At 66.6% G+C, this 55,423-nt stretch carries 54 protein-coding genes (1 of these 54 running past the window's edge); 35 read left to right on the top strand and 19 right to left on the bottom strand.

The features are described 5' to 3' along the window. Positions 1–488: 488 nt before the first annotated feature. Positions 489–1,166 (top strand): DnaA N-terminal domain-containing protein, encoded by a 678-nt coding sequence (locus V5734_RS00850; protein ID WP_347309639.1) that lies wholly within the window; start codon positions 489–491, stop codon positions 1,164–1,166. A gap of 87 nt (positions 1,167–1,253) precedes the next feature. Here the strand turns inward: V5734_RS00850 and V5734_RS00845 are convergent, their stop codons facing one another. The 4 genes from V5734_RS00845 to V5734_RS00830 are packed head-to-tail and all read right to left on the bottom strand — an operon-like array spanning position 1,254 to position 5,161. Further along, positions 1,254–2,402, bottom strand: coding sequence for an NnrS family protein (locus V5734_RS00845; RefSeq protein WP_347309638.1), 1,149 nt, complete (start codon positions 2,400–2,402; stop codon positions 1,254–1,256). A 37-nt stretch (positions 2,403–2,439) separates the two neighbouring features. Then, positions 2,440–3,102, bottom strand: coding sequence for an iron-sulfur cluster repair di-iron protein (ric, locus tag V5734_RS00840; protein ID WP_347309637.1), 663 nt, complete (start codon positions 3,100–3,102; stop codon positions 2,440–2,442). Next, positions 3,099–3,680 (bottom strand): UbiX family flavin prenyltransferase, encoded by a 582-nt coding sequence (locus V5734_RS00835; protein WP_347309636.1) that lies wholly within the window; start codon positions 3,678–3,680, stop codon positions 3,099–3,101. Before V5734_RS00835 ends, ric begins: the two co-directional genes overlap by 4 nt. Continuing rightward, positions 3,677–5,161 carry a UbiD family decarboxylase gene (locus V5734_RS00830; protein WP_347309635.1) on the bottom strand — a complete coding sequence of 495 codons (1,485 nt, stop codon included), beginning with the start codon at positions 5,159–5,161 and terminating at the stop codon, positions 3,677–3,679. Before V5734_RS00830 ends, V5734_RS00835 begins: the two co-directional genes overlap by 4 nt. A 117-nt stretch (positions 5,162–5,278) precedes the next feature. On the opposite strand from V5734_RS00830, the gene ubiT reads away from it, so the two are divergent. Genes ubiT through ubiV form a run of 3 tightly spaced genes read left to right on the top strand, consistent with a single transcriptional unit; the run spans position 5,279 to position 7,747 of the window. Continuing rightward, positions 5,279–5,815, top strand: coding sequence for a ubiquinone anaerobic biosynthesis accessory factor UbiT (gene ubiT, locus V5734_RS00825; RefSeq protein ID WP_347309634.1), 537 nt, complete (start codon positions 5,279–5,281; stop codon positions 5,813–5,815). Then, positions 5,815–6,792, top strand: a complete 978-nt coding sequence (gene ubiU, locus V5734_RS00820; protein WP_347309730.1) for a ubiquinone anaerobic biosynthesis protein UbiU — start codon at positions 5,815–5,817, stop codon at positions 6,790–6,792. The genes ubiT and ubiU overlap by 1 nt, the downstream gene beginning before the upstream one ends. A 4-nt stretch (positions 6,793–6,796) precedes the next feature. Further along, on the top strand, positions 6,797–7,747 hold the full coding sequence (gene ubiV / locus V5734_RS00815; RefSeq protein ID WP_347309633.1) for a ubiquinone anaerobic biosynthesis protein UbiV: 951 nt from the start codon (positions 6,797–6,799) through the stop codon (positions 7,745–7,747). Here ubiV and V5734_RS00810 read toward each other — a convergent pair. Next, a complete protein-coding gene (locus V5734_RS00810) occupies positions 7,653–8,036 on the bottom strand; it encodes a Gfo/Idh/MocA family oxidoreductase (RefSeq protein WP_347309632.1) in 384 nt (127 codons plus the stop codon). The genes ubiV and V5734_RS00810 overlap by 95 nt on opposite strands. A 42-nt stretch (positions 8,037–8,078) precedes the next feature. On the opposite strand from V5734_RS00810, the gene V5734_RS00805 reads away from it, so the two are divergent. The 4 genes from V5734_RS00805 to iolE all read left to right on the top strand — a co-directional run bounded on the left by V5734_RS00805 (position 8,079) and on the right by iolE (position 11,250). Beyond that, entirely contained in the window at positions 8,079–8,933 is an 855-nt protein-coding gene (locus tag V5734_RS00805; RefSeq protein WP_432759616.1) for a TIM barrel protein, read from the top strand. Between the two features lie 36 nt (positions 8,934–8,969). Continuing rightward, entirely contained in the window at positions 8,970–9,125 is a 156-nt protein-coding gene (locus tag V5734_RS00800; protein WP_432759615.1) for a hypothetical protein, read from the top strand. 145 nt (positions 9,126–9,270) lie between these two features. Beyond that, positions 9,271–10,266, top strand: coding sequence for an inositol 2-dehydrogenase (gene iolG / locus V5734_RS00795; RefSeq protein ID WP_347309631.1), 996 nt, complete (start codon positions 9,271–9,273; stop codon positions 10,264–10,266). 87 nt (positions 10,267–10,353) lie between these two features. Next, positions 10,354–11,250 carry a myo-inosose-2 dehydratase gene (gene iolE / locus V5734_RS00790; RefSeq protein WP_347309630.1) on the top strand — a complete coding sequence of 299 codons (897 nt, stop codon included), beginning with the start codon at positions 10,354–10,356 and terminating at the stop codon, positions 11,248–11,250. A 200-nt stretch (positions 11,251–11,450) separates the two neighbouring features. Here iolE and V5734_RS00785 read toward each other — a convergent pair whose 3' ends face one another. Beyond that, positions 11,451–11,708, bottom strand: a complete 258-nt coding sequence (locus tag V5734_RS00785) for a DUF6522 family protein (protein WP_347309629.1) — start codon at positions 11,706–11,708, stop codon at positions 11,451–11,453. Between the two features lie 33 nt (positions 11,709–11,741). Next, complete coding sequence (locus V5734_RS00780) at positions 11,742–12,002, bottom strand: DUF2249 domain-containing protein (RefSeq protein ID WP_347309628.1); 261 nt, start codon at positions 12,000–12,002, stop codon at positions 11,742–11,744. Positions 12,003–12,102: 100 nt separating this feature from the next. Here V5734_RS00780 and V5734_RS00775 point away from each other — a divergent pair, with 100 nt between their 5' ends. The 16 genes from V5734_RS00775 (at position 12,103) to V5734_RS00700 (ending at position 29,026) form a co-directional block, all read left to right on the top strand. Further along, on the top strand, positions 12,103–13,614 hold the full coding sequence (locus V5734_RS00775) for a glutamate synthase subunit beta (RefSeq protein WP_347309627.1): 1,512 nt from the start codon (positions 12,103–12,105) through the stop codon (positions 13,612–13,614). Next, on the top strand, positions 13,605–14,054 hold the full coding sequence (locus tag V5734_RS00770) for an RrF2 family transcriptional regulator (protein WP_347309626.1): 450 nt from the start codon (positions 13,605–13,607) through the stop codon (positions 14,052–14,054). Before V5734_RS00775 ends, V5734_RS00770 begins: the two co-directional genes overlap by 10 nt. Beyond that, positions 14,051–15,232 (top strand): P-loop NTPase, encoded by a 1,182-nt coding sequence (locus V5734_RS00765; RefSeq protein WP_347309625.1) that lies wholly within the window; start codon positions 14,051–14,053, stop codon positions 15,230–15,232. Before V5734_RS00770 ends, V5734_RS00765 begins: the two co-directional genes overlap by 4 nt. Beyond that, positions 15,225–16,265, top strand: a complete 1,041-nt coding sequence (locus tag V5734_RS00760) for a NifU family protein (RefSeq protein WP_347309624.1) — start codon at positions 15,225–15,227, stop codon at positions 16,263–16,265. The genes V5734_RS00765 and V5734_RS00760 overlap by 8 nt, the downstream gene beginning before the upstream one ends. 446 nt (positions 16,266–16,711) lie before the next feature. Beyond that, a complete protein-coding gene (locus V5734_RS00755) occupies positions 16,712–18,271 on the top strand; it encodes an ABC transporter substrate-binding protein (protein WP_432759618.1) in 1,560 nt (519 codons plus the stop codon). A gap of 64 nt (positions 18,272–18,335) precedes the next feature. After that, the gene (locus V5734_RS00750) at positions 18,336–19,307 is read left to right on the top strand and encodes an ABC transporter permease (RefSeq protein WP_347309622.1); all 972 of its coding nucleotides are present in this window, start codon (positions 18,336–18,338) and stop codon (positions 19,305–19,307) included. Beyond that, entirely contained in the window at positions 19,304–20,260 is a 957-nt protein-coding gene (locus V5734_RS00745; protein ID WP_347309621.1) for an ABC transporter permease, read from the top strand. The genes V5734_RS00750 and V5734_RS00745 overlap by 4 nt, the downstream gene beginning before the upstream one ends. 12 nt (positions 20,261–20,272) lie before the next feature. After that, on the top strand, positions 20,273–21,283 hold the full coding sequence (locus V5734_RS00740) for an ABC transporter ATP-binding protein (protein ID WP_347309620.1): 1,011 nt from the start codon (positions 20,273–20,275) through the stop codon (positions 21,281–21,283). After that, a complete protein-coding gene (locus tag V5734_RS00735; protein WP_347309619.1) occupies positions 21,280–22,278 on the top strand; it encodes an ABC transporter ATP-binding protein in 999 nt (332 codons plus the stop codon). Before V5734_RS00740 ends, V5734_RS00735 begins: the two co-directional genes overlap by 4 nt. Continuing rightward, on the top strand, positions 22,278–22,928 hold the full coding sequence (locus V5734_RS00730) for a flavin reductase family protein (protein ID WP_347309618.1): 651 nt from the start codon (positions 22,278–22,280) through the stop codon (positions 22,926–22,928). Before V5734_RS00735 ends, V5734_RS00730 begins: the two co-directional genes overlap by 1 nt. Positions 22,929–22,932: 4 nt before the next feature. Continuing rightward, positions 22,933–23,658, top strand: a complete 726-nt coding sequence (locus V5734_RS00725) for an aspartate/glutamate racemase family protein (protein WP_347309617.1) — start codon at positions 22,933–22,935, stop codon at positions 23,656–23,658. Next, complete coding sequence (locus V5734_RS00720) at positions 23,655–24,848, top strand: amidohydrolase family protein (RefSeq protein WP_347309616.1); 1,194 nt, start codon at positions 23,655–23,657, stop codon at positions 24,846–24,848. Before V5734_RS00725 ends, V5734_RS00720 begins: the two co-directional genes overlap by 4 nt. Next, positions 24,848–26,320 (top strand): amidohydrolase family protein, encoded by a 1,473-nt coding sequence (locus tag V5734_RS00715; protein WP_347309615.1) that lies wholly within the window; start codon positions 24,848–24,850, stop codon positions 26,318–26,320. Before V5734_RS00720 ends, V5734_RS00715 begins: the two co-directional genes overlap by 1 nt. Before the next feature lie 32 nt (positions 26,321–26,352). Then, entirely contained in the window at positions 26,353–27,015 is a 663-nt protein-coding gene (locus tag V5734_RS00710) for an ankyrin repeat domain-containing protein (protein ID WP_432759614.1), read from the top strand. Then, complete coding sequence (locus V5734_RS00705) at positions 27,015–28,229, top strand: MFS transporter (RefSeq protein WP_347309614.1); 1,215 nt, start codon at positions 27,015–27,017, stop codon at positions 28,227–28,229. The genes V5734_RS00710 and V5734_RS00705 overlap by 1 nt, the downstream gene beginning before the upstream one ends. Positions 28,230–28,333: 104 nt before the next feature. Then, a complete protein-coding gene (locus V5734_RS00700) occupies positions 28,334–29,026 on the top strand; it encodes a GntR family transcriptional regulator (protein ID WP_347309728.1) in 693 nt (230 codons plus the stop codon). Positions 29,027–29,059: 33 nt separating this feature from the next. Here V5734_RS00700 and V5734_RS00695 read toward each other — a convergent pair whose 3' ends face one another. The 4 genes from V5734_RS00695 to V5734_RS00680 form a co-directional block, all read right to left on the bottom strand. Continuing rightward, on the bottom strand, positions 29,060–29,728 hold the full coding sequence (locus V5734_RS00695; protein ID WP_347309613.1) for an ankyrin repeat domain-containing protein: 669 nt from the start codon (positions 29,726–29,728) through the stop codon (positions 29,060–29,062). A 66-nt stretch (positions 29,729–29,794) separates the two neighbouring features. Continuing rightward, complete coding sequence (locus V5734_RS00690; RefSeq protein ID WP_347309612.1) at positions 29,795–30,277, bottom strand: GlcG/HbpS family heme-binding protein; 483 nt, start codon at positions 30,275–30,277, stop codon at positions 29,795–29,797. Between the two features lie 88 nt (positions 30,278–30,365). Next, positions 30,366–30,974, bottom strand: a complete 609-nt coding sequence (locus V5734_RS00685) for a response regulator transcription factor (protein WP_347309611.1) — start codon at positions 30,972–30,974, stop codon at positions 30,366–30,368. Next, positions 30,971–32,515 (bottom strand): sensor histidine kinase, encoded by a 1,545-nt coding sequence (locus V5734_RS00680; RefSeq protein ID WP_347309610.1) that lies wholly within the window; start codon positions 32,513–32,515, stop codon positions 30,971–30,973. Before V5734_RS00680 ends, V5734_RS00685 begins: the two co-directional genes overlap by 4 nt. Before the next feature lie 197 nt (positions 32,516–32,712). Between V5734_RS00680 and V5734_RS00675 the strand changes: the two genes are divergently transcribed. Continuing rightward, complete coding sequence (locus tag V5734_RS00675; RefSeq protein ID WP_347309609.1) at positions 32,713–33,531, top strand: bifunctional allantoicase/(S)-ureidoglycine aminohydrolase; 819 nt, start codon at positions 32,713–32,715, stop codon at positions 33,529–33,531. Positions 33,532–33,610: 79 nt separating this feature from the next. Here V5734_RS00675 and bhcR read toward each other — a convergent pair whose 3' ends face one another. Next, positions 33,611–34,429: an HTH-type transcriptional regulator BhcR gene (gene bhcR, locus V5734_RS00670; RefSeq protein ID WP_347309608.1), complete on the bottom strand. Its 819-nt coding sequence runs from the start codon at positions 34,427–34,429 to the stop codon at positions 33,611–33,613. Positions 34,430–34,624: 195 nt separating this feature from the next. Here bhcR and bhcA point away from each other — a divergent pair, with 195 nt between their 5' ends. The 8 genes from bhcA (at position 34,625) to V5734_RS00630 (ending at position 45,067) form a co-directional block, all read left to right on the top strand. After that, positions 34,625–35,815 carry an L-aspartate--glyoxylate aminotransferase BhcA gene (gene bhcA / locus V5734_RS00665; RefSeq protein ID WP_347309607.1) on the top strand — a complete coding sequence of 397 codons (1,191 nt, stop codon included), beginning with the start codon at positions 34,625–34,627 and terminating at the stop codon, positions 35,813–35,815. Further along, positions 35,815–36,783, top strand: a complete 969-nt coding sequence (bhcB, locus tag V5734_RS00660) for a beta-hydroxyaspartate dehydratase BhcB (RefSeq protein WP_347309606.1) — start codon at positions 35,815–35,817, stop codon at positions 36,781–36,783. Before bhcA ends, bhcB begins: the two co-directional genes overlap by 1 nt. Before the next feature lie 15 nt (positions 36,784–36,798). Beyond that, on the top strand, positions 36,799–37,962 hold the full coding sequence (gene bhcC, locus V5734_RS00655) for a 3-hydroxy-D-aspartate aldolase BhcC (protein ID WP_347309605.1): 1,164 nt from the start codon (positions 36,799–36,801) through the stop codon (positions 37,960–37,962). 62 nt (positions 37,963–38,024) lie between these two features. Beyond that, positions 38,025–38,993 (top strand): iminosuccinate reductase BhcD, encoded by a 969-nt coding sequence (bhcD, locus tag V5734_RS00650; protein ID WP_347309604.1) that lies wholly within the window; start codon positions 38,025–38,027, stop codon positions 38,991–38,993. 50 nt (positions 38,994–39,043) lie between these two features. Then, on the top strand, positions 39,044–40,489 hold the full coding sequence (locus V5734_RS00645; protein WP_347309603.1) for an NCS1 family nucleobase:cation symporter-1: 1,446 nt from the start codon (positions 39,044–39,046) through the stop codon (positions 40,487–40,489). A 109-nt stretch (positions 40,490–40,598) separates the two neighbouring features. Continuing rightward, on the top strand, positions 40,599–42,875 hold the full coding sequence (locus tag V5734_RS00640) for an NADP-dependent malic enzyme (RefSeq protein WP_347309602.1): 2,277 nt from the start codon (positions 40,599–40,601) through the stop codon (positions 42,873–42,875). Positions 42,876–42,949: 74 nt separating this feature from the next. Next, entirely contained in the window at positions 42,950–44,434 is a 1,485-nt protein-coding gene (locus V5734_RS00635) for a nucleobase:cation symporter-2 family protein (RefSeq protein WP_347309601.1), read from the top strand. A gap of 120 nt (positions 44,435–44,554) precedes the next feature. After that, a complete protein-coding gene (locus V5734_RS00630) occupies positions 44,555–45,067 on the top strand; it encodes an AmiS/UreI family transporter (protein WP_347309600.1) in 513 nt (170 codons plus the stop codon). Positions 45,068–45,162: 95 nt separating this feature from the next. Here the strand turns inward: V5734_RS00630 and V5734_RS00625 are convergent, their stop codons facing one another. The 6 genes from V5734_RS00625 to puuE form a co-directional block, all read right to left on the bottom strand. Continuing rightward, a complete protein-coding gene (locus tag V5734_RS00625; RefSeq protein WP_347309599.1) occupies positions 45,163–45,672 on the bottom strand; it encodes a BMP family ABC transporter substrate-binding protein in 510 nt (169 codons plus the stop codon). Between the two features lie 147 nt (positions 45,673–45,819). Further along, entirely contained in the window at positions 45,820–47,544 is a 1,725-nt protein-coding gene (gene lpdA / locus V5734_RS00620; RefSeq protein WP_347309598.1) for a dihydrolipoyl dehydrogenase, read from the bottom strand. Positions 47,545–47,554: 10 nt separating this feature from the next. Continuing rightward, the gene (gene aceF / locus V5734_RS00615) at positions 47,555–48,847 is read right to left on the bottom strand and encodes a dihydrolipoyllysine-residue acetyltransferase (protein WP_347309597.1); all 1,293 of its coding nucleotides are present in this window, start codon (positions 48,845–48,847) and stop codon (positions 47,555–47,557) included. 21 nt (positions 48,848–48,868) lie between these two features. After that, positions 48,869–51,526, bottom strand: coding sequence for a pyruvate dehydrogenase (acetyl-transferring), homodimeric type (gene aceE / locus V5734_RS00610; RefSeq protein WP_347309596.1), 2,658 nt, complete (start codon positions 51,524–51,526; stop codon positions 48,869–48,871). 72 nt (positions 51,527–51,598) lie between these two features. Further along, entirely contained in the window at positions 51,599–52,102 is a 504-nt protein-coding gene (locus V5734_RS00605) for an ureidoglycolate lyase (RefSeq protein ID WP_347309595.1), read from the bottom strand. Continuing rightward, positions 52,102–53,520 (bottom strand): allantoinase PuuE, encoded by a 1,419-nt coding sequence (puuE, locus tag V5734_RS00600; protein WP_347309594.1) that lies wholly within the window; start codon positions 53,518–53,520, stop codon positions 52,102–52,104. Before puuE ends, V5734_RS00605 begins: the two co-directional genes overlap by 1 nt. A gap of 148 nt (positions 53,521–53,668) precedes the next feature. Here puuE and uraH point away from each other — a divergent pair, with 148 nt between their 5' ends. Then, the gene (gene uraH, locus V5734_RS00595) at positions 53,669–54,022 is read left to right on the top strand and encodes a hydroxyisourate hydrolase (RefSeq protein ID WP_347309593.1); all 354 of its coding nucleotides are present in this window, start codon (positions 53,669–53,671) and stop codon (positions 54,020–54,022) included. 16 nt (positions 54,023–54,038) lie between these two features. Here the strand turns inward: uraH and V5734_RS00590 are convergent, their stop codons facing one another. Then, the gene (locus tag V5734_RS00590; protein ID WP_347309592.1) at positions 54,039–54,944 is read right to left on the bottom strand and encodes a LysR family transcriptional regulator; all 906 of its coding nucleotides are present in this window, start codon (positions 54,942–54,944) and stop codon (positions 54,039–54,041) included. 105 nt (positions 54,945–55,049) lie between these two features. Between V5734_RS00590 and V5734_RS00585 the strand changes: the two genes are divergently transcribed. Beyond that, a protein-coding gene (locus tag V5734_RS00585; protein ID WP_347309591.1) for a urate hydroxylase PuuD crosses the window boundary here: on the top strand, positions 55,050–55,423 show its beginning. Its footprint extends 886 nt past the window's final position; the window shows 374 of its 1,260 coding nt (coding positions 1–374); it begins with the start codon at positions 55,050–55,052; its stop codon lies off the right edge, out of view.

The raw sequence follows: 55,423 nt of genomic DNA, 5'->3' as shown, positions 1-55,423 counted from the left end.
GCTCGCCTCGTGCGCAACGTAAATTCTTGCCTTTTTCGGAAATACGCCGGATTTGCCAAAAATGCAAAAGCGAAGTTAGAATTCGTTCGACCCTTCCCCGCGGGGAAGAAATGCCAGCAGGGCACGGGCCCCCGCCGCGAATCGGGGCGTTTGACTGAGGGACCCCGGATCGGGCCGGTAAGAGACTATATTGGGGGACACCCGAAGACGACATCCCGTATATTGGGGGACATTTCCACCCGATTAAGGGACAGCCAGACTGTCCCCCATAACCAGAGAACCTTTTTCTTTCCTTCGGGAAAGAGGGTCGGAAACCTGCCAAGGGCGTTCCAAGCTTGACAGAATCGCAAACCCGGACGCAAATAGCCCATAAGAGGTGAAGAGCGTTGAGTTAGCGTGGATTTCACCACCAGAGGCCATCAATGGCCCGTGTGATCGAGGCAGATTTGACGTTCCCGCAAGGGGCGGGCAAGCGACAGGAGAGCGACATGCAGCTTCCCAGGCCGGTCGGCCGCGAGGCGGCTTCCCGGAAATACGACATTCTTTCGGCCCTCATGGCCTTCGCCCTCGCGCAGGACAAGCATGTCCAGCGCCAGGTTCTGAGGATCATGGCGCTGATCACCACGCGCTACAACTGGCAGCGCGACGAGCTGACCATGGGGCAGGGCGAGATCGCGAAACTCTGGTCGGTGGACGAACGGACCGTGAAACGCGAGATGGCGAAGCTGCGGGCGCTTGGCTGGCTTGTGCAGAAACGTCAGGGCGCCCGGGGCCGCGTCAGTGTCTACGGGCTGGATTTGGGTCGAATCATGGACGACACCCGGCCCGTCTGGCCGAATATCGGACCGGATTTCATCCAACGCGTCGATCCGGTTCCAAGTGCGCCGCCGCCCACGAATGTCGTGCCCTTGCGCGCCCGGCCCGCGCCACAGGCCGACGGAACGCTCTGGGCCAGCGTTCAGGCAAGGCTTCACGCCGAGGATGCGGCCACCTATGGCGCATGGTTCCACCCGCTGCGCGAGGCCGGCACCGAGGACGGCTGCCTGACACTCGCCGCGCCGACGCGCTTCCATGCCTCCTACGTGATGACGCATCTTCACGCCCGGCTCCTCGCCGCCTTGCGCGCGGTGGAGCCGAGCCTCGCGGCCGTGACGGTCATCGCCTGAGGGCGAGACCGGCAGGGCAGGGGGCCTGCCTCATCACCGTCACGCATGACGGAAGGATACGCGACCGTCTCGATAGCGTCTGGACGGTCATCGCCTGGCCGGACGGGCCGACGCGGCACCGGGCCGCGCGGCGCTGAGCACGGGATGGGGAACCGGCGCCCAGAGCGACCGGACGGCGCATCCCGCGAAGACGGCCCAGCCCAGACACCAGGTCAGGGTCGGAACGGCGAGCGCTTCGGGCGAGGCGGACAGGGCAAGCCGCAGCACCGTTGCCAGCATGATCAGCGCGAACGCGATCTTATGCCCGTTCCCGGCTTGCAGGACGCCGGGTCCGCGCCGCATCGAGGCGCGCGCCATGACCGCCTGGATCATTCCGCCCATCAGCCCCATGGTCAGGGCATGCACTCCTGCCGGCGGGGACAGGCCGGCAAGCACCGACGGCGCGACCAGCAACAGACCTATCAGGGCGAGGCCCGCCGGCAGCCACAGCCAGGCGGCGACCAGCATGGCCAGATCGGCCGGCCGCCCGGCCAGCCCCTCCGCGAGCGGCCAGCGCAGCATGCGCGCCCCCTGGCCCGCCGCCGCCGCGAGGAGAAGCCAGCCCGTCACGCCGTCCCGCATGCCGAGGAGGTGCGCCGCCAGGGCAAGGGCGAGGACCAGATCGGCCACCCGTCCCGTCACCGGCGGTGCCGCATGGCCGGCTCGGGCCCGGAGGAATGCGGGCACGATCCTGCCGCCGACGACCGCCACGAGAAGCGCCATCGCCAGCGCCGCAGTCAGGCCGTCCCCGGTCATGCGCAGCCAGAGGCCGGCGGCGAGCAATCCGACCGGCGCGAGGGCGATGGGCAGGCGCGACCAGAGCCGCGCCGAGAGCACCGGAACGAGGAGGCAGGCACTCAGACCGAGGGGAAAGATGCTGATGCCGGTCAGGACCGAGAGATCGGTATCGGGTTGCAGCGCGGCCACCCGTCCGGCGATCCATGCCACGACCAGCGCCTGCACCGCGCGCTTTCCCGGACCCCGCCCGGACGCCGAGCGTTCCGCCAGTTTCAGCCAATGGGGCAGGGCGGTCAGCAGGTAGCCGCCCATCGCCGCCCCCGCGAAACCCAGGATCAGCTCCTGCCGGTGCCACCCGGCCGGGTCATCCGACAGTGCCGGAAAGAGCCAGACCAGAGGCGCCAGCGCCGCCCAGACCGCAGCCAACAGGAAGAGCGGCAGATGGGGCGCGCGCCACAATCCCCTGTCCGGCGCTGCGGTCCCCTGCACCCGCGCGTCAGCTGGCGGCCTCGAAGCGCGGGAAGAGGACGGCATTCTCAAGGTGGATATGCGCCACGACATCGTCAGTGAACTTGCGCAGCCCGGTGTAAAGCGCGGTCCATGACCGGCAGGCGCCTTCGGGCAGGGTCAGGCCGTGGGTCACGTGCTCCACGCCGCGCAGCAGGTCGGCCGTGGTGTCGTGGTCGTGGCGCATGGCATCGATCGGATGGGCGATCATCGGGTGACCGCCCTGTTTCATCATCGGGAACAGCACCTGCTCTTCCTTCATCATGTGGCTGTCGAGATCGTCGCGGAGCGCGACCAGCGCCTCGGTCAGGCCGTGCGGCGCGTCGTCGTGATCGCCGTGCACAGTCTCGACCTTTTGCGCCAGCGGGATCAGCCAGTCGAGTTCGGTGCGGTGGGTTTCATGGTAGCGGGCGAGGATGTAGTCGATCAGCGGGGTGGTCGCCTCGGGCGCGTCGCGGTTGGCGGCGGCGGCCAGGGATTGCAGATCGGCGAGGAGGTCTTCGACCCTGAGGCCGTTTTTCGCCGCCGCTTCGCTCAGGCTCTGGCTACCGCCGCAGCAAAAGCTGATGCCGCGCTGGCGGAAGAGTTCGGCGGCGCCGGGAAGATCGGAGGCGATATCGCCGACGAGCGCGGCGGGGGTGAGTTCGGTCATGGTGCGTTTCCTTCGGTTGGGTCCCATGCGTGTGCCGTGGGAGGAGCTATGCGGAGCAGATCGACGGCGCGCGCGGCGATCTGGGTGGTGATTTCTGCCGTCGTTTCGGGGCGCAGGTAGAAGGCGGGCACCGGAGGCATTACGATCGCCCCCATCTCGGTCGCCGCCGTCATGTTGCGCAGATGCGCCAGCGTCAGCGGGGCCTCGCGCGCCAGAAGGACCAGCGGGCGCCGCTCCTTCAGCTGCACCGAGGCGGCGCGGGTCAGCAGATTGTCGTCGAGCCCCTGCGCAATCGCCGCGAGGCTGCGCATCGAGCAGGGCGCGACGATCATGCCGTGGACGGGGAAGGACCCGCTTGCGATGGCGGCCCCCAGATCGACGACGGGATGGACCCGTCCGGCGAGAGCCATCAGTTCGGCGCGGGCGTCGGGCCCGATTTCGAGCGCCAGCGTGCGCTCCGCCATCGCGGAGAGCACAAGCTCCACGCCGATGCCGGCCGCGTGCAGGACGCGCGCGCAATCGAGCGCCAGGGCCGCGCCCGACGCGCCCGAAACGCCAAGGATCACCCGCCGCGTCATGGCAATATCCCTTCAAGAAGATCGGCCGCCCGCGCTTCATGTGCCGGATCGAGCGCCATCACCTGACCCCAGGTCCGGTCCGTCTCCGCCCCGATCTTGGTCGTTGCGTCGATGCCCATCTTGCCCGCCAGCCCCTCGCGCGGGCTCGCGAAGTCGAGGTAATCCATCGGCGTGCCGTCGAGCAGCATGACGTCGCGCGCCGGGTCCATCCGCGTCGCCATCGCCCAGGCGATATCGTCCCAGGACCGGGGGTCGATGTCGCGGTCGACGACGACGATGGTCTTGGTATAGCTGAACTGCGCCAGCATGCCCCAAAGCGCCAGCATCACGCGCCGCGCCTGACCGGGATAGCGCTTGTCGATCTGCACCACCGCCATGCGGTAGGAGCAGGCGGCGGGCGGCAGCCAGAGGTCGGTCACTTCCGGGATCTGCGCCCGGACCATCGGCAGCGCCAGCGTGTTGAACACCTCGCCGATGACCGACGGCTCGTCGGGCGGACGCCCGGTGACGGTCGTCAGGTAAAGAGGATCGCGGCGGTGGGTGATGGCGGTCAGGCGCATCACCGGAAACGGTTCTACCGCGTTGTAATAGCCGGTATGGTCGCCGAAGGGGCCTTCGGGCGCGGTTTCGCCGGGATGGACCCAGCCTTCCAGGATGATCTCGGCATTCGCGGGCACCAGGAGGGGGACGGTGGTCGCGGGCGCCAGTTCAGCCCGCGCCCCGCGCAGGACGCCGGAGAAGGCAACTTCCGACACCGCTTCCGGCAAGGGCAGGGCGGCGGCCAGCAGCGTCGCGGGATCGGCCCCCAACGCGATCGCGACGGGCATCGGTTCGCCCGCGCGCTCCCATGTCCGATGATGCGCCGCGCCGCCGCGATGTGCCAGCCAGCGCAGGATCAGCCGGTCAGGGGGCAGCACCTGCGCCCGGTAGACGCCGAGGTTGTAGCGCGAGATTTGGCGCGCCTCCGATGCGTATGGACGGGTCACGACCACCGGCCAGGTCACGAGCGGGCCGGCATCGCCGGGCCACGGCGTCTGCACCGGCACCAGCGACATATCCAGCTCCGCGCGCCGCTCCTGCGCGGCGCCGCGGCGCAGGATTTTCGGCCGTGTCTGGAGGGCGGCGCGCAGCATGGGCCAGCGCGACAGGGCATCCCGCATGCCATCGACCGGGGCGGGATTGCGCAACGCGGCAAGAAACTCGCCGAAGGCCGGAATCTCGTCCGGCATAAGGCCGAGCCCGGCGGCGACGCGCGCGGGTGTGCCGAAGAGGTTCGCGACGACCGGCATTCCGGCACGACCTTCGCCCTGCCGTGCGGCATCGAAGCGCAGGATCGGCCCGCCCGCCCGCAGCGCCGCCAGTTGCACCGCCGTCATCTCGTGCCGCAGATCCACCGGGGCGGAGAGCCGTGCCAGATCACCGCTTCCTTCGGCCCAGCCGAGAAAGGCGCGGAGATCCGCAAAGACGGGGAGGCTGCGCATCCGGAGTGATCCTTTTCCGCTCCGATAACGCCTGCAACGGCGAAGCGACTTGACTATCGTCAATCCGGCCCCGGGACCGATCATCTATCCAGTAGACATCAAGACCGGAACCGATCCATGACCGCACCGTTGCCGCAACTGCCGCGCCCCTTGCAGCTTGCCGCTTTGCCCCTGCCCCTGCCGCCGCTGAGCCTGTTTCTCAGCGCGCTCACGCGCCGCATGGCGAAGGCCCATCCGGCAATGACGCGCCGTCTTGGCGACTATGCGGGGCACCGTTTCCTGATCGACCCGATCGACCTGCCCTGGTTGCTGTTGCTGCATCCGGAGGCCGCCGTGATGACGGCGCATCGCCGCGCTCGCCCTCCGGCGCATGATGCGCGTATCGCCGGGCCGATCTCCGCCTTCCTGGCGATGATGCACGGCGCCGAGGATGGCGATGCGCTGTTCTTCTCGCGCGATCTGACGGTGGAGGGCGATACCGCGGCCGTCCTGGCGCTGCGCAATGCCATCGACGATGCCGAACTGGATCTTGCCGAGGAACTGGCCGCGCTGAGCGGACCGCTTGCCCTGCCGCTCCGCCGGGCGCTGACCGGCGCGGAGCGGGCCACCGGGCTCACCCTGCACCGGATAACACGATTGGACGATCTCGCATGATGGAACTGGTCTGCCCGGCCGGCACCCCCGCCGCCTTGCGCGCCGCTGTCGAGGCGGGCGCGCATGCCGTCTATTGCGGGTTCGCGGACGAAACCAATGCCCGCAATTTCCCCGGCCTGAACTTCACGCCAGAGGACATGGCCGAGGCGGTCGGCTTCGCGCATGCCCGCGGCGCGAAAGTGCTGGTCGCGATCAACACCTTTCCCCGCGCGGGGGCCGAACCGATCTGGCACCGCGCCATCGCCAACGCCGAGGCGGCGCGCGCCGATGCGGTGATCCTGGCCGATATCGGACTGCTCGCCCACACGGCCGAGCGGCACCCGTCCTTGCGCCGCCATCTTTCGGTTCAGGCCGCCGCCGCCAACCCCGATGCGATCAACCTTTATGCCGGCGCCTTCGGCGTGCGCCGCGTGGTGCTGCCCCGCGTGCTGACGGTCGAGGAGATCGCCGCGATCAACCGCGAGATCGACGTGGAAACCGAAGTCTTTGTCTATGGCGGCCTTTGCGTGATGGCCGAAGGGCGCTGCTCGCTGTCCTCCTACGCCACGGGCAAGTCGCCCAACATGAACGGCGTCTGTTCGCCCGCGAGCCATGTCGTCTATGCGGAGGAAGGTCGGGACCTGGCCGCACGACTGGGCGGCTTCACCATCCATCGCACCCCGAAGGAGGCGCCGGCGCCGTATCCGACGCTCTGCAAGGGCTGTTTTACCTCCGGCGACCAGACCGGGCACATCTTCGAGGATCCGGTCAGCCTTGACGCCACGCATCTGATACCGCGACTGGCCAAGGCCGGTGTCAGCGCCCTGAAGATCGAGGGGCGCCAGCGCAGCCGCGCCTATGTCGCCCAGGTCGTCCGCGCCTTCCGCGCGGCAGTGGAAGCACAGGCGGCAGGCATGCCGCTGCCCGAAAGCACACTGGCCCGGCTGGCCGAAGGCCAGAAGGCCACCACCGGCGCTTACGCCAAGACCTGGAGGTGAACCGGTGGACCTGACCGTTGGCCCGAATTTCTTCTTCTGGGAGGCGGAGGCCGTGCGCGGCTTCTACCGCGACCTGGCCGCCACCCCGGTATCGCGCGTCGTGCTGGGCGAACTCGTCTGCTCCAAGCGGTTGCCCTTCTGGCAGGGCGAAATCGCAACCGCGGCCGAAACGCTTGTCGCCGCCGGCAAGGATGTGGCGCTGACATCGCTGGCCCTCATCACCCTCAAGCGCGAGCGCAAACTGACCGCCGACCTGATGGATGCGGGCCTGCCGGTCGAGGTGAACGACCTGTCCGCGCTGATCCATGTTCCGGTGGGCCAGCCTTTCTGGGTCGGGCCCTTGGTCAACGTCTATAACGAGGGCACGCTGCGCTGGCTGATCCGGCGCGGCGCGCGGCGCGTCTGCCTGCCGCCGGAGCTGACGCTCGACTCCGTCGCGGTCCTGGCGCGGCTCGGCCGGGAAGAGGGCGTGCCGGTCGAGGTCTGGGGCCACGGCCGGCTGCCGCTGGCGATCTCGGCACGCTGCTATCACGCGCGGCTGCACGACCGCGCCAAGGACAGCTGCCAGTTCGTTTGCGGCGAGGACCCGGACGGGCGCGACGTGGACACATTGGATGGCCAGCGCTTCCTGACGGTGAACGGGGTGCAGACGCTGAGCCAGTCCACCGCCAGCATGGCGCTGCAGATCGAGGCGCTGCGCGAGGCGGGTGTCGCGTCGCTGCGCCTGTCGCCGCAGTCGCGCGACTTCGCGGCGATCTGCGGGGCCTATGCCGACCGTCTGGAGGGACGAATTTCCGGTGCCGCGCTCGAAGCGCTGCTGCGGCCCATGGTGCCGGACGGCAGGCTGTCGGACGGTTTTCTCACCGGACCCGCCGGCGCCGCGTGGTCGGGCGACGGAAGCGGAACGACCGCCGGACCTGCCCGCGACGCAGCTCCTGCGTCCGCCGTCCGCTAGCGCCGCACTTCCGAAAAGGCCCGGCTTCCGCGATCAGCCGTCGGGCGTGCCGGAAGGCGGGGTTGTGGATAAAGTTGTCTCCGACAAGCGTGACGGCCCCACTCCGCTCTGCCGCTCTCGTCATGTCAACGACGTCGTCGCGGGTCAGCGCCATCGGCTTTTCGCACCAGACATGCTTGCCGGCATCCGTCCCGGCGATGGAGACGTGACGATGGTGATCTTGACGCCGCTCGCGCCGCTGTGTGACGAATTTTTTGGATTTGATGTCCGATGCGGTTCTGAAGGGCATGTCGGGGATTCCCGGCCCGCGCCCGGAACCTGGGGGAACGTCATGCTGAACCTGGCCATCAACCACATGACGGCTCCGCGGCTCTCCCACATCGAGCTGCTCGAACTGGCACGAGACACCGGCTGCGTGGGCGTTGAGTTCCGCACCGATCTCGGCCGGCCGCTGTTCGACGGAGAGGCGCCCGAGGCCGTGGGGCAGCGTGCCCGCGACATGGGTTTGCGGATCGTCGGCCTCAGCCAGGTCTATCCGTTCAACGCCTGGAGCGATGCGATCCGCGACGAGGTCGCGGCGCTGATCAAGACCGCCACGGCCTGCGGCGCCGAGACCATCAGCCTCATTCCGCGCAACGATGGCGCCGGGCTTGGCGACGGCGAACGGCAGGCGAACCTGCGTCTTTCCATGCGGGCGATCAGGCCGATGCTTCAGGATGCCGGCATGGTGGCGCTCATCGAACCGCTGGGGTTTCTGCGGTCGTCGCTGCGCTCCAAAGCTGATGCGGTCGAGGCGATCGAGGCGCTGGACGCGGTCGGGGTCTTCAGGATCGTGCACGACACCTTCCATCACTATCTCGCCGGCGGCGGCCCGGTCTTCCCCGAACATACCGGTATCATCCACATGTCAGGCGTGGTCGATCAATCGCTCGGAATGCCCGAAATCGAGGATCAGCATCGCGTTCTCGTCGATGCTCAGGATCGCCTGGGCAACATCGACCAGATCGAGCGCATGCTGACGATCGGGTATACCGGACCGATCTCGATGGAGGCCTTCTCGCCTCTGACCCATGCGCTGACCGACCCGGCTGCGGAGCTGGCGAGGTCGTTCGAATTCATCCGGGGCAGGCTTGCCGCGCTGGCGGGGACGACGGCGATGGCCGAGAACATCGTCCACACGCAATAGGAACAGGGCGAACCGCGGATCCCGATCAGCTAAAACATGCGGCAGGTGATGGACCTCTGCGACCGGATCATCGCCCTCCGGAGGGGCCGTATCTGCGCCAGCCTCAGGAACGAGGAAACCGACGGTCGGGATGTCGTTGCCTATATCAACGGCGCCAAGACGCAGTCAGAATACGAACCGGTATTCGTCTGACGACGCAATCAAGGTCCGGTGGTCTTGCGGTGGCAAGGTGTCCAATGGATCTGAAATGCCGGTGTCGGCGAATTCGAACATGAGATGGGGGGCCGCCCCCTCCGGCAACCAAGGCCGCGATGCGGCACATTCGGAGAACTAGAAGATGCCACTTCGTTTCGGAATTCTGGGGGCGGGCCGCATTGGCAAGGTCCATGCGCGGGCGGTCGCCTCCGACAGCGGCGCCAGGCTCGTCGCCGTCGCGGATGCCATCGGCGCCGCCGCCGAAGCCCTTGCGGGCGCCTATGGCGCCGATGTCCGGACGGTCGGCGGGATCATCGAGGCGGACGACATCGACGCGGTGATCATCTGCACGCCGACCGATACCCATGCGGAGCTGATCGAGGCGGCGGTCAGGGCCGGCAAGGCCGTCTTCTGCGAAAAGCCGGTCGATCTTGACGTGCAGCGCGTACGGGACGTGCTCAAGGTCGTCGCCGCCGAGAACGGCACGCTGATGGTCGGCTTCAACCGGCGCTTCGATCCCGATTTCATGGCGGTGAAGGCCGCCATCGACGCGGGCAAGGTCGGCGAGGTCGAGATGGTCACGATCTCGTCCCGCGATCCGGGCGCCCCGCCTTACGACTATATCACCCGCTCGGGCGGCATCTTCCGCGACATGACCATCCACGACTTCGACATGGCCCGCTGGCTGCTCGGCGAAGAGGTCGAGACGGTGCAGGCCGCCGCCTCGGTGCTGGTCGACAGGAAGATCGGCGAGCTGGGCGACTACGACTCGGTCAACGTCATCCTGCGGACGAAATCGGGGCGCCAGGCGGTGATCACCAACTCGCGTCGGGCCACCTATGGCTATGACCAGCGGATCGAGGTGCTGGGGTCGAAGGGGGCAGTGTCCGCGCAGAACATGGCCGAGGCGAATATCGAGATCGCGACCGCCGACGGTTTCCAGCGGCCGCCGCTCCTGAACTTCTTCATGACGCGGTATGTCGCGGCATATGCCAACGAGATCGCGGGCTTCATCGCGGCGGTCACGAACGGGACCGCGACGCCGACGACCGGCGAAGACGGCCTGATGGCCCTGGTTCTGGCCGATGCCGCCCTGAAATCGGTGGAAACCGGCCAGACCGTGAACGTAGCCCGGTAGGGAAGGCGGCAATCCGCCACTGATCCGAGGACGTCCATGAAGATCAAGCCCGGCCCGTGACCTGACGCGGCCCTTGGAGAGACAGAGATGATCCAGTTCGGCACCAACCCCATCGCCTGGGCCAACGACGACGACCAGTCCCTAGGCGCGGATATCCCGACAAGCCGAATCCTCGAGGAGGCCGGCCGCCTGATCGGCTTCGACGGGATCGAGAACGGCCACCGCTGGCCGCAGGACGACCCCGAGGCGCTGCGCGCCCTTCTCGCCGGTTACGGGCTGACGTTCATCTCGGGCTGGCATTCGCTGAACCTGCTCGCCCATTCGGTCGACGACGAGAAGCGCGCGATCCAGCCGCATCTCGACAAGCTGGCGCACAACGGCTGCAAGGTGGCGATCGCCTGCGAGACTTCGAACTCCGTCCAGGGGCTCGACCAGCCGCTCGGCACGCGCCCCGTGCTGGATGCGGCCGGAATGCGCGACTTCGGCGCGAAGGTCGAGGAGGTCGCCGCCTACTCTGCGGCGCAGGGCATCGACCTCGTCTATCACCACCATATGGGCACCGTCGTGCAAAGCCCCGAGGATATCGACGCCTTCATGGCCGCCACGGGGCCCGCGACGAAGCTTCTCTTCGATGCCGGGCATTGCTATTTCGGCGGCGGCGACCCCGAGGCGGTGCTGAAAAAGCATGTCGGCCGCGTGCGCCACTTCCACGCCAAGAATGTCCGCCCTGCGGTCCGCGCGAAGGTGGAGGCGGAGGGCTGGTCCTTCATGGACGGCGTGCGCGGCGGCGTCTTCACCGTGCCGGGCGACCAGGAGGGGGCCATCGACTTCACGCCGCTTCTGAAAATCCTCGCCGCGAACGGCTATGACGGCTGGATTGTGATCGAGGCCGAGCAGGATCCGGCCGTCCGCAACCCGCTCCTCTACCAGACGCTCGGCCTCGCGACGCTAAAACGGATTGCCCGGGAAACCGGATTGATCTGAGGCCAGGCGGGGCAAGGATCGGAAATCACCCCGCCGCAGTGCCCTTACGTCCCGAACGGCACGGGGCGGACCCGGAACGACGGGGGCACGAACATCCGCGTCACCAGCAATATCGCAACGGAGAACGGGACCATTGCGGTATGCGTCGGGTCGGGCACCGATGCCTCGCCAGACGATCCCGCGCCGGTCCGGCACCTCTGTCAAAAGTGCGGCGCGACCGTGGCCCGGGTGCGCAGGAGCACCTCGCCCGCATCGTTGACGGTCAGCCGGATGCGGGTGACGCCGTGCCGGAACGTGATCCGGTGGCGGCCGTGATCCTCGCCCCGTCCGGTTTCGCAGAGGCTGGCGATGCGGCCCTCGCGCATCAGCCGCTGCATGTCTTCCCCCGGCACGCCGAGCAGCGGGCCGAGGGCCGTGGCGTCGATCCGGAAGCCGTTGTCGAGCCGTTCGATGCGCATCCGGCCTCTCCTTTCGTGGTTACGGGTGAAGCGTCAGTCTGACGACCTTATGATGGCGACCTGCCAGACGTCGGGTCCGTCGCGCAGGAAGTCGATGGTGAACCGCCCGGGCCAGGTCTGCTCGACGCGCTGCAGAAGCGGGATCGGCGCATGGTCGTTGATCAGCACGAACGTTGCCCCCGGATCGAGCGCTTCGAGCGCGGCGAAGACGGTGGCGTGTCGCTCCTGCGGGATCATCGGACGCAGGTCGACGACGGCGGGTGCGGTCGTGTCGGCGGAGGTGGTGGCGGTCATGATATGTCCTTTCGACGGATAGGCCGGATGCTCGACTGTAAAAGAAATATTGTCAATATGTTTTTTAACGGCTATGCAGGGGCCACAGATGGAGGCGCCGATGGCCGATCGCATGCAGAAATACGTCACGCTCGCGCGGCGCATGGCCGACAAGCGCGCGGCCGGGGACCGGATCCGCGATCATCGCGAGATCCTGCCCGACCTGACGCCGGATGACGCCGCCCTGCAGGCGTCGCGCTGCGAGCAATGCGGCACACCCTATTGTCAGGTCTACTGCCCGCTGCACAACAACATCCCCGACTGGCTGAAGATGACCGCCGAGGGGCGCATGGAGGAGGCGTATCACCTCGCCCAGGCGACCAACAATTTTCCCGAGATCTGCGGCAGGATCTGCCCTCAGGACCGGCTGTGCGAGGCGAAATGGGCCTGCACGCTGGAACAGGCCGGCCACGGCACGGTGACGATCGGCGCCGTCGAGCGGCATATCGGCGACACCGCCTGGGCCAGCGGCTGGGTCAAGCCGCGTCTGCCCACCCGGCTGACCGGGCGCAGTGTCGGCATTGTCGGGGCTGGACCGGCCGGCATGGCCGCCGCCGAGGAACTTCGCGCCGCGGGCCACGAGGTTCACCTTTACGACCGTCATGCCCGCATGGGCGGGCTCATGTCCTATGGCATCCCCGAATTCAAAATGGAGCAGCAGGTGGTCGCGCGCCGCGCCGCGCTTCTGGCCGAGGCGGGCGTCGTCTTTCACGGTGGGCGGGTGCTGGGCGGCGATCTCGCCTTCGCCGACCTGCATGCACGGCACGACGCCGTGGTGCTGGCCTATGGCGCCTACCGGCCGCGCCGCCTCGATCTGCCGGGCGAGGAGCTGGCCGGTGTCATCCCGGCGATGGATTTCCTCGTGTCCTCCAGCCGGGCGCTGATCGGCGAGACGGCGACGCCTGACATCGACGCGGCCGGCAAGTGGGTCGTGGTGATCGGCGGCGGCGATACGGCGATGGATTGCGTGCGCACGGCCGTCCGCCAGGGCGCCGCGGGCGTCACCTGCCTCTACCGCCGCGATCGCGCCAACATGCCCGGCTCCTCCCGCGAGGTCGGCCATGCCGAGGAGGAGGGCGCCGAATTCGGCTGGCAGAGCCAGCCCGAGGCGCTCTCGGACATACCCGTGGAGGTGATCGCCTCCAGCCCCGAGGGATTCGGCCAGCGCGGCGCCGTGCGCACGGTGCGGGCCCGTCGCACGCAGCTGGGTGCGCCGGACGAGGCCGGGCGCAAGCGGCCGGAGCCGGTGCCGGGCTCCGACTTCGAGGTCGCGGCCGATCTGGTCATCAACGCGCTCGGCTTCACGGTCGAGGATGCCGGCCGGCTGACCGGTGGCGCCGTGGCGATGTCGTCGCAGGATCGCGTCGCCGCCGACCGCGAGACCCGCATGACGGCGGCGCCGGCCGTCTTCGTGGCCGGGGACGCGCGGCTCGGCCCCTCGCTCGCCGTCTGGGCGATCCGCGAAGGGCGCGAGGTCGCGGCGGCGGTGGATCGCTATCTTGATACCCTGCCGGAAGCCGGCCATACCGGGACGCGCGACCAAACCCGGATCGGAGAACCCGCATGCGGCTGACGATGATGTCGGACTACGCCTTGCGCGTGCTGCTGTTTGCCGCCGCGCATCCCGAACGGCTGGTGACGATCGACGAGACGCAGGAGATCTACGGGATGTCGCGCGGCCACCTGATGAAGATCGTCGGCGTGCTGGCAGGCGCCGGCATCCTACGCTCGCAGCGCGGCCGCGCCGGGGGGTTCACGCTCGGCAAACCGCCCGAGGAGATTCCCCTCGGCGATGTCCTGCGCCTGACCGAGCCGGATTTCGAGATGGTCGAGTGTTTCTCGCCCACCGCCGCCTGCGCCATCACCCCCTACTGCCGCCTGCCGGGCATCATCACCGAGGCTTTGGGCGCCTTCATGGCGGTGATGGATCGACACACCCTCTCCGACTTGACCCTCCGGCCGCGGGATTTCGGCGTGATCGCGGCCGCAAGGAACGAAAGGCCATCGCCATGACGACGCAACCTGAATTCACCGACGCGCCGGGGGCGCCGCGCCGCATGATCGCGGTGAGCAGCGGCAAGGGCGGCGTCGGAAAATCGACCGTCACCGTGAACCTCGCGGTGGCCCTGGCCCGCACGGGCCTGCGCGTCGGCATCGTCGATGCCGACATCTACGGCCCCTCCATCCCCGGAATGCTGGGCATACCCGGCAGCGCGCCACCGGCAATGGGGCCGGACGGGCGGGTGATTCCGTCCGAGGCGCACGGGCTCAAGGTCATCTCGATGGCGATGCTGACCAGCGACGATCAGCCGTCGATCCTGCGCGGCCCGATGGTCACGAAATACCTGCGGATGTTCGTCGGACAGGTCGCGTGGGGAGACCTCGACATCCTGCTCTTCGACCTGCCGCCGGGAACCGGGGACATCCAGCTGACGCTGGCGCAGTCGTTCCCGCTGACCGGCGCGGTGGTGGTGAGCACGCCGCAGGACGTCAGCCTGAAGATCGCGCGGCGCGGCCTGAGGATGATGGAACAGGTGCATGTGCCGATCCTCGGCGTGATCGAGAACATGAGCGGCTTTACCTGCCCGTCCTGCGGGGAGGTCAGCCACATCTTCCATCAGGGCGGCGGCGCGGCGATCGCCGGCGAGCTCGGGGTTCCGTTTCTGGGCACGGTGCCGCTCGACCCGGCGATCGTCGATTCCGGCGATGCGGGCATACCCCTCGTTGTCGCCCATCCGGAAAGCCCGGCCGCGCAGGCCTATGCGCGCATCGCCGCGGCGCTCGCGATCGGGGCGGCGGGCGCCGGCGGCGTGGCATTGCCGTTCGACTGGAATGTCGCGACGGGCGCCGGCAAGCCGGCGCCGGTTGCGGCCCATGGCGGTGCGCCGGATCTTCCCTGTGGGTTCGACCTGGACGCGGCGGGGCTGGAGATTCTTTGGGCAGATCGGGAAACTCAGGTCATTCCGGTCCGCGACCTGCGCGTCGCCTGCCCCTGCGCCGCCTGCCGCGACGAGGTCAGCGGCGCGCGCCTGCTGGATCCGGAAACCGTCGCGCTGGCCGTTGCCCCCACGCGGATCTGGAGTGTCGGCAACTACGCAATCGGCATGGCGTTCAGCGACGGTCACGGCAGCGGGATCTACACGTTCAAGATGCTGCGCCAGATGCAGGGGGCTGAAACCGAAGATGTCTGACCCGGCAAACCCTCTGCGGATCCGGGCCCAGCCATCGCCGCGCGATCCCGACACACTGCGCTTCCTGCTCGATGAGCCTGTGCAACATGGCGCGGGTCGGGCGACCTTCGACGGGCCCGGCACGGACGCGCCGCTGGCCCGCGCCCTGTTCGCCGTGAGTGGCGTGTGCCGGGTGGAGGTGGATGGCGCGTGCATCCATATCCGCAAGGGGCAGGACGCGCGGTGGGAGGATATGAAGGCGCCAATCGCCGCCGCCATCCGCGCCGTCCTCGCCATCACCGCAGAGCCGCTGGGAACGCCGCCCGACGAGACCGATATGGAGTCTGACGCGCGGATGCTGGCGGCGGTGCGCGACCTGCTCGACAGTCGCGTCAACCCTTCCATCGCCGGTCATGGCGGCCGCGTCGCCGTCGAAGGGGTGGCCGGCGGAACCGTCTATCTGCGCATGTCGGGCGGATGCCAGGGTTGCGCCGGATCGCAACTGACCCTGCGCGGTGGCGTCGAACGCATCCTCCGCGCCGCCTTGCCTGACCTGAAAAATATTGTCGACGTGACCGATCACGGGGCCGGAACCAGTCCGTTCTATCGCGGCACGACCGATCGCGCCGACCCCGTGATATCCCCGATCGCGGAGCCGGCATCGGGAACGCCGTCGCCCGTTGCCCCGGTCGAAGGGCATTCGGATGGTTCTTCCCCGTTGGCCAGTTCCGTCCGCAGATATCTCGAATCGCTCCCACCCTCCGCGCCGACGATCAGCTATGGTGCGCTGGCCCGCGCGCTCGGGCTCTGGAAGCCCGGATCGGTGCGCCGGATTACCCGCGCGCTGGAGGACACCATGCGCGAGGATGCGCGCGCCGGGCGCCCCTTCATCGCGGCTCGCGCCGTCAGCCGGGCGACCGACGGCCTGCCGGCCAAGGGGTTCTTCGATCTCGCCCGCGAACTGTCGCGCGGACCGCGCGACACCGAATCGGAGCGCGCATTCCACACCCGCGAGATCGAGGGGTTGGCGCGCATGGCAGTCTCGCGCGCCTAGACCGGCCACCGGTCCGGCGCCTGGCCGCAGGCGTCAAGCGAGGGCACGGAATCCGCGTCATGGCATCCAGATCACGCCGGAACCTTTCGGTGATCGTCGCGCCGTGACCACGAAGCCTGTCTGCCTGGCGCTTGCGGCATCGCCCCACGGACGACGTGTTTCCGTCAGCCCGAGACGCACCACGCTGCGGAGACCCCGGCAGGACGTGGGGCGCTCGCCGAACACCCCCGTCTGACCCCGGCAGCGATATGTCAACAAAACGCAATCTTATTGTAGACAATAAATCGAGCCAGGCTTAGTCTTTGTAAACATCTCGCATGGGAGGAAGCCAAGGCGAGGTGAACAAGCAAGGGCGTCACAACGCGAATATGTCGGCGCTGTCTTGCAGACTGGACGCGAAAACGAGAACTGCGTCCTCAACAGGGAGTACCTTTATGAAAGCAGGAATCATCTCCAGAGCTGTGCTGACGGGCAGCCTTCTGGCGGCGTTCGTCGGCACCGGCGTTTCGGCGGAAACGCTCAAATGGGGTGCGCCGCGCGATATCGTGTCGCTTGACCCCTATTCGTACGGCGACAGCTATACGATCAACTTCCTCAACCATATCTATGAAGGCCTCGTCCGCTACAACCGTGACCTCCAGATCGAACCCGCGCTCGCGACCTCGTGGGAGATCGTGTCGCCGACCGTGTGGCGGTTCAAGCTGCGCGAGGGCGTGACCTTCCACAACGGCAACGCCTTCACGGCGGAGGATGTTCTTGCCTCGCTGCTGCGCGTCAGCGACGAAACCTCGCCGCTGAAGGGCAACCTGCCGGCCTACAAGAGCGCGACCGTCATCGACGACCACACGATCGAGATCGAGCTGACCGGCGCCTATCCGCTGCTGCTCAACGACCTCACCAACATCCATATCTTCGACAAGGACTGGCTGGTCGAGAACAACGCCGAGAAACCGACCGACGTCAGCGCCGGGGTGGAAGGCTATGCCACGTTCAACGCGAACGGCACCGGCCCGTTCAAGGTCGAATCCCGCACGCCCGAGGCGCAGACCATCCTGGTGGCGAACGAGGGCTGGTGGGACGAGCCGCAGCACAACCTGACCCGCATCGAGTTCCAGCCGATCTCCTCGGCGGCGACCCGCGTCGCGGCGCTGCTGTCGGGCGAAGTCGATTTCGTCGACAGCGCCCCGGTTCAGGATCTCGACCGGCTCGAGGCGGCGGAAAACGTCCAGGTGCTGGAGCGCACCGACCTGCGCACGGTCATGCTGGGCTTCAACCGGCGCGACACGCTGATCGCCGGCGGTCCGAACCCGATGAACGATCTTCGGGTGCGTCAGGCGATGCAGATGGCCGTCGACATGGACCTGATCCACGAGAAGGTCATGCGCGGCAAATCGCGCAATGCCGGCGCGCTCGTCGCACCGTCGATTCCGGGCTATGCGGAGGAACTCGACACCATCGTTCCGACCGACCCCGAGAAGGCCAAGGCGCTGCTGGCCGAGGCCGGCTATCCCGACGGGTTCGAGTTCGACTTCGTCTGCACCAACGAAAGCTACGTGAACGAGGAGCAGTTCTGCCAGGCCATCGCGTCGATGTGGTCGCGGATCGGGCTGAGCCCGCGCCTTGATATCGGACCGACCGCCAAGCAGACGCCGAAGCGCGCCAACGGTCAGGCCGATGTCTACACGATCGGCTGGGCGACGCTGCCGATGCTGGATACCTACTCGATCCTCATCCAGATGCTGCACACCAAGGAAGGCAACGCCGGCGTCTTCAACTGGGGCGGCTGGTCCTATCCGGAAATCGACCGTCTGACCGACGCGGCGGGCGTGGAACTGGATCGCGACAAGCGGCTGGCGATGGAAACCGAGGCGCTGAAGATCGCCAAGGACGAAATCGTGATGATGCCGCTGCACCAGCAGCCGATGGCCTGGGCCGTTGCCACTGGCTTCGAGGATTTCCCGCAGTTCCCGGACAACAAGCCGCGGCTGTGGTACGTCACGAAGTAAGTCTCCCTGACCAACTGGGGCAGCGCCCGGGCGCTGCCCATCTTCGAACCCTAGGGGGGTAGCGATGCTCGCATTCCTGATAAAGCGTTTCGCAAATGCCATCTTCGTGATGCTGTCGGTCAGCTTCATCGCGTTCATGATCTTTCGCTTCGTCGGCGATCCCGTCGAACTGATGCTGAACGAACAGGCCACCCAGGCGCAGCGCGACGAACTGCGCACCCGTCTCGGGCTCGACCAGCCGTTCATCGTCCAGTTCGCGACCTTCGTCACCAACGCGGCGAAAGGCGATTTCGGCATATCGTTCCGGAACCAGCAGGACGTGCTGGCCATGATCTCCGAGCGGTTCCCGGCAACGTTCGAGCTTGTGCTTGTCGCGACATTCATTTCGCTTGTCGTCGGTATCCCGCTCGGGGTCATCACGGCGATCCGACGACAGACCTGGTACGCCGAGACGATGCAGTTCGTGTCGATCATCGGCATATCCCTGCCCAGTTTCGTTGTCGGCATCGGCCTGATCCTCGTCTTCTCCGTTTGGCTCGGGTGGTTTCCGGCCTTCGGGCGCGGCGAGACCGTGCAGATCGGCTGGTGGTCGACCGGGCTGCTGACCCATTCCGGGCGGATGTCGATCCTTCTGCCGGCGCTGTCGCTGTCGCTCTTCCAGATCACCTTGGTGATGCGTCTCGTCAGGGCGGAGATGCTTGAAGTCCTGCGCTCCGACTTCATCAAGTTCGCCCGCGCCCGCGGCATTCCGGCCCGCGTGATCCATTTCCGCCATGCGCTGCGCAACTGCCTGATGCCGGTCGTGACGATGACGGCCATGCAGATCGGCGGCCTCATCGCCTTCGCCCTCGTCACCGAGACGGTGTTCCAGTGGCCCGGCATGGGGCTGCTGTTCATCCAGGCCGTGACGTTCGTCGATGTCCCGATCATGGCGGCCTATCTCTGCATCGTCGCGCTGATCTTCGTGGTGCTGAACGCGATCGTGGATGTCACCTACGCGATCATCGATCCCCGTCTTCGTGGAGCAGACAAATGACCGATATCCGGGCATCCGAACCGACGGCGCGCACAAAGCCCAGGGGGCGGTGGGAGCGCTTGCGCGACAGCGACCTGTGGTGGAGCTTCAGCCACTCGAAATCCGCCGTCGGCGCTGCGATCGTCCTTGCTTTCGTGATCCTGACGGCGATGTTCGCGCCGCTCCTGTCGCCGCAGAACCCCTATGACCTCGCCGCGCTCGAACTGTGGAACGCCGAACTGCCGCCGGTCTGGATGGAGGGCGGGCAGATGCCCTATCTGCTCGGCACCGACGTGCAGGGCCGCGATATCCTCTCGGGCATCCTCTACGGCACGCGGATCTCCATCTTCATCGGCATCGGATCGGTCCTCGTCTCGCTCGCGGTCGGTGTGGTCGCGGGCCTCACCGCCGGGTTCTACGGCGGCTGGGTGGACAACGTCCTGATGCGCATCGGCGATGTCCTCTTGTCGATCCCGATCATCCTCGTGGCCATCCTCGTCAGTTCGGTCGCGCTGGCCCTGCTGCCGCCCCATCTGCGGGATGCCGGGATTTCGATCGTGCTCGTTCTCGCCATCGCGATGTATTCCTGGGTGCAGTATGCGCGTGTCGTCCGGGCGCAGACCATGGTCGAACGCCGCAAGGAATATGTGCAGGCCTCGCGCCTCGTCGGCACGCCGGCGCGGCGGCTGATGCTGAAACATATCCTGCCCAACACGATGACCCCGGTCTTCGTCGCCGCGACGCTGAATTTCGGCCTCGCCATCCTGATCGAGGCGACGCTGTCGTTCCTCGGCGTCGGCATGCCGCCGAACCAGCCCTCTCTCGGCACGCTGATCCGGGTCGGCAACCAGTATCTCTTCTCGGGCTCGTGGTGGATCGTGCTCTTCCCGTCAATCCAGCTCTGCATCCTCGTGGTCGCCGTCAACATGCTCGGCGACTGGCTGCGTGACGCGCTCAATCCGAAACTCAGATAGATGGATGGCAGCATGACCGACTTCGAGACGAATGCCGACCCGGCAAAGGTCGCCGTGCCCGCCCTGGAAGTGGAGCACCTGACGGTGGAATTCCCGACCCGGCGCGGTGTCCTGACGGCCATCGACGACGTTTCCATGCGCATCGAACGTGGCGAAATTCTGGGTGTCGTCGGCGAATCCGGCGCCGGCAAATCCATCACGGGTCTCGCCGTGCTCGGGCTTCTGGAGGCGCCCGGACGGACTTCGGGCGGCGAGATCCGGGTCGGCGGCCGCAGGGTCGACAATCTGTCGGAGGATGAGCTGACCCAGATCCGCGGCCGCGAGATGGGCGCCATCTTCCAGGATCCGCTGATGGCGCTCAACCCGCTCTTCACGATCGGCGCGCAGCTGATCGAGACGATACGGCTGCACAGCGGACTGTCGAAGGACCGCGCCCGCGAACGCGCGCTCCAGCTTCTGATGGAGGTCGGCATCCCCGCCGCCGCCGAACGTCTCGATCAGTATCCGCACCAGTTCTCGGGCGGGATGCGCCAACGCGTCGTCATCGCGCTGGCGCTGGCGGCGGAGCCTGGCCTGATCATCGCCGACGAGCCGACGACGGCGCTCGACGTCTCGATCCAGGCGCAGATCACGTCGCTGCTGCGCAAGCTCTGCCGGGAACATCACACCGGCATCATGCTGGTCACGCACGACATGGGCGTCATCGCCGAGACCGCCGACCGCGTCGCCGTCATGTATTCCGGCCGCGTCGTCGAATCCGGCCGCGTCGCCGACGTGATCCACGACGCCCAGCACCCCTATACGAAGGGGCTGATGGCCGCGATCCCGAGCCTGCACGAACGCGTCGACGCGCTGGCCCAGATCGAAGGCTCGATGCCGCGGCTGAACTCGCGGCCGTCGGGCTGCGCCTTCAACCCGCGCTGCCCGATGGCGGGCCCGCGGTGCTTCAGGGAAAAGCCGGAACTGGCCCCTGCCGGTAGCAACCGGGCCGCCTGTTTCCTGCATCAGGGAGGAACCGAATGACCAGCGCCGATCCGATCCTGACCGTCACCCATGTCTCCAAGGAGTTCGACGTCTCGGCCCCCTGGCTGAACCGCGTTCTGGAACGCAAGCCGAAGCTGTTCGTCAAGGCCGTCAATGACGTGAGCTTCACCATACCGCGCGGCACATGCTTCAGCATCGTTGGCGAATCCGGCTGCGGGAAGTCGACCGTCGCCCGCCTCGTCACGGGTCTCTATTCGACAACCTCCGGCGACATCCATGTCGGCAAGGGGGCGGGCGGGCGTCCGGTGCGGGTGCAGATGATCTTTCAGGACCCGCATTCCAGCCTCAACCCGCGCTGGCGCGTCGGCGACATCATCGCCGAACCGATCCGCGAGATGAAGCTGCGCGACACCGAGGACGAAATCCGGGCGCGCGTCGAGGATCTGCTGCGGACCGTGGGGCTTGCCGCCGACGACGCCAGCAAGTACCCGCACGAATTCTCCGGCGGCCAGCGGCAGCGGATCTCTATCGCCCGGGCCCTCGCCTCGGAGCCGGAACTTCTGGTCTGCGACGAGCCGACCTCGGCGCTGGACGTGTCGGTGCAGGCGCAGATCCTCAACCTGATGCGGCGGCTCCAGAAGAAGTTCGGGCTGACCTACCTGTTCATCAGCCACAATCTGAGCGTGGTGCGGCACATGTCGGACACGATCGCGGTGATGTATCTCGGCCGCATCGTCGAGATGGCCCCGGCCGAGAGCCTGTTCAGCGCCCCGCAGCATCCCTATTCGCAGCTGCTGCTGAAGACGATCCCCGACATCCACGCGCCGAACCGCAACCGCGATTCCCAGATCGGAGAGCCGCCGAGCCCCCTCAATCCGCCGTCCGGCTGCGCCTTCCACCCGCGCTGCCCGCTTGCGGCCGACCGCTGCCGCACCGACGAACCGACATTGCTGAACTCGGGCGAAGCCATGGTGCGCTGTCACGCCGTTGCCGAAGGCTGGGCGTGCGACGATCAGATGCGAAAGGCCAATTGATGCAGTTCGATTTCACGCAATTGCCGCCCGCCGACCGCTATCGGCTGCTGACCAACTTCATCGGCCCGCGTCCGATCGCCCTCGTGACCACGCGGTCGAAGGCGGGGCATGACAACGCGGCGCCGATGAGCTTCTTCAACGTCTTCGCGCATGAGCCGCCGATCGTGATCATCGGCTTCAGCGCGCGTCCCGACGGAAGCGAGAAGGACACGATCGGCAACATCCGGCGGACCGGCCAGTTCTGCGTGAACATGGTCGACATGGCCCTGGCCGACCAGATGATCCTGTGCGGTATCAACTTCGCCGCCGATGTCGACGAGCTGGACTTTGCGGGTCTGGCCGCCGCGAAGTGCGCGCAGATCGACGCGTCGCGTCTGGCCGACACGCCTTGCGCCATGGAATGCCGGATCGAACGGATCATCGACTATCCCGGCCGCGCTATCGTCATGGGCGAAGTGCTGGAGATGCATGTGCGCGACGATTGCCTCGACGAGGCCGGGCGGTACGTCAACCCGGATGTCTATCAGCCGATCGCCCGCCTGCATGCCGACAACTACATCGTGAGCGACCGGCAGTTCGTCCTGAAGAAGCCGGCGGAACTGGAAACCAGGGAAGTGGCGCAGGCCCCCCGCAAAGCGGTCGAGGTCTGACAGGATGCGCCTTCATATCGTGAACCCCAATTCCAGCGCCGGCATGACCGAGCAGATCCGCCGGGTGGCCGCGCGCGTTGCCGCGCCGGGAACGACGCTCGACGTCACCTGCGGCGCTGCGGCCCCGGTGTCCATCGAGGGCTATACCGACGAGGCGCTCGCCGTGCCCGCGATGCTCGCCGAGATCCGCGCGGCGGAGCTGCGCGGCGCCGACGCCCATGTGGTCGCCTGTTTCGACGACCCCGGCATCGACGCGGCCCGCGAAGTGGCGAAGGGGCCGGTCATCGGCATCTGCGAGGCGGCGATCCGGACCGCGCTGATGCTCAGCAGCCGCTTCTCGGTGATCACCACCCTGCCGCGGTCGATCCCGATCATCGAAGACCTTGCCGACGCCTATGGCGCCGGGCGCAAGTGCCGGCGGGTGCGCGCGATCGACCTTCCGGTTCTGGCGCTGGAATCGAACCTGTCGAACACGGCGCGCCTGCTGGCCGCCGAAGTGGCCGTCGCGCGGCGCGAGGATCAGGCCGAGGCGATCGTTCTGGGCTGCGCCGGCATGGCGGATCTTTGCGAGCAACTGACCGCCGAAACCGGCGTTCTGGTGATCGACGGCGTGACCGCCGCGGTGAAGTTCGCCGAGGCGGTCGTCGGAACCGGCTACAGGACATCGAAACTAGGTGCATATGCCGCCCCGCTTGAAAAGACGGGCGGCTTCACGCGGGAGGTGGCATGACCAGTCTTTTGATCCGGAACGTTCGTCCCGGCGGCCGGGAGGCCGCCGACATCCTGATCCGTGACGGACGTATCGCGGAGATCGGGGCGGGGCTGGATGCGCCCGGCGTCGCGGTGGAGGATGGCGGCGGCGCGATCGCCATTCCCGGCCTCGTCGAGGCGCATACCCATATCGACAAGACGGTGATGGGCATGGGCTGGTACCCGAATGCCGTGGGCACCGCGCTCAAGGCCATGATCGACAACGAACGCCGCGCGCGGACGGAGCTTGGCCTCGATCCGCACCGCCAGTCGATGCGCCACGCGCTGGCGCTGATCGGCGCCGGCACCTCCCATATCCGCACCCATGTCGACATCGACACCGATCACGGCCTGTCGGTCGTCGAGGGCGTCTTCGCCACGCGCGAGGCGCTGAAGGACGAGATCGACATCGAGATCGTCGCCTTCCCGCAATCCGGCCTCTTGGCCCGGCCCGGCACCACCGAACTGATCGACGCCGCACTCGCGGCCGGTGCGGACCTTGTCGGCGGCCTCGACCCCTGCGGCATCGACCGCGACCCCAAGGGCCATCTCGACACCGTCTTCGCGCTGGCCGAGAAGCACGGCAAGGGCATCGACATCCATCTGCACGAAGTCGGCGATCTCGGGGCCTTCTCGCTCGAGTTGATCTTCGAGCGCACGCGCGCGCACGGCATGCAGGGCAACGTCGCCGTCAGCCACGCCTTCTGCCTCGGCATGCCGAACTGGCAACGGTCGCAGGCGCTGATCGACCAGGTGGCGGACCTGGACATCGCCATCCTGACCGTCGGTTCGCCCTCGATCGAGGTGCCCTCGGTCAAGCGCCTGCTGGAGGCGGGCATCCGCATGGGCGCGGGCTGCGACGGCGTGCGCGACACCTGGAACCCCTGGAGCCGCGCCGACATGCTGGACCGCACCCGCATCATCGCGTTGAAGAACAACCTGCGCGCCGATGCGGATGTGGAGGCCGCGCTGTCGCTGAGCACGACTGTCGGCGCATCGGTCCTGCGCGTCGCGGAGTATGGCCTTGCCGTGGGCTGCGACGCCGACCTGACCCTGATCGAGGGCGAAACGCTGGCCGAAGCCGTCGTCGACGCGAAGCCGCGCCCACTGACCGTCAAGCGCGGCCGCGTGGTAGCGCGTGACGGCGTCGCGCTGAGAGAGGCGCCCTGATGCAGCTATCCGATCTGAAACTGGGGGAACGGCCCGCGGGCCGCACCCTGCTCTCGGCGCGCTGGGTGGTCGGGCACCGCGACGGCGGCCACCACCTTGTCGAGGGCGGCGAGGTCGTGATCGAGAACGGCGAGGTTCTGTTCGTCGGACGCGGGTTCGACGGCACGGTGGCGCGGCGGATTGATCTTGGCGAGGCGTTGATCTCCCCCGGCTTCGTCGATCTCGACGCGCTCTCCGATCTCGATACCACCACGCTCGGCTTCGACTGCGGCCCGGCCTGGGCCAAGGGCCGCGTCTGGCCGCAATCCTATGTCGAGCGCGGCCCCTACGAGATGTATACGCCCGAGGAGCTGGCCTTCCAGAAGCGCTTCGCCTTCGGGCAGCTGCTGCTGAACGGGATCACCACGGCGCTGCCGATCGCCTCGCTGTTCTATCGGGAATGGGGCGAGACGGTCGCCGAATTCGAAGCGGCCGCCGAGGCCGCCGGCGAGCTGGGCCTGCGGGTCTGGCTCGGCCCCGCCTATCGCGCGGGCGGCATGGTCTGCACCGCCCCCGGCGTTCTGGAGCCGCGCTTCGACGAGGCGCGCGGGCTGCGTGGGCTTGACGAGGCGATCGCCTTCGTGACGGCGCAGGCCGGGCGGTGCGGCGGTCTGGTGCAGGGGATGCTCGCGCCCGACCGGGTCGAGACCTGCACCGAGACGCTGCTGAAGCGCACGATGGCGGCGTCGGCGGATCTCGACATTCCGGTGCGCCTCCACATGGCGCAGGGGGCGATGGAAGTCGAGACGGTGGCAAAGCTGCACGGCACGACCGCGCCGCAATGGCTTGCCGGGTTCGGCGCGCTGAACGACCGGCTGATCGCGCCGCATGCGGTGAAGGCGACGGCCGAGGATCTGAAGCTTTATGCCGAGCACGGGGTGACGGTCGCGCATTGCCCGCTGGTCTACGCGCGCGGCGGCGGGGCGCTCGATTCCTTCGCCAAGCTGCGCGCGATGGGCATCCGCATCGGCATGGGCACCGACAACGCCCCGCCCGACATGGTGCTGAACCTGGCCGTTGGCGTCATGGCCGCCCGCATGAAGGGCGACAGCGCCGAGGAAACCGCGCCGCAGCACCTGTTCGATGCCGCGACGATCGCCGGGGCGGATGCGCTCGGCCGGCCCGATCTCGGGCGGCTGCAACCGGGCGCCAGGGCCGATATCGCGATCTTCGACATGTCCGACAGATGGATGGCGCCGCGGATCGACCCGATCCGCACGCTGGTCCTCGGGGCGAGCGGCCGCGTGACGCGGGCGGTCTTCGTCGATGGCCGGCTGTCGATGCGGGACGGCGTGGTGCATGGCATCGACATGGCGGCCGCGCGGACCCGCGCGCAGCAACAGTTCGACGGGCTGGTCGCCAAGTACCCCGACCGCACCTGGGGGCACCCGGACGTGGCGGAGATCTTCCCGCCCGCCTATCCGCCGCTATGAGACGGGGGCCCGGCATCGGGCAGGCCCGCCGGATGATCGTCCGAACCGCCGCGACGGGTCTTGTCATCGCGGCGGCCTTTGCAAAACCGATTTGGGCACAGAACATGGAAACGGACCTGCATCGCGCCGCGGCGGCGAATGACGCGGCGGCGATCGAGCGCCTGATCGCCGCCGGGGCGGAGATCGACGCGCGCGACGGATCGGGGGCGACGGCGCTCCTGACCGCCACCCACCGCAACCACCTCGAAGCGGCGCGGGCGCTGATCCTCGCCGGGGCGGACGTGAATGCGCAGGACAGGATCCTCGACAGCCCCTACCTTTATGCCGGGGCGCGTGGCCATCTCGGCATTCTCGAACTCACGCTCAGCCACGGCGCCGACCTGACGAGCACCAACCGCTACGGCGGCACGGCGCTGATCCCCGCCGCGGAACGCGGCCATGTCGAGACCGTCCGGACGCTGATCGAGGCCGGCGTCGCTGTCGATCATGTCAACAACCTCGGCTGGACGGCGCTGCTTGAGGCGGTCATCCTTGGCGACGGCGGGCCGCGCCATGTGGAGATTGTCCGGCGGCTCATCGCGGCCGGTGCCGATGTGAACCAGCCCGACGGCGACGGCGTGACCGCGTTGCGTCACGCCAGGGCGCGGGGGCAGGCGGAGATGATCGCGGTTCTGGCGGCAGCGGGCGCGCGATGATGGAGCGCGCGGCACCGGCCGCCGGGGCCAGACCCCATGCCAGTATCGGCATGATCGTTCTGATCGTGCTGATCGCGCTGAACCTCCGGCCGTTCCTGACGGCGCCCGGGCCGATCCTGCCGATGATCTCGGGCGATACCGGCATGGGCTATGGCGCGCTGTCGCTGCTGACGATCCTGCCGATGCTGATCATCGGCATCGGTGCCTTCGCCGCGCCCGGCCTCCAGGCCGTGTTCGGCACCCGCCGCGGGCTTCTGGCGGCCCTCGCCGCGGTTGCGCTGGGGTCGCTTCTGCGGGGGCTGGGGGCGAACGGTCCCCTGCTGGTGCTGACCGCCGCGCTCTGCGGCGCCGGGGTCGCCTTCATCCAGTCGGCCATCCCGGGCCTCATCAAGGCGCGCTTCCCGACGAATGTCGCGGCCGTCACCGGCCTCTACTCGGGCATGATCATGGCGGGCGGGGCCATTGGCGGACAGCTGACACCCGCCCTCACCGCATGGGGTATCGGCTGGCCGCAGGCGCTGGCCTGGTTGTCGGTGCCGGCGTTCATCGCCCTGGGCGCGACCCTGCGCATGCTGCCGCATTCCCGGTCGGTGCGGCCCGAACGGGGGCTCACCCGCCGGCTTCTGCGGCTGCCCCGGACCTGGACGCTGATCCTGCTGTTCGGACTGGTCAACGGCGGCTATTCCTCGCTCGTCACCTGGCTGGCGCCGTTCTACCAGGACCGGGGCTGGTCCCTGTCCGAAAGCGGAACGCTGATCGTCACGATGGCGCTCAGCCAGGCCGTCAGCGCGATCGTGCTGCCGCTCTGCGCGCGCAACGGGCGCGATCGCCGGCCGTGGTTCGGATTGTCCATCGCCTTGCAGGCGGCGGGATTTGCCGGCCTCGCGTTCCTGCCCGACACCGGCGCGCTGCTCTGGTCCGCGTTGTGCGGCGCCGGTCTGGCGGCGACGTTCGCCTTCTGCATCGTGATCGCGCTCGATCATCTGCCGAGCCCGAACCGGGCCGGGCCGCTCGCGGCGGTGATGCAGGGCGGCGGTTTCCTGATCACCGCCTTGCCGCCATTCATCCTTGCGCTGATCCACGACCGGACCGGATCCTTTACCGGCGGCTGGATCCTGCACCTCACGGTTCTCGGCGTCGCCGCGCTGCTTTGCCTGAGGCTCGATCCGAAAAACTACGCGAAGGACATGGGTTCCCTTGGCGCCTCCGCTTGAGTATGCCGGAAGAAATACGCGCCCGGCACGGTCTTGCAGACAGGTTTGCCGGCAATCACAATCGTTCTATCTAAATCTGAAGCATTCTTCGAACAGGTTGGATGATGTACGTCGGTAAGGAGAGTGTCGCAAGACCCGTCGCGCAGATCTGCGACCGCGTCTGGCTGTCGATCGCCGAAAAGCGCCTGCGTCCGGGGACGCGGCTGAAAGAGGAAGAACTGGCGGAAATCTTCGCCGTCAGCCGCGCGCGGGTTCGCCAGGCGCTGGCGATCCTGGAAGGCGACGGGCTTGTCACCATTGTCGCGAACCGGGGCGCGTTCGTATCGGAACCGACGATCCAGGAAGCGCGCGACATCTTCTACGTCCGGAAGCTGATCGAGGAGCGCATCGTCGAGCGGCTCATCGACCATGTGACGAAAGACGATATCTCCCGGTTGAAGGCACATCTGGACGAGGAACGATCCGCCGCCGAGCGCGGCGACACCTCGGCCTCCATCCGGCTGTCCGGCGGCTTCCACGTGCTTCTGGCCGAGCTCTGCGACTCGCCGTTCCTGTTCACGGTCTTGCGCGATCTCGTCTCTCGGTCCTCGCTGATCACCGCGATGTATCGTGTGGCGCGCGAACATTACTGCGGCCCGGACGATCACGAAGGTCTGATCGACGCCATCCGGGACCGGGATGCGGAGCGGGCCAGGACCGCGATGCGCCAGCATCTCGAACACGTCGAGGCGGAACTGAACCTCGAGGATGACGCGCCTGCCGTCCGCGACCTGCGCCAGGCGCTGTCGGCGATCTGACCCAGATCGGGGTCTGGCTGACACCCTGCGCCGTTATCTGGCGGCGCTGAGGATCGCCACGATCTCGCCGTAGCCGCGTGCCATCGCATGTTGCAGCGGCGTGACGCCTTCGCGGTCGGGGATGGCCGTATCCGCCCCGGCCTCGACAAGGGCGCGCACCGTGGCCGTGTGATCCGGGCCGCCATCGCCCAGGACGACCGCCTCCATCAGCGCCGTCCAGCCGAGGTTGTTGACGTGATCGAGCGGCGCGCCACCGGCGATCAGGCGCCGGACAACCTCGTGATGCCCCAGATGCGCCGCGGCGATCAGCGCGGTGCCGTCATAGACGCTGGTGATCAGGTCGGCGCGGTTGCCGAGATCGAGCGCGAGCGAGACCATGTCCGCATCGTCGGCGACCGCGGCGATGGTCAGGACGTCGTAGACGCGGTCTTCGAGCGCGTTCATGTCGGCGCCCGCCTCGGCCAGTGCCGTCAGCGCGTCGTCGTTCGAGGCGAAGGCCGCGACATGCGCGGGGGTGCGGCCGGCCCCGTCACGGGCGTCCAGATCGGCGCCCCCGGCCGCGAGCCTGCGGATGGCCGCGACATCGTTCGCCTGCGCGGCGCGGTGCAGCCCGTCATAGGCGGCGATCTCGGCCGCGGACGGCGGGGTCTGGGCCGCGGCGGCGGCCGAGAACAGCAGGAACATGGCGGTCAGAAGTCGCATGGGCGCACCTTTTGAACAAGGGTCGGGCAGCCGCCCGGAAGGACGGCCGCCCCTGTCGAGGTAAGATCACTCGGCGCCGATCGCGTCGAGACCGGCGCGGGCACAGGCCGCGTCGGCATCGCCCGACGGCGCGCCGCCGACACCGATGCCGCCGACGAGCGCGCCGCCGATCTTGATCGGCAGGCCGCCGGCCTGGATCACCAGGCGCGGGTCCATGTCGCGCAGGCCGTCGTTCTGCGGGTTCTCGCCGATGAAGCCGGCGAGACCGGCCGTGTCGCGGCCGAGGCTGGCGGAGGTGAAGGCCTTGCCGGTGCTGCTGCCCACGGTGTGCGGGCCGGCATTGTCGGCGCGCAGCAGGACCGAGGTCACGCCGCTGCGGGCGACGATGACGACGCTGACGTTGTGGCCTTCGGCGGCGCAGGCGTCGAGCGCGGTCTGCGCGGCGGTCTGCGCCATGGAGAGCGGCAGGTACGGCGCGGTCGGCAGGTCTTGCGCGGCCACCGGGATCGGCGCGAGCAGGGCGGCGGCGAGGGTCAGGTTGCGGATCATCGTGTCCTCCTTCGGGATGTGATGACGCACACCTAGCGCTGCGCCGGGCGGGGCGGAATTCGTAGCCCTTGCGGCGGTATCGGTAGTTCTACGGAGCTTCCCGGGTTTCCAGCCAGAGCCGCGTCAGTTCGGCCGCCGAGGTGGTGCCGAGCTTGGCGCCGATGGCGGCACGATGGCTGTCGACCGTGCGCGGCGACAGGTCGAGCGCGGTGGCGATCTGTCGCGTCGTGAGACCCCTGGCGATCATCTCGAGGATCTCGCCCTCGCGCCCGGTCAGCCGCGACATGAGATGCCGCGCCTCGGCGGCCTCGGAGGCCCGCGACTGCTGCCGGTCCAGTTCCGCGTGGCCCTTCTGGATCGCGTCGATCAGATCCTGTTCGTCCACCGGCTTGCTGAGGAAGTCCATGGCGCCGTTTCGGAAGGCCCGGCGGCAGGCCTCGATATCGCCGTGGCCGCTGATGATGACCGTGGGCCAGTCGATGCCGCTCTCCGACAGCCGTTCCTGCAATTTCAGGCCCGAAATCACCGGCATGCGGATGTCGAGGATGAGGCAGCCGGGCGTCAGCGTGGAAAGCTCCGACAGGAACCGCTCGGGCGAGGCGAAGCCCCGCACCATGAGCCCGACCGTCCGCAGCAGGAGCGCCATCGCCTCGCGCACCGCGTCGTCGTCATCCACGAGGTAGACCGGGTGGGTCATGCGGCGGCCTCCCGCGCGGTTTGGCCCGCCAGCGGCAGGCGCAGGCGGAACACGGTGTCCGGCCCATCCGCCAAAAGCGCAAGATCGCCCTGCATTCGTTCCGCCAGCCGCTGGCAGAGCGCAAGGCCAAGGCCGGTGCCGCCCGGCTTTCCGGTGACGAACGGCTCGAACAGGCGGGTGCGCAGGTCCGGCGGCACGCCCGGTCCCGTGTCGGCGACATCGATCACGGCCCGCCCGTTCTCGCGCCGCGCCCGGATCGTGACAAGCCGGCGGTCGCCGACCGCAACCGCCTCCATCGCGTTGCGCACGAGGTTGAACAGGATCTGCTCAAGCTCCACCTGGTCGGCGCGAACCGGCAGGGCCTCGGGGCCCAGGTCGGCGACGAGGGTGATGCCCGACCGCGCAGCCTCGGCCCGCAGCAGCGCCTCGACGTTGCGGACCGCCGCATCTGCGGCGCAAGTCGTGCGTGCGCCGGTCGGTGGTCGCGTCCAGTTCCGCAGCCGTTCGAGTATTGCCGAGGCGCGCCGCGCCTGCTCCACGATAGCGTTCAGGACCGGGGTGAGAGCGTCCGCGTCGCCGCGTCTTGCCAGATGCCCGCCGGCCTGCGCCTGGCTGAGAATGGCGGCGAGCGGCTGGGTCAGTTCGTGCGCGATGCCGCTGGCCATCTCGCCAAGCGCATTGACCCGCGAGGCATGGGCGAGACGCGCTTCCTGCGCGCTCAGCAGCGCCTCGCGCTCGGCCCGCCGCGCCCGGACCATCTGCCGCAGCCCGAGCATCGTCGCCGTGTAAAGCAGCGTCGCAAGCACGAGAATGCCCGCAAGCCGGCCCGCCGGCAGCAGGTCCGCGAGCTTCGGCGTGATCCCGGCCTGAAAGCGCAGCGGTTGCGAGGCGCTGCCAAGCATCCGTTCGAAAAGCGGCGCCGCAACCGGCCCGCTTTGCGCCAGCATGGTTCCGTCAGGCAGCGACAGGGCGAGGCTGACCGAGGGCCGCGACCAGAAGGCGGACTCGGTGGCGAGAAGGGCTGCGGCGTCGACCTCCAGCGCCAGGCCGTAGCGCGGATTGTCGGTGTTCGGGCTCCGCTTGACGACGAGGTAATGGCCCGGCGTCCCCGGCGCCGCCCGCAGGACAAGCTGCCCGTCCGATTCCGCGACCGCGTCGCGGATCACATCGGATGTCCCGTCCGGCAGGGCCACCCGCGTCGTCACGTAGCTGCGCGGCGCGTTCAGCGGCACGAGGTCGATCGCCGCGATCCGCGGATAGAAACGGGTGATGGTCGAGGCGACGTCGAGGAACAGATCCGGCCGCGCACTGTTTTCGGCGACCGCGACGGCGGAAAGCGCGGTCAGATGCGCGTCGTGCTGATCGGCGCGCTGCGACGCGAGCCGGTGCAGCGCCGAGGCTTCGCTGAGAAGTTCGCCGGACAGCCGGCGCTGTTCGAGAAGCGCCGAGGCAACGGCGATGAGGCACAGGAGCGCGGCCAATCCCATCAGGATTGCGCCGCGTCGTGGTGTCGTCAGGCTGTCACGGATTCCGGTGCTCATCGCGGCCAGACTACCGGCTTGAATCTGTCCCGGAAACCACTCTTTCCGCCGCGTTCCGGGGCGTTCGCGGGTCAAGAGGCCGATTGTCAAAATAGGCAATTCAAACCTTCAGCCAATCCCTTACGGGAAAGGCGTTGGCAGGTTGCGCCGCAAGGGCTCTTATGTAGGCGGCGAAGTTGACCGAGAGAGATGCCACGATGTCCAAGCGATCCTATTACGCGCCGACGGGCGGCCTGCCGCCGCAGACGCAGCTTCTGACCGACCGCGCGATGTTCACCGAAGCCTATGCGGTGATTCCCCGTGGCACCTTCAGCGACATCGTGGCCAGCCTGCTTCCCTTCTGGGACGATGCGCGGTTCTGGGTCCTGTCGCGGCCCCTGTCGGGCTTCGCCGAAACCTTCTCGCAATATATCGCCGAGGTCCTGCCCGGCGGCGGCAGCGACCGGCCCGAGACGGATGAAGGGGTCGAGGCGGTTCTGTTCGTGGTCGAGGGCGATCTGTCGCTGACCATCGAGGGTACGACGCATGCGATGGAAGAGGGCGGCTACGCCTATATCCCGCCCGACGCCGACTGGACGCTGCGCAACACCGGCAAGGTCACGGCGCGGTTCCACTGGTTCCGCAAGGCATATCAGGCGGTGGAGGGGCTCGACGCGCCCGATCCGCTGATCCTGAACGAAAACGACATCGCGCCGACGCCGATGCCCGACACCAACGGCGCCTGGGCGACCACGCGCTTCGTCGATCCGACCGACCTGCGCCACGACATGCATGTCACGATCGTGACCTTCCAGCCGGGCGGGGTCATTCCGTTTGCCGAAACCCATGTGATGGAACACGGTCTGTACGTGCTCGAAGGGAAGGCGGTCTACCGTCTCAACCAGGACTGGGTGGAAGTCGAGGCCGGCGATTACATGTGGCTGAGGGCCTTCTGCCCGCAGGCGTGCTATGCCGGCGGTCCCGGCCCGTTCCGGTATCTGCTCTACAAGGACGTGAACCGCCACATGCCGCTTTAGGCGACGCGTTAAATAATCGGCGGTGATGCGGTCCATAGCCTGCCGGGTTTGACTTGAATCAGCTCGAACTCGGCACGCTTCAGGGCCGTATTGCCGCGCCAATGTCGCGCGACACGCGCGCGGCGGCGGCGGCAACCAAAAGACCGAGGCGCGGAATCATGTCCGAGCGCATGCGGTGCGTGGGGCCGGACACCGAAATGCCCGCGACGGCCTTGCCATAGGCATCGATGATCGGGGCCGCGACGCACCGCATCCCGGTCGTGCGTTCCTCGTCATCATAGGAATATCCCACCGCGCGGATCTGTTTCAGATCGTCGAGCAGCGCCTCGCGCGAGGTGATGGTCTTGTCCGTGAACCGTTCCAGCTGCCGGTCGTGCAGGAAATCCTTCACCCGGCTGTCCTCATAGCGGCTGAGCAGCGCCTTCCCGATACCCGAGGCATGCATCGGCGACACCGTGCCGGGCGGGAAAAAGGCGCGGATCGATTCATGCGTTTCGGCCTGGGCAATGAACATCACCGCCCCGTTCCTCTCGATCCCGAGGTTCGATGTCTCGCCGGTCGTTTCCATCAGGAGCCGCATTTGTGCCTGACTGCGTTCCAGCACGTTGCTGCGCCTCAGAAAGGCGGTGCCCAGCCGGAACGCGGCGGCGCCGACCCGCCAGACCTGGCTATGCGCCTCGCTCTCTGCCATCCCGCGGGCCTCGAAGGTCGTCAGGATCCGGTAGATCGTGGCCGGCGACTCGCCGAGCTGCCGCGAAATCTCGCTGAGCGTCAATCCGTTCGCGGCAGCGATCGCGTCGAGAACGTCGAGCGCCCTGTCGAGGGCCCGGATGGTTGGCTGCGATGCCGATCCGGACCAGGCGCGCGGGCGCCCCCTGCGGGCTGGCTTCTCGTCCATTTTCAACCTCCGTTCGCCTAATTTAGAAACTCTTTCGCGATATTGCAGAAGATCACCTGTTGCCGCTGAAAAATGCAACATATTGATTATAAATTGTAAATCTGTCTCTAGCAATAAATGAAAAACGTTTTCTAAAAAGTATCCGCAACTCCGAGAATCGCGTAATTTTGACGAAATCGCTTGAGGAGGGCGCAGATGAGCTTCCAGAATCCCGTTTTCATTCCCGGCCCGACCAACATGCCGGAAGAGATCCGCAAGGCCTGCTACATGCCGACGATCGACCACCGGTCGCCGGTCTTCGGCAAGATCCTCAACCCCTGCCTGGACAATGTCCGCAAGATCCTGAAATCCGATACGGCCCGGATCTTCATCTATCCCTCGACCGGCACCGGCGGCTGGGAGACCGCGATCTCCAACACGCTGTCGCCCGGCGACAAGGTTCTTGCGGCGCGCAACGGCATGTTCAGCCATCGCTGGATCGACATGTGCCAGCGCCACGGGCTTGACGTCCAGATCGTCGAGACCACCTGGGGCGAGGGCCTGCCCGCCGACCGCTACGAAGAGATCCTGACCGCCGATACCGGCCACCAGATCAAGGTCGTGCTGGCGACGCACAACGAGACCGCGACCGGCGTGAAATCGGACATCGCCGCGGTGCGCCGCGCGCTCGACGCCGCGAAGCATCCCGCGCTGCTCTTCGTCGACGGCGTGTCCTCCATCGCCTCGATGGATTTCCGCTTCGACGAATGGGGCGTCGACATCGCCGTCACCGGCAGCCAGAAGGGCTTCATGCTGCCCGCCGGCCTCGCCATCCTCGGCTTCTCGGACAAGGCCATCGCGGCCTCGAAGACCGCCAAGCTGCCGCGCACCTTCTTCGACATCGACGACATGACCAAGGGGTACGCCAACAACGCCTTCCCCTACACGCCGCCGGTCGGCCTGATGAACGGGCTGAAGCTGGCCACCGACATGCTGCTGGAAGAGGGGCTGGAAAACGTCTTCGCCCGTCACCACCGCATCGCCGAAGGCGTGCGCCGCGCCGTCGACGCCTGGGGCCTGAAGCTTTGCGCCGCGCGCCCCGACGTCTATTCCGACACCGTGAGTGCGATCCGCACGCCCGAGGGCTTCAACGCGACCGAGATCGTCACCCATGCCGCCTCGAAATACGGCGTCGCCTTCGGCGTCGGCCTCGGCGAGGTGGCGGGCAAGGTGTTCCGCATCGGCCATCTGGGCATGCTCACCGACGTGCTGGCGCTTTCGGGCATCGCAACGGCCGAGATGGTGATGGCCGATCTCGGCCTGAAGGTGAAACTCGGCTCCGGCGTCGCGGCGGCCCAGGACTACTATCGCAACGACGCGAACGCGGTGAAGAAGGCGGCGGCGTGATGAGCGATACCGAAACCCTTTATATCCCGACCTACGAGGACATGCTGGCCGCGCATGAGCGCATCAAGCCGCATATCCGCCGCACGCCGGTCCGCACCTCGGACTACCTGAACGAACTGGCGGGTTGCGAGCTGTTCTTCAAGTGCGAGAACTTCCAGGAGCCGGGCGCCTTCAAGGTGCGCGGCGCCACCAACGCGGTCTTCGGGCTGACCGAAGAGCAGGCGAAGAAGGGCGTGGCCACGCATTCGTCCGGCAACCATGCCTCGTGCCTGTCCTACGCGGCGATGCTGCGCGGCATTCCCTGCAACGTGGTGATGCCGCGGACCGCGCCGCAGGCCAAGAAGGACACGGTGCGCCGCTACGGCGGCAAGATCACCGAATGCGAGCCCTCGACCTCGTCGCGCGAGGCGACCTTTGCCAAGGTGCAGGCTGAAACCGGCGGCGACTTCGTGCATCCCTACAACGATCCCCGCGTCATCGCGGGGCAGGGGACCTGCTCGCGCGAGCTGATGGAGCAGGCCGACGGGCTTGATTTCGTCGTCGCCCCGATCGGCGGCGGCGGCATGATCTCGGGCACCTGCCTGACGCTGTCGACGCTGGCGCCGGAAACCAGGGTCATCGCCGCCGAGCCTGAGCAGGCCGACGACGCCTATCGCAGCTTCAAGGCCGGCCACATCATCGCCGACGATGCGCCCAAGACCATTGCCGACGGGCTCCTGGTGCCTTTGAAGGACCTCACCTGGCATTTCGTGTCGAACCATGTCTCCGATATCTACACCGCGTCGGAGCAGGAGATCATCGACGCGATGAAACTCACCTGGAAGCACCTCCGGGTGGTGATGGAACCGTCGAGCGCCGTGCCGCTTGCCACCATCCTCAAGAACCCCGGCACGTTCAAAGGCAAACGTGTCGGCGTCATCATCACCGGCGGCAATGTCGACCTCGACAAGCTTCCCTGGAACGTTTGATTTGGGAGAACAACCATGAACGCACCCGTCAACATCGACACCCTCGAGGTCGGCTACGACATCCCCGCCAAGCCGGGCATGGACGAGAAGGACATCCAGACGCCCTGTCTCGTCCTCGATCTCGACGCGCTTGAGCGCAACATCAAGAAGATGGGCGACTATGCCAAGGCGCATGGCATGCGTCACCGCAGCCACGGCAAGATGCACAAGTCTGTCGACGTCCAGAAGCTTCAGGAAAAGCTCGGCGGCGCGGTCGGCGTCTGCTGCCAGAAAGTGTCCGAAGCCGAAGTCTTCGTGCGCGGCGGCATCAAGGACGTTCTGGTGTCGAACCAGGTCCGCGACCCGAAGAAGATCGACCGGCTGGCGCGGCTGCCGAAGCTCGGCTCCTCGATCATCGTCTGCGTCGATGACGTCAACAACGTTGCCGAACTGTCGGCCGCGGCTGTCAAGCATGGCACCGAACTGGGCGTCTTCATCGAGATCGACTGCGGCGCCGGGCGCTGCGGCGTCACCAGGACCGAGGATGTCGTCAAGATCGCCAAGGCCGTCGCGGCGGCGCCGGGCCTGAAGTTCAAGGGCATCCAGGCCTATCAGGGCGCGATGCAGCACATGGACAGCTACGAGGCGCGCAAGGAAAAGCTCGACATCGCCATCGCCATGGTGAAGGACGCGGTCGAGGCCCTCAAGAAAGAAGGGCTGGAGCCTGAACTGGTGTCCGGCGGCGGCACCGGCTCCTACTATTTCGAGAGCAACTCGGGCGTCTACAACGAGCTTCAGTGCGGCTCCTACGCGTTCATGGATGCCGACTATGGCCGTATTCACGACAAGGACGGCAAGCGCATCGACCAGGGTGAGTGGGAAAACGCCTTTTTCATCCTGACCCAGGTGATGAGCCACGCGAAGGCCGACAAGGCGATCTGCGACGCCGGCCTCAAGGCGCAGTCGGTCGATAGCGGCCTGCCCTTCATCTATGGCCGCGACGACGTGAAATACATCAAATGCTCAGACGAGCATGGCGTCATCGAGGATCCGAAAGGCGTCCTGAAGGTCGGCGAGAAGCTGCGCCTGGTGCCCGGCCACTGCGACCCCACCGCGAACGTGCACGACTGGTATGTCGGTGTCAGGGGCGGCAAGGTCGAAGCCGTCTGGCCGGTCTCGGCCCGCGGCAAGGCCTACTGAGCAACGTCCCGAGACAGAAGGGCCGGGTTCGCCCGGCCCCTTTTCAATAGAGAGGAGCGAACATGATCATCGTCCCCGAAAAAGAGATCGCCGGCCTGATGACGGCGGAAGCCGCCTTTGACGCGGTCGAGAAGGTGTTTGCATCCATGGCGGCACGCACCGCCTACAACTTTCCGGTGATCCGCGAGGCGATCGGCCATGCCGACGCGCTTTACGGCTTCAAGTCCGGCTTCGACCGCGCCGCGCTGAACCTCGGCCTCAAGTCCGGCGGCTACTGGCCCGGCAATGCGCAAAAGGGCCTGACCAACCACCAGTCCACGATCTTCCTGTTCGACGCCGATACCGGCAAATGCCGCGCCGTCGTGGGCGGCAACCTTCTGACCGCGCTCAGAACGGCCGCCGCTGCCGCCGTTTCGGTGGCGCATCTGGCCCGGAAGGACGCGAAGGTTCTCGGTATCGTCGGTGCGGGCCATCAGGCGGCCTACCAGATGCGCGCCGTTGCGGCGCAACGGCCCTTCGAACGGGTCGTGGCGTGGAACCGCACGCCCGAGAAGCTGGAAGGTCTGCGCAAGGCCGCAGAAGCGCTTGGCCTGCCCTTCGAGAGCGTCTCGCTCGAGGATCTCGGCGCCGCCAGCGACGTGATCGTCACCATCACGTCGAGCTTCGGCGCGATCCTGACCTCCGAGCATGTCAAGGACGGCACCCACATCGCCTGCATGGGCACCGATACCAAGGGCAAGCAGGAAGTCGATGCGGACAAGCTGATCCGCCGGTCGACGCTCTTTACCGACGAAGTGGCGCAGTCGGTCACGATCGGCGAATTCCAGCACGCGATCATCGACCTGACCATTCGCAAGGAAGACATCGTCGAACTCGGCCAGGTCATCAACGGCGACCATCCGGGCCGGACCTCGGAGAAGGAAATAACGATCTTTGACGGCACGGGTGTCGGGCTTCAGGACTTGGCCGTGGCCTCGTCCGTGGTCGATCTCGCGGTCAAGCAGGGTGTTGCGGTCGAGGTCGAGTTCTAGGGTTATACTGCCAGCACGTACATACTGGACCAATTTCGGGGAGGAGAGAAATGGTGTCCACTCATCACGATCATGTCGCCCACGGCGACACGATTTCCGGCGAAAGCACACATACGCTGAACCCGGCAGGAGCAAGAGAAAAGACCTGGGGATGGTTCGCCATCTTCAACATCTGGGCAAATGACGTTCAGTCGCTCTTCGGCTATTCGCTGGTGGCATCGCTGTTCATTTCCTACGGCGTCGGCGGCTGGACCGCCTTCGCGGCGCTCATCGTCGCCGGGCTTTTCGTCATGTGGATGGTCAACCTCTCCGGCGCGGCCGGAGAGAAATACGGCATTCCCTACCCGGTTCTGGCGCGCGCCAGTCTGGGCACCCAGGGGGCAAAGCTGCCGGCGATACTGAGATCGACGGTCGCCGTGTTCTGGTACGGCGTCCAGGTCTATTTCGCCTCGACGGCGCTCGCGCTCCTGATCCGGTCGATCACCGGCATCCATGGCGGGACCGAAATCCTCGGACTTACCGGCATCGACTGGTTGTCGTTCTTCATCGTCTGGGTGCTGCATATCGCGATCTTCTGGCGCGGCATGGGCTGGGTCGAAACCTTCCTGAACATCGCCGGACCGTTCGTCTACATCGTGATGATCGGCCTTGTCATCGTGCTCTGGAACCGTTCGGAAGGGCAGCTTCTGTCGGCCACGGCGACGATCTTCGCCAATCCCGAGGGCACCTTGGCCACCGAGTTCGAGGGCTTCATCGCCATCGTCGGCACCATGGTCGCCTATTTCGCGGCGGTGATGATCAACTTCTCCGACTTCTCGCGCTATGCCAAGGACCGGCGCGCGATGGTCATCGGCAACCTCGCCGGCCTGCCGTTCAACATGATCCTGTTCTCGGCTCTGGCCCTTCTGACGACCGGCGGCGCGGCCGTGGTCTTCGGCGAGGAGATCATCAACCCGACCGAGATCGTCGAGCGTACCGACAGCGTGCTTCTGGGCGTGATCGCGGCGATCACCTTCTTCGCGGCGACGGTTGGCATCAACCTCGTGGCGAACTTCATCCCGGCGGTGAACGGTATCGCCAACCTCGCGCCCGAAAAGATCAGCTTCCGCAAGGCCGGTGTCATCACCTCGGTCTTCGCCCTGGTGATCGGCGGGTTCTGGAACAGCTTCATCAGCCAGTTCGGGATCAGCGGCTTCGTCAACACGCTGGGCGCGACGCTGGCACCGATCTACGGGATCATGATCGTCGACTACTACCTGCACCGGAAGCAGCACCTGGACCTCGACGATCTCTATGACATGGAGCGCGGCCGCTACCACTATGGCAACGGCTGGAACGACGCGGCGGTCAAGGCCTTCGGGCTGGCGGCGGTCTTCTCGGTGGCGACCGTCTGGGTGCCGTGGTTCGCATCCCTGTCGGGCTACAACTGGGTGATCGGCGCGATCCTCGGCGGCGTGATCTATCACGCCATGGCCAAGGGCGCCGTCAAGGTCTGAGCCCGCCCAAGATGCTGCCGGGGGGCGCACCCCGCCGGCAGCAAATCCTACCCAAAAAAACACATGTGCGTCCGCGCTGAACGGACAGCCGAATTGCGGAGAAAGAACGATGGCAGCTGACGATCCTAAGGCGGCAAAGCGCCAGGAGGCGCTCGACTATCACGAATTCCCGAAACCCGGGAAACTCGAGATCCGGGCGACGAAACCCATGACCACGGGGCGCGACCTGTCGAACGCCTATTCGCCCGGCGTCGCGGAAGCCTGTCTCGAGATCGAGAAGACGCCCGCAGACGCGGCGCGCTATACCGCCAAGGGCAACCTCGTCGCCGTCATCTCGAACGGCACCGCCGTGCTCGGCCTCGGCAATATCGGGGCGCAGGCGTCGAAGCCGGTGATGGAGGGCAAGGCGGTTCTCTTCAAGAAATTCGCCGGGATCGACTGTTTCGACATCGAGGTGAACGAGAGCGACCCCGAGAAGCTGGCCGACATCGTCTGTTCGCTGGAACCCACCTTCGGCGCGGTCAACCTCGAAGACATCAAGGCGCCCGATTGCTTCCTCGTGGAACGACTCTGCCGCGAGCGCATGAACATTCCGGTCTTCCACGACGACCAGCACGGCACCGCCATCGTCGCCGCCGCCGCGGCCTATAATGCGCTGATCGTGGCGAAGAAGAAGGTCGGGGAGATCAAGGTCGTCGCGCTCGGCGCCGGCGCGGCCGGGATCGCCTGCCTCAAGATGCTGATGGTCATGGGGGTGAGGAAGGAAAACATCACCATGCTCGACAGCAAGGGCGTGGTGCATACGGGGCGCAACGACCTCAATGCCGAAAAGCAGGAATTCGCCAAGAAGACCGAAATGCGCACCACGATGGAGGCGATGGAGGGCGCGGACCTGTTCCTTGGCGTCTCGGGCCCCGGCCTTCTGACCAGGGAGATGGTCGCCAAGATGGCCGCCGATCCGATCATCTTCGCACTGGCCAACCCGGTGCCGGAGATCATGCCGGAAGAGGCACGCGCCGCCGCGCCGGGGGCGCTGATCGCCACCGGACGCTCGGACTATCCGAACCAGGTCAACAACGTCCTGTGCTTCCCCTTCATCTTCCGCGGCGCGCTCGATGCCGGCGCGACCGAGATCAACGACGCGATGAAGCTTGCCTGCGTCGAGGCGATCGCCGGGCTGGCGCGGGAAACCGCCTCGGCCGAGCTTGGCGCCGCCTATCAGGGCGAACGGCTGACCTTCGGACCGGAATACCTGATCCCGAAGCCCTTCGACCCCCGGCTTCTGCCCACCATCGCGACGGCCGTCGCGAAGGCCGCCATCGATTCCGGCGTCGCCACGCGCAAGATCGACTTCGACGAATACCGCTCGCACCTTCAGGGGCAGGTCTTCCGTTCGCACACGATCATGCGGCGGGTCTTCGACACCGCCCGTCAGGCGCAGCGCAGGGTGGTCTTCGCCGAGGGCGAGGACGAGCGCGTGATGCGCGCGGCCCAGTCGCTCCTGGAAGAGCGGATCGACACGCCGATCCTGATCGGCCGCCGCTCCGTGGTCGAAGCCCGGCTGGAGCGGGCGGGCCTCAAGATCCGGCCCGGCGCCGATTTCGAACTGGTCGATCCCGAGGATGATCCGCGCTACCGCGACTACTGGACAACCTATCACGAGATCACCCGGCGCCAGGGCGTGACGCCCGACCTCGCCCGGGCGGTGCTGCGAACCAACACCACGGCGATCGCGGCCGTGATGGTGCATCGCGGCGACGCCGACAGCATGATCTGCGGCACCTTCGGCCAGTATCGCTGGCACCTGAACTACGTCACTCAGGTCCTGTCGACCGACGAACTGCACCCGATCGGGGCGCTGTCGCTCGTCCTTGTCGATCAGGGGCCGCTCTTCGTCGCCGACACCCATGTGACCGCGGAACCGACGGCCGCGCAGATCGCCGACACCGTCGTCGCGGCCGCGCGCCATGTGCGCCGCTTCGGGGTGGAGCCCAAGGTCGCGCTCTGCTCCGGGTCGCAGTTCGGCAACCTCGACAGCGCGTCGGGCCGGGCCATGCGCGGCGCCATGGCAATTCTCGACGGCCAGACCGTGGATTTCGAATACGAGGGCGAGATGCACACCGATGCCGCGCTCGACGGCGACCTGCGGGAACGGCTGTTCCCCGGCGGAAGGCTGACGGGCCGGGCCAATGTGCTGGTCTACGCCAACACCGATGCCGCCGGCGCCGCCCGGAACATCATGAAATCGGTCGCAAACGGCCTCGAAGTCGGCCCGATCCTGATGGGGATGGGCAACCGCGCCCATATCGTCACGCCCGCGATCACCGTCCGCGGATTGCTGAACATCTCGGCGCTCGCCGGATCCGCCGTTTCATCCTACGGCTGACAAGCGCCGCCCGGCGGAAGCCAGACCGCCGGATCATAACCCAATCATCAGTTTTCCGAGGAGGAGAAGACAATATGGCAACCGATGCTACGTTTGACGCCGTCAACGAGATCCTGCCACCGCCGAAGCTGTTCACGCTTGGCCTGCAACATGTGCTCGTCATGTATGCGGGCGCGATCGCCGTCCCCCTCATCGTCGGGCGCGTTCTCAAGCTTGAGCCGGAACAGGTCGCGTTCCTAATCTCGGCCGACCTGTTCGTCTGCGGCCTTGTGACGATCATCCAGTCGCTCGGCGCGTCGAAATGGTTCGGCATCCGGCTTCCGGTGATGATGGGCGTGACCTTCGCCTCGGTCGGCCCGATGGTGTCGATTGCCATCGCCAACCCCGGAACCGACGGCGCGCGGATGATCTTCGGCGCCATCATCGGCGCCGGTATCATCGGCATGCTGATCGCGCCCTTCGTCGCCAAGATGCTGCGGTTCTTTCCGCCCGTCGTCACCGGCACGATCATCCTGGTGATCGGCGTCACGCTGATGCGGATCGGGATCAACTGGATCTTCGGACTTCCGGTCGGCCCCACCGCGCCGAAGATCATTAACCCCGAACACACGGCCTGGCTGGATGCGATCAAGGCGCTGCCGGGGGCGCCGGAACTGCCCAAGGGTCTGAACATCGCGCCGTCGATGGACAACCCGCTCTACGCGTCGGGCACCAACCTCGCCATCTCGGCGGCGGTTCTCGTGTCGATCATCCTCGTGATGAAATACGCGCGCGGCTTCTTGGCGAACATCTCGGTGTTGATCGGCATCATCGTCGGCGGCGTCGTCGCGGCGGCGCTCGGCCTGATGCATTTCGACAAGGTGGCGAACGCCGGCTGGTTCGAGCTGATCACGCCGTTCCGCTTCGGCCTGCCGATCTTCGATCCGGTCATGATCCTGACCATGACGCTCGTCATGATCGTGGTGATGATCGAATCGACGGGCATGTTCCTCGCGCTGGGTGAGATGTGCGGCAAGAAGATCGAGCGCCCGTCGCTGTCGGCCGGCCTCAGGACCGACGGTCTTGGCACGCTGATCGGCGGCCTCTTCAACACCTTCCCCTATACGTCGTTCAGCCAGAATGTCGGCCTTGTCGGCGTCACCGGCATCCGCTCGCGTTATGTCTGCGTGACCGGCGGCGCGATCATGATCGTGCTCGGCCTGGTGCCGAAGATGGGCGCGCTGGTCGAATCGCTGCCGGTGGCGGTGCTCGGCGGTGCGGGCCTGGTGATGTTCGGCATGGTGGCCGCGACGGGCGTCCGGATCCTCGGTTCAGTGGACTTCAAGGTCAACCGCAGCAACGGGTTCATCGTCGCCGTCTCGCTCGGCATGGGGATGATCCCGCTGATCGCGCCGGACTTCAAGATGCACATGCCCCATGCGATCCACCCGCTGATCGACTCCGGCATCCTGCTCGCCTCGATCTCGGCGGTGCTTCTGAACATCGTCTTCAACGGCGGTCAGGAAGTCAGCGAAGATGAGCTGCGCGAGGCCGCGATGAAGGCCGATAGCGGTCACTGACAAGTCCGTGCCGCCCGGCCTGCCGGGCGGAGGACACCTAAATCTGGGGAAGGCGCGGATGCGCCTTCCCCTTTTCAGTTCTCAACACGCGTCCTGACAGCAACCCGAAGGTCGTTCCGCATGCTTCTTCCGCTTTCCCTCCTCTTTGTCGGCGCGGTCCTGTTCCTGAACGGGATCTGGATGTCGGGCCGGATTGCCGACCGCGAAATCGTGATTATCAACGTGGTCGTTGCGGTGATCACCGCCGCCGTCGCGGCGGACGGCGTCTTCGGCGCGACCGACCCCGCCGCCGTGAAGTCGGCGGCGCTGACGCTACTCTTCACCACCACCTATCTCTGGGTCGCCTACAACCGGATCACCGGGGTCGACGGCCGCGGGCTGGGCTGGTTCAGCCTCTTTGTCGCGATCACCGTGGTGCCCGTCGCCATCGAGGAGACGCTTGGCGCCGACAGCCTTCTCGCGCTCTGGCTGGGTCTCGCCTGGGCCGCCTGGGCGGTGCTGTGGTTCATGTATTTCTTGCTGCTCGCGCTGCAACGGCCGATCGGCGGCGCAGCCACGCTGGCGACGCTTCTGTGCGGCATCTTCACCGGCTGGCTTCCGGCACTCTGCATGTTTTACGGCGTGCTGGCCTGACCCGCCGCCGATGGCGCGGCGCCAGACAGGAAAGCCCCGGCCAACAGGCCGGGGCTTTCACGTTTCTTCCGGTCGCCGGAGTCCGGCGGCGTGGCTCAGGGATTGAATTCCTCGCCCTCGAACTCGACCGAGACCTCGATCGCGCCGGTGCGGCCGGCGTTGAGCATGGTGAAGATGATGTCGGCGCCAGCATCGGCCTCGGCCGCGGCGACACGGTGGGACAGTTCGTTATCGTCCTGATCGCCGGCAAAGATGGTCAGGAACCTGGCGTCCGGCTTCACGTGCATCAGGCCGTTGTAGAAGCCGCCGCGCCCCTTCAGCCCCGGCTTGACGCGGATGCCCGAGATATGGCCGACGGTTCCGGTCTTGGTCGTCAGCCCCGCGAGCGCCCCGGCCAGCCAGGCGGATTCCTCCTGCATCACCTTGTAGCTCGACAGGTTCGGGCCGGTGACACCGCCCTGCACGACAACGAACTTGATGTCGGGAAATTCTGGCGCGACTTCTTCCATCGCAGAGGAGTTCTGGCCGCCATGGGCGATCACCAGATCCGGCCCGGCGGCCGCGAGCAGCGCCGTCGCCAGGATTCCTCGTCGGGTGAAGATCATTTCGCGTTTCCTCCAGAATGTGGCGGCCGTGAACCGCCGGTTGACGTTGCAGGAGCGGACAACCGTCCGCCGCAAGGCGCGGATGCGCCCTGCGTGATCACTTGTACGGAACCCGCGCAATAGCGGGTGCTGCTTGCTGAAGTCCGTTCAGTGCCGCTTTTTCGGCGGCATCAGATCGGTGATCGTTCCCTCGAACATCTCGGCGGCGAAGTTGACCGTCTCGCTCAGCGTCGGATGCGGATGGATCGTGTGGCCAAGGTCGACCGCATCGGCGCCCATCTCGATTGCCAGCGCCACCTCGGCGACCAGGTCGCCCGCATTCGGGCCGACGATCCCCGCGCCGATCACGCGGTCGTCGCTTTCATCGAAGAGCACCTTGGTCAGACCCTCGGAACGGCCAAGCGACAGCGAGCGACCGGACGCGGCCCAGGGGAAGACCCCCTTGCCGACCTTGATGCCCCGTTCTTTCGCCTGCGCCTCGGTCAGACCGACCCAGGCGACCTCGGGATCGGTATAGGCGACCGAGGGGATGACGCGGGCATCGAAGTGGCGGTTCTGGCCGGCTGCGGCCTCGGCCGCGACCTTGCCTTCGTGCACCGCCTTGTGGGCCAGCATCGGCTGGCCGACGACATCGCCGATGGCGAAGATATGCGGCACGCCGGTGCGCTGCTGGGTGTCGACGGCGATGAAGCCGCGATCATCGACCGCGACGCCGGCCGCCTCGGCATTGATCAGCTTGCCGTTGGGCCGCCGCCCGACGGCGACCAGCACCTTGTCGAACGTATCGGTCGAGCTTTCGCCCTTGTCGTTCTCGAACGTGACCTTGAGACCGGATTTCTGCGCTTCGACCGCCGTGACCTTGGTCTTCAGCAGGATCTTTTCATAGCGGCCCTCGATCCGCTTGTGCAGCGGCTTCACGATGTCCTTGTCGGCACCGGGAATGATCTGGTCCATCAGTTCGACGACGGTGATCTTCGATCCGAGCGCGTCATAGACGCAGGCCATCTCGAGCCCGATGATGCCGCCGCCGAGGACCAGCAGGCGCTTGGGAATGCCGTCAAGCTCGAGCGCGCCGGTGGAATCGATCACACGCGGGTCGTCATGCGGAACGAAGGGCAGTTTCACCGGTTCGGACCCGGCCGCGATGATGCAGGTGTCGAAGCTGACCTTCGTCGTCTTGCCGTCCTTCTCGACCTCGATCATGTTCGGGCCGGTGAAGCGGCCATAGCCCTTCACGACCTCGACCTTGCGGCCCTTGGCGAGACCCGAAAGCCCGCCGGTGAGCTGATTGACGACCGAGGCCTTCCAGCCCGCCAGCTTGGCGATGTCGACCTTGGGCTTGGCGAAGGTGATGCCGTGATCCGCCATCTCCTCGGCTTCGGTGATGACCTTCGCGGCGTGCAGAAGCGCCTTGGAGGGGATGCAGCCGACATTGAGGCAGACGCCGCCCAGCGTGGCGTCCTTTTCGATCAGCACGACCTTCTTGCCGAGATCGGCGGCGCGGAAGGCGGCCGTGTATCCGCCGGGGCCGGAGCCGAGCACGACGACCTCGCCATGGATGTCGCCCTTGCCCGACGCGGTTCCGGTCGCGGCGACGGATTTCGGGGCTTCGGGCGCGCCCGGCTTCGGCGCCTCGGCCGCTCCCGCGCCTTCGAGGACGAGGATCAGCGCGCCTTTCGAGACCCTGTCGCCCTCCTTGACCTTGATCTCCTTGATCGTGCCGGCGGCCGGGGAGGGCACCTCCATCGTCGCCTTGTCCGATTCAAGCTCGATCAGCGGATCCTCGGCGGCGACGGTGTCGCCGACCGAGACAAGGATCGAGATGACCGGGATGTCCTTGAAATCGCCGATATCGGGGACTTTGACTTCCATGACGGCCCCCTCAGAGCATCAGGCGACGGACGTCGCCCATCACATGTTTCAGCGTGGCGCAGAAGCGCGCGGCAAGCGCGCCGTCGATGGCGCGGTGATCATAGGACAGCGACAGGGGCTGCATCAGACGGGGGACGAACTTGCCCTTCTTGCCGGCCTCGGGATCCCAGACCGGCGCCATCTTGGACCGCGTAAGCCCGAGGATCGCCACCTCGGGCGCGTTGACGATCGGGGTAAACGAGGTGCCGCCGATCCCGCCCAGCGACGAGATCGTGAACGAGGCGCCCGACATGTCGTCGCCCTTGAGCTTGCCGTCCCGCGCCTTTGCGGAAAGCTCGCCAAGCTCTTTCGAGATCTCGATGATTCCCTTGCGGTCGGCATCGCGGATCACCGGCACGACCAGCCCGTTCGGCGTGTCTGCGGCAAAGCCGATATGGTAGTAGGACTTGCGGATCAGCTTGTCGCCATCCGGGTGGATGGAGCTGTTGACTTCCCAGTGGGCCTTCAGCGCCGAGACGCTTGCCTTGATCACGAAGCTGAGCAGCGTCACGCGGTAGCCCTCGGGCTTGGCGGCGGTGTCAAGCTCCTTGCGGTAGGCATCGAGGCCGGTGATGTCGGCTTCCTCGTTATGGGTGACATGCGGGATGTTGAGCCAGGACCGGTGCAGCGCCGGGCCCGAGAGCTTCTTGATCCGCGGCATTTCCACGTCCTCGACGGGTCCGAACTTCGTGAAGTCGACAGCCGGGATCGGCGGGATGCCCATGCCGCCCTGAACGGCGCCGCCGCCGGCGGCGGCGGGGACAGAGCTGGATTTGAAGAATGTGGTCACGTCCTCGCGCAGGATGCGGCCCTTGCGGCCGGTTCCGTTGACCCGCGACAGGTCGACATTGAGCTGGCGGGCGAAGGCACGGACCGAGGGCGAGGCATGTGCCTTGCCGAACCCTGCATCGGTGACGGGTGCCGGGGCCGCAACGGGCGCGGGGGCCGCTGCGGCGGCAGGTGCCGGCGTTGCGGGGGCGGCAGGCGCCGGGGCAGCGGCGGCTGCGGGTGCAGGGGCCCCGGCAGCGCCGGCGTCCTCGAGCAGCAGGATCAGCGAGCCCTGCGAAACCCGGTCGCCTTCCTTGACCTTGATCTCCGCGATTTTGCCGGCGGCCGGAGAGGGAACCTCCAGCGTCGCCTTGTCGCTTTCCAGTTCCACCAGGGGATCCTCGGCGGAGATCACGTCGCCGACGCCGACCAGGATGTTGATCACCGGGACATCGGAGAAATCACCGATATCGGGCACTTTCACTTCGGTTGCCATGTTCTGTCTCCTCTTGCCCGATCACGCCAGCCGGGGGTTCGGCTTGCCGCCGTCGATGTCATATTTCTTCAGGGCCGCTTCGAGATCCTTCTTCGTCACGGCGCCCTCGCGGAAGAGGTCCACCATCGCGGCCGCCGCGATGTGGTGCGCGTCGACTTCGAAGAAGCGCCGCAGGTTCACGCGGCTGTCCGATCGCCCGAAGCCGTCGGTGCCGAGAACGGTGAAGCGGTTCGGCACGAAGGCGCGGATCTGCTCGGCGTAGTTCTTCATGTAGTCGGTCGCCGCGATCACCGGGCCCTGGGCCTTCGCCAGCTGCTGGGTGACGAAGGGCACGCGCTGTTCCGCGAAGGGATTGAGCCGGTTGATCCGGGCGCAGTCCTGTCCGTCGCGGGCCAGTTCGTTGAGGCTCGTGGCCGACCAGATGTCGGAGGTGACGCCGAAATCCGCCTGAAGCATCTCGGCGGCCTTGATCGCCTGCATCAGGATCGTGCCCGAGCCCAGCAGGTTGACGTGCTTCTTGCCGGGCTTCCTGGTTTCGCGAAGCCGGTAGAGACCCCGCACGATGTCCTCCTCGACGCCCATCGGCATGTCGGGATGGGCGTAGTTCTCGTTCATCAGGGTCAGGTAGAAGAAGACGTCGTCCTGATCGGCATACATCCGCTTCAGCCCGTGATGGACGATGACCGCCACCTCGTAGCTGAAGGTCGGGTCGTAGGTGATGCAGTTCGGGATGGTCCCCGCAAGGATGTGGCTGTGGCCGTCCTCGTGTTGCAGCCCCTCGCCGTTCAGCGTGGTCCGTCCGGCGGTGCCGCCCAGCATGAAGCCGCGGCAGCGGCTGTCGCCCGCCGCCCAGGCAAGATCGCCGATCCGCTGGAAGCCGAACATCGAATAGTAGATGAAGAACGGGATCATCGGCACGCCGTGGTTGGAATACGACGTCGCCGCCGCGATCCAGTCCGCCATCGCGCCCGCCTCGTTGATGCCTTCCTGAAGGACCTGACCGTCGGTCGTTTCCTTGTAGAACATCATCTGGTCGGCATCCTCGGGCGTGTAGTTCTGCCCAAGCGGGTTGTAGATGCCGGCTGAGCGGAACAGCCCCTCCATGCCGAAGGTGCGGCTTTCGTCGGGCACGATCGGCACCACATGCTTGCCCACGCCCTTGTCGCGCAGCAGCGTCGTCAGGATGCGGACGAAGGCCATCGTGGTCGAGATCTCGCGGTCGCCGGTGCCCTTGAGCTGGCCCTCGAACTTGTCGAGCGAGGGGATGTCAAGCTTCGGCGTGTCGCGCCATTCGCGCTTCGGGAAGTCGCCGCCAAGCGCCTTGCGGCGATCGGCAAGGTAGGACTTCTGCGCGTTGTTGAGGCTGACGAAGGGCGCCTTCGGCAAGTCCTTGTCGTCGATCGGGATCTGGAACCGGTCGCGGAAGGCGCGCAGCTGATCCTCGGCCAGCTTCTTCTGCTGGTGGGTGATGTTCTGCCCTTCGCCGGCCGTGCCCATCCCGTAGCCCTTGACTGTCTTGACCAGAAGGCAGGTCGGCTGGCCCTTGGTTTCGGTGGCGCGCTTGAAGGCGGTGTAGACCTTTTCGGGGTCGTGGCCGCCACGGCGCAGCGCCCAGATCTGTTCGTCGGTCCAGTCCGCGACAAGGGCGGCGGTTTCGGGATACTTGCCGAAGAAATGCTTGCGGATATAGGCGCCGTCCTTCGACTTGAAGGTCTGGTAGTCGCCGTCGACGGTTTCGTCCATCAGCTGGCGCAGGCGGCCCGTGACGTCCTTTTCCAGCAGTTCGTCCCAGCCCTTGCCCCACAAGAGCTTGATCACGTTCCAGCCGGCGCCGCGGAAGTCGCCCTCAAGCTCCTGCACGATCTTGCCGTTGCCCCGGACCGGGCCGTCGAGGCGCTGGAGGTTGCAGTTGACGACGAAGATCAGGTTGTCGAGCCCCTCACGCGCGGCAAGGTCGATGGCGCCGCGGCTTTCCGGTTCGTCCATCTCGCCGTCGCCGAGGAAGCACCAGACCTTGCGGTCCGCCATGTCGATGAGGCCGCGGTTGTGCATGTATTTCATGAACCGCGCCTGATAGATCGCCATCAGCGGGCCAAGGCCCATCGAGACGGTCGGGAACTGCCAGTAATCCGGCATCAGCCAGGGATGCGGATAGGACGACAGCCCGCCGCCCGCGACCTCGGAGCGGAAATTCTCCAGCTCGGCCTCGCTGATCCGGCCCTCCATGAAGGACCGTGCGTAGATGCCGGGGATCACATGACCCTGGAAGAACACCAGATCGCCGCCGTGAATGGCCGATTTCGAGCGCCAGAAGTGGTTGAGCCCGATGTCGTACATGACCGCCGACGAGGCGAAAGAGGCGATATGGCCGCCATATTCGCTCGATTCCTTGTTGCGCCGCACGACCGTCGCCATCGCGTTCCAGCGGTTGATGGTGCGGATCCGCCACTCCATCTCCAGATCGCCGGGGAAGTCGGCCTGACCATCGGCCGGGATCGTGTTCTGGTAGGGCGTGGTGGAGGAAAACGGCAGCGTCGCGCCCGCGGCGCGGGCCTGGCTTACGGCCTGGTCAAGCAGGAAATGCGCGCGGTTGGCGCCGTCGCGCTCGATTACGTCGGCAACCGCGTCGCGCCATTCCTGGGACTCAAGCGGATCGATGTCGATAAATTTCTCGGTCATGAATGCGCCTCCAAGGACGTCTGGAAGGCTCGCCCGGGCGAGCCGGTGATATTCAGATTCAACGCGCGCCGGTTACGGCTGCTGCGGGGTCGCACTGTCGATCACGAAGGGTTCTTCGAACCAGTGTTCTTCCAGATTCGGCCCGTCCCCGATGCGGTCTACGACGATGTATTGGCCGGGTTTTTCGACCGGCGCGAGAACGCCGTGCCAGACGCCGCGCAGGAGATTGATTGACTGGCCGGGGCCGGTGACGAAGGCCTTGAGGTTCACCGGACGGCCATCCTCGTCATCGGCGACGATGACGAGGAACGGCACGCCGCTGAGCGGGATGAAGGCCTGGCTGCCATCGGGGTGGCGCTCGACCATGTCGACGACATGGGGAAAGGTCCGGGCCTTGGCGTCGAACAGGCTGATGCCCGCGCGACCTTCATGAAAGTCGAGGCGCGCGCGGTCGTGGTGACGGCCGCACATGCCCTGGTTGATCAGCTTGTCCGGCGCGCCGGCGACCTCGATGACGTCGCCATAGGGTTCGAAGGCGGCCTGCGTCAGCGGTTGCGGAACCAGCTTCCGGGCCATCAGGGCAGGATGTCCAGAAGCCGGAACTCGGCGATGCGCTCCACCTGGGCGCAGGCCTCGGCGAACTCGGTGTCACGGTCATTGTCGATCCGGCGCCGGAAGGCGGCGAGGATCGACGCCTTGTCGTGGTCGCGCACGGCGATGATGAACGGGAAGCCGTGCTTTGCGACATAGGCGGCATTCAGATCGGTGAAGGTCGTGCGTTCGGCGTCGGTCAGCGCGTCAAGCCCGGCGCTGGCCTGTTCGCTGGTCGATTCCGCGGTCAGGTGCCTGGCCTGCGCGAGCTTGCCGGCAAGGTCGGGGTGCGCGGTGAGAACGCCGAGGCGCTCCTGTTCCGAGGCGCTGCGGAAGACCCGGCAAAGCGCATTGTGGACGCCCGCCGCGCAGTCATGCGCCGGGCCCAGTTCCAGGCCCCAGGCGCGTTCGGCGATCCAGGGCGAATGCTCGAAGATCGAGCCGAACTTGCCGACGAAGGCGGCCTTGTCCATCTGGCTCGGCCGGTCCCGGCGGGCCTGCGGCGGGTGATTGGCCGCCCAGTGCCGGGCAATGTCGATCCGGCGCGGGCACCAGACGCCCGCGAAGCCCTGGATATAGTCGATGAACCGCTTCAGCCCGGCGATCTTGCCCGGCCGGCCGATCAGCCGGCAATGCAGCCCGATCGACATCATCTTCGGGGCTCCCGCCTCGCCCTCGGCATAGAGCGTGTCGAAGGCGTCCTTCAGATACTGGAAGAACTGCTCGCCGGTGATGTAGCCCGGCGCGGTGGCAAAACGCATGTCGTTGGCTTCGAGCGTGTAGGGAATGATCAGCTGATCGCGCCCGTCGGCATCCAGCCAGTAGGGCAGGTCGTCGTCATAGGTGTCCGAGATGTAGTCGAAGGCGCCGGTCTCGGCCACGAGGCGGACGGTGTTGACGCTGCACCGGCCGGTATACCAGCCGCGCGGGGCCTCGCCGGTGACTTCGGTGTGCAGTCGGATCGCTTCGGCGATGGCGGCGCGCTCCTCGGCCTCGGGCATGTCCTTGTGCTCGACCCATTTGAGGCCGTGGCTCGCGATTTCCCAGCCCGCCGACTTCATCGCCGCGACCTGTTCGGGGCTGCGGGCCAGCGCGGTCGCGACCCCATAGATCGTCAGCGGAATGCCGGCGCCGGTGAACAGCCGGTGCAGCCGCCAGAATCCCGCACGCGCGCCGTATTCGTAGATCGATTCCATGTTCCAGTGGCGCTGGCCCGGCCACTGCGCCGCGCCGGGAATGTCCGACAGGAAGGCTTCGGAAGCGGCGTCGCCATGCAGGACGCAATTCTCGCCGCCTTCTTCGTAGTTCAGAACGAATTGAACGGCGACCCTTGCATTGTCGGGCCAGTTTGCCGACGGCGGATTGGCGCCGTGGCCACGCATGTCGCGGGTATACCGATTCACATTGTCCTCCGAGATCTCTTTCCTTCCTTGTAATGCAGTATAATCCGTTTGCTTTTCTCAAAATTATTGAAGGAGCTTTTTGTGTGTTCGCTATGTGAACTGTAGCGTCATCGGGTCACAATGCCACCATATCGGAGGAGGCACTGAAATGGCTGGCTATCTTACAACCCATGTTCTCGACACCGCACGTGGATGCCCGGCGCAGGGAATGAAAATCGACCTCTACCGTATCGACGGCGAAGAGCGCAGCCATATCCGCACCGTCGTGACAAATAGCGATGGCCGGACCGACGCGCATGTTCTGCCTGTGCCCGAATTCCGGACCGGCACCTACGAGCTTGTCTTCCATGCCGGTGCATATCTCGACGAGGTCGCGGTGCCGTCCGAAGACGTGCGTTTCCTCGATGTGATCCCGCTGCGCTTCGGCATGTCGGAGCAGATGCACTATCACGTGCCGCTTCTGCTGTCGCCGTACAGCTATTCTACGTATCGCGGCAGCTGAACGGTTCAGGCGCCGTCTACTGGGCAAGGGCGCTCTGGATCCGGCCCACCATGAAATCGATGAAGAGTCTGGCCTTGGGGTCCTGCCTCCGGCGGTGCGAATAGAGGCAGGCCATCTGGATCGGGACCGGCGGTTCGTCCTTCAACAGGGGAACCAGCCGGCCGCTTTTCAGATGCTCGGTGATTTCGAAGACGGGCTTGAGGATGATCCCCAGGCCCTTCAGCGCCCAATTCGTCAGGACGTCGCCGTGGTCGCATTCATACGGGCCACTGACCGGAATGCGCTTGATCCCCTCCGACGTCTGAAGCGGCCATTGAAACTCCGGTGCCCCGGGATACCGTAGATTGAGGCAATCGTGCCGGTCGGCCAGCAGGTCGGCGCTGCTCGTCGGCGCCCCCCTGCGCGCGATGTATTCGGGCGCCGCGCAGAGAACGCGTTCGCAATCCGCGATCTTGCGGATCCGCAGCGTGGAATCCTCGGGCAGTCCAAGGAAAAAGGCGGCGTCGAGCCCCTCTGCCGCCAGGTCCAGCTTGCGGTCGGACAATCTCAGGCGAAGGTTCACCTGTGGATAAAGCTCCCGGAAGGCCGGGGCGGCGGGCGCGACCAGCCGCTGCCCGACGCCGAGCGGCGCGGCAACGTACAGCGTCCCCCTGGGGTTTGCCGTGACATTGCTGATCTCTGCCTCCGCGTCATCGACGGCCTCGATGATCCTCAGGGAGCTTCGATAGAAGAGATGGCCCTGCTCGGTGGGATTCAGTTTTCGCGTCGAGCGCTGGAAAAGCCGCACATCGAGATGCGCCTCGAGCTGCGCGATCCGCGACGAGGCGACCGCCGCCGATATTCTCATGTCCCGCGCGGCCGCCGACATGTTCCGCAATTCGTAGACCCGCACGAACGTCCTGACATTGTCCAGATAGGCCATCCAGGAACTCTTTTGGATTTTTTGAAGCAGCTAGGATTATTTGCCGAATACAACATATAATCCGGTTGCGCTAGTGTCCTGACAGGAGTTCCGGGGGAGGTCGCCATGCAAGATATTGCCATCATGTGGGATTGGCTCGCATTCGCGGTGCGATGGCTCCACGTCATCACTGCGATCGCGTGGATCGGGTCGTCGTTCTATTTTGTCGCGCTCGACCTCGGCCTGCGCAAGGTGCCGCATCTGCCGGTCGGTGCGCATGGCGAGGAATGGCAGGTGCATGGCGGCGGTTTCTACCATATCCAGAAATATCTGGTGGCGCCGGAAAACATGCCGGACCACCTGATCTGGTTCAAATGGGAAAGCTATGCGACCTGGCTCAGCGGCGCCGCGCTGCTGATGATCGTTTACTGGGTGGGGGGAGAGCTCTTCCTGCTCGACCCGGCCAAGGCCGACCTCCAGCTCTGGCAGGGCATCCTGAT

It is taken from the genome of Defluviimonas sp. SAOS-178_SWC (assembly GCF_039830135.1).
GTDB lineage: Bacteria > Pseudomonadota > Alphaproteobacteria > Rhodobacterales > Rhodobacteraceae > Albidovulum.
Note: the sequence above shows the minus strand (reverse complement) of the source record. Positions and strands in the feature narration are given on the sequence as shown.

What these genes read in the sequence shown, in the direction of transcription:
- V5734_RS00850 (WP_347309639.1), top strand. Translation starts at nt 489, where the DNA reads ATGCAGCTTCCCAGGCCGGTCGGCCGCGAGGCGGCTTCCCGGAAATAC.
- ric (WP_347309637.1), bottom strand. Translation starts at nt 3,102, where the DNA reads ATGACCGAACTCACCCCCGCCGCGCTCGTCGGCGATATCGCCTCCGAT.
- V5734_RS00835 (WP_347309636.1), bottom strand. Translation starts at nt 3,680, where the DNA reads ATGACGCGGCGGGTGATCCTTGGCGTTTCGGGCGCGTCGGGCGCGGCC.
- V5734_RS00830 (WP_347309635.1), bottom strand. Translation starts at nt 5,161, where the DNA reads ATGCGCAGCCTCCCCGTCTTTGCGGATCTCCGCGCCTTTCTCGGCTGG.
- ubiT (WP_347309634.1), top strand. Translation starts at nt 5,279, where the DNA reads ATGACCGCACCGTTGCCGCAACTGCCGCGCCCCTTGCAGCTTGCCGCT.
- ubiU (WP_347309730.1), top strand. Translation starts at nt 5,815, where the DNA reads ATGGAACTGGTCTGCCCGGCCGGCACCCCCGCCGCCTTGCGCGCCGCT.
- V5734_RS00810 (WP_347309632.1), bottom strand. Translation starts at nt 8,036, where the DNA reads ATGCCCTTCAGAACCGCATCGGACATCAAATCCAAAAAATTCGTCACA.
- V5734_RS00805 (WP_432759616.1), top strand. Translation starts at nt 8,079, where the DNA reads ATGCTGAACCTGGCCATCAACCACATGACGGCTCCGCGGCTCTCCCAC.
- V5734_RS00800 (WP_432759615.1), top strand. Translation starts at nt 8,970, where the DNA reads ATGCGGCAGGTGATGGACCTCTGCGACCGGATCATCGCCCTCCGGAGG.
- iolG (WP_347309631.1), top strand. Translation starts at nt 9,271, where the DNA reads ATGCCACTTCGTTTCGGAATTCTGGGGGCGGGCCGCATTGGCAAGGTC.
- iolE (WP_347309630.1), top strand. Translation starts at nt 10,354, where the DNA reads ATGATCCAGTTCGGCACCAACCCCATCGCCTGGGCCAACGACGACGAC.
- V5734_RS00785 (WP_347309629.1), bottom strand. Translation starts at nt 11,708, where the DNA reads ATGCGCATCGAACGGCTCGACAACGGCTTCCGGATCGACGCCACGGCC.
- V5734_RS00780 (WP_347309628.1), bottom strand. Translation starts at nt 12,002, where the DNA reads ATGACCGCCACCACCTCCGCCGACACGACCGCACCCGCCGTCGTCGAC.
- V5734_RS00775 (WP_347309627.1), top strand. Translation starts at nt 12,103, where the DNA reads ATGGCCGATCGCATGCAGAAATACGTCACGCTCGCGCGGCGCATGGCC.
- V5734_RS00770 (WP_347309626.1), top strand. Translation starts at nt 13,605, where the DNA reads ATGCGGCTGACGATGATGTCGGACTACGCCTTGCGCGTGCTGCTGTTT.
- V5734_RS00765 (WP_347309625.1), top strand. Translation starts at nt 14,051, where the DNA reads ATGACGACGCAACCTGAATTCACCGACGCGCCGGGGGCGCCGCGCCGC.
- V5734_RS00760 (WP_347309624.1), top strand. Translation starts at nt 15,225, where the DNA reads ATGTCTGACCCGGCAAACCCTCTGCGGATCCGGGCCCAGCCATCGCCG.
- V5734_RS00750 (WP_347309622.1), top strand. Translation starts at nt 18,336, where the DNA reads ATGCTCGCATTCCTGATAAAGCGTTTCGCAAATGCCATCTTCGTGATG.
- V5734_RS00745 (WP_347309621.1), top strand. Translation starts at nt 19,304, where the DNA reads ATGACCGATATCCGGGCATCCGAACCGACGGCGCGCACAAAGCCCAGG.
- V5734_RS00740 (WP_347309620.1), top strand. Translation starts at nt 20,273, where the DNA reads ATGACCGACTTCGAGACGAATGCCGACCCGGCAAAGGTCGCCGTGCCC.
- V5734_RS00735 (WP_347309619.1), top strand. Translation starts at nt 21,280, where the DNA reads ATGACCAGCGCCGATCCGATCCTGACCGTCACCCATGTCTCCAAGGAG.
- V5734_RS00730 (WP_347309618.1), top strand. Translation starts at nt 22,278, where the DNA reads ATGCAGTTCGATTTCACGCAATTGCCGCCCGCCGACCGCTATCGGCTG.
- V5734_RS00725 (WP_347309617.1), top strand. Translation starts at nt 22,933, where the DNA reads ATGCGCCTTCATATCGTGAACCCCAATTCCAGCGCCGGCATGACCGAG.
- V5734_RS00720 (WP_347309616.1), top strand. Translation starts at nt 23,655, where the DNA reads ATGACCAGTCTTTTGATCCGGAACGTTCGTCCCGGCGGCCGGGAGGCC.
- V5734_RS00715 (WP_347309615.1), top strand. Translation starts at nt 24,848, where the DNA reads ATGCAGCTATCCGATCTGAAACTGGGGGAACGGCCCGCGGGCCGCACC.
- V5734_RS00710 (WP_432759614.1), top strand. Translation starts at nt 26,353, where the DNA reads ATGATCGTCCGAACCGCCGCGACGGGTCTTGTCATCGCGGCGGCCTTT.
- V5734_RS00705 (WP_347309614.1), top strand. Translation starts at nt 27,015, where the DNA reads ATGGAGCGCGCGGCACCGGCCGCCGGGGCCAGACCCCATGCCAGTATC.
- V5734_RS00700 (WP_347309728.1), top strand. Translation starts at nt 28,334, where the DNA reads ATGTACGTCGGTAAGGAGAGTGTCGCAAGACCCGTCGCGCAGATCTGC.
- V5734_RS00695 (WP_347309613.1), bottom strand. Translation starts at nt 29,728, where the DNA reads ATGCGACTTCTGACCGCCATGTTCCTGCTGTTCTCGGCCGCCGCCGCG.
- V5734_RS00690 (WP_347309612.1), bottom strand. Translation starts at nt 30,277, where the DNA reads ATGATCCGCAACCTGACCCTCGCCGCCGCCCTGCTCGCGCCGATCCCG.
- V5734_RS00685 (WP_347309611.1), bottom strand. Translation starts at nt 30,974, where the DNA reads ATGACCCACCCGGTCTACCTCGTGGATGACGACGACGCGGTGCGCGAG.
- V5734_RS00680 (WP_347309610.1), bottom strand. Translation starts at nt 32,515, where the DNA reads ATGAGCACCGGAATCCGTGACAGCCTGACGACACCACGACGCGGCGCA.
- V5734_RS00675 (WP_347309609.1), top strand. Translation starts at nt 32,713, where the DNA reads ATGTCCAAGCGATCCTATTACGCGCCGACGGGCGGCCTGCCGCCGCAG.
- bhcR (WP_347309608.1), bottom strand. Translation starts at nt 34,429, where the DNA reads ATGGACGAGAAGCCAGCCCGCAGGGGGCGCCCGCGCGCCTGGTCCGGA.
- bhcA (WP_347309607.1), top strand. Translation starts at nt 34,625, where the DNA reads ATGAGCTTCCAGAATCCCGTTTTCATTCCCGGCCCGACCAACATGCCG.
- bhcB (WP_347309606.1), top strand. Translation starts at nt 35,815, where the DNA reads ATGAGCGATACCGAAACCCTTTATATCCCGACCTACGAGGACATGCTG.
- bhcC (WP_347309605.1), top strand. Translation starts at nt 36,799, where the DNA reads ATGAACGCACCCGTCAACATCGACACCCTCGAGGTCGGCTACGACATC.
- bhcD (WP_347309604.1), top strand. Translation starts at nt 38,025, where the DNA reads ATGATCATCGTCCCCGAAAAAGAGATCGCCGGCCTGATGACGGCGGAA.
- V5734_RS00645 (WP_347309603.1), top strand. Translation starts at nt 39,044, where the DNA reads ATGGTGTCCACTCATCACGATCATGTCGCCCACGGCGACACGATTTCC.
- V5734_RS00640 (WP_347309602.1), top strand. Translation starts at nt 40,599, where the DNA reads ATGGCAGCTGACGATCCTAAGGCGGCAAAGCGCCAGGAGGCGCTCGAC.
- V5734_RS00635 (WP_347309601.1), top strand. Translation starts at nt 42,950, where the DNA reads ATGGCAACCGATGCTACGTTTGACGCCGTCAACGAGATCCTGCCACCG.
- V5734_RS00630 (WP_347309600.1), top strand. Translation starts at nt 44,555, where the DNA reads ATGCTTCTTCCGCTTTCCCTCCTCTTTGTCGGCGCGGTCCTGTTCCTG.
- V5734_RS00625 (WP_347309599.1), bottom strand. Translation starts at nt 45,672, where the DNA reads ATGATCTTCACCCGACGAGGAATCCTGGCGACGGCGCTGCTCGCGGCC.
- lpdA (WP_347309598.1), bottom strand. Translation starts at nt 47,544, where the DNA reads ATGGAAGTCAAAGTCCCCGATATCGGCGATTTCAAGGACATCCCGGTC.
- aceF (WP_347309597.1), bottom strand. Translation starts at nt 48,847, where the DNA reads ATGGCAACCGAAGTGAAAGTGCCCGATATCGGTGATTTCTCCGATGTC.
- aceE (WP_347309596.1), bottom strand. Translation starts at nt 51,526, where the DNA reads ATGACCGAGAAATTTATCGACATCGATCCGCTTGAGTCCCAGGAATGG.
- V5734_RS00605 (WP_347309595.1), bottom strand. Translation starts at nt 52,102, where the DNA reads ATGGCCCGGAAGCTGGTTCCGCAACCGCTGACGCAGGCCGCCTTCGAA.
- uraH (WP_347309593.1), top strand. Translation starts at nt 53,669, where the DNA reads ATGGCTGGCTATCTTACAACCCATGTTCTCGACACCGCACGTGGATGC.
- V5734_RS00590 (WP_347309592.1), bottom strand. Translation starts at nt 54,944, where the DNA reads ATGGCCTATCTGGACAATGTCAGGACGTTCGTGCGGGTCTACGAATTG.